The organism is Chryseobacterium sp. P1-3, assembly GCF_000738495.1.
In the GTDB taxonomy this organism is placed as follows: Bacteria; Bacteroidota; Bacteroidia; order Flavobacteriales; family Weeksellaceae; genus Chryseobacterium; species Chryseobacterium gallinarum.
The window spans coordinates 1-57671 of sequence record NZ_JPEQ01000008.1; the positions used below are offsets into that span (position 1 = coordinate 1).

Consider the following 57671-nt stretch of genomic DNA (forward strand, 5'->3'; position numbering starts at 1 on the left):
TTCCCAAAGTTTTCTGCCATAGTTCATCCCCGAATTCATTAATCCTGTACGATCAGCCAGATATCAGAGCCTCCTTTGGAATCGTCCTTTTTATCCAGTCCTTTCCCGGAATAGGAGGTCCCGGCTAAAAGGAAGCCCCCATCCTGTGTGGTTACAGTGGCTGATAAATAATCATGGTTTTGCCCTGAGAAATACTTCTCCCAGACCTGTTCTCCCTGCTGGTTTAATTTTACCAGGTGGAAATCATAGCCATTGTTCTGGCTGGCAGCATTTCCTGTTCCCTGCTTCCGCATTCCTGCCTGAATACTGCTGCCTGTGATAAGGTACTGCTGGTCTATTGTGGTGGTCACCTGGCTTAGGAAATCCTGCGTTGAGGATTTGATGTCTTTCTGCCAGACCACTTCCTGGGCCGGCAAACTAAAAATTATGCATAAGGTAAATGCACTCATGTAGAATTTCTTCATACTTTGTGTTTTTATTAATTTATATTACTATTGATTGCGAATCTACTATTTTTTCATATTTCCCACAATGGTAGATTTATCTATATTTTTCAGATTGAATTTTTATGTCAGTCTGCCTCATCTGTCTCTGTCACAAAAGTAGGGAGGCAAAGCGACAGAACATGTCGTATTATTCAAGTATATGCTATGAAAAACAGATACAATATGTCATGGGTTTCAGAAATTTAAAGTATAATGCTCTTTATGAAAATGAAATAATATGCTATAAAAAAATGCATTCTCATTGTATGTTTTCAACAGGCCGGTTCAAATTACCTTTTATTCTTAATGAGTTTGATTTCAGCTGTTGCACGGCTTTACTTTTATCAATAAGTTTACCTTATGATGAGAAAAAGCTATTTCCGGAAACTGGCCTGTATGGCCATGTTACTGACTATCCTATTAGCCTACCAGAACTACACGAGCAGGGGGAAAGAATCTTTTCCGGATGTAAAGTTTATTATGGCATCGTCCGGGGTCAACAGGTCAGATTTTGATCCTAATACATTAGATGAAACCCAATGGCAGAAACTTGGATTTTCTGAAAAACAGGTTTCCACCATTCTTAAATACAAGGAAATCGTAGGTGGACAATTTATTTCAAAACAGCAATTAAAGAAATGTTATGCAATTTCCGAAGAAAAGTTCGCTGAACTGAAACCTTATATTATTCTCCCTGAAGATGATAGAAAGGAAAAATCTTTATCGCGGACTTTTGAGAAGAAAACTATTACAATTCCGGGAAAATTCAACCCCGACCGGTTTTCGGCCAACGATTGGATAAAAATGGGATTCAGTGAAAGACAAGCAGCAGCTCTCTTAAAGTATAAAAATTACTTAGGGGGAAGCTTTATCAGTAAAGAAAAATTCAAAGAATGCTTTATCATTTCACCGGAAAATTATATCAGACTGGAACCATATCTGCAGTTACCCGAAAAAGTTTCCGGAACTATTGCTGCCAGTCATGCTAAAAGTTCCAACATCCGCTACCGTCCTTTTGACCCGAATACTTTGAATGCGGATGGATGGAAAGCATTAGGGTTTTCAGAAAAACAAGCGACCACTATTATTAATTACCGTGACAGGAACTTGCGGGGAAGTTTTAAAAACCCTGAAGATCTTCAAAAGTGTTTTGTGATCTCTCCTGAAAAATTTGAGGAATTAAAACCATATATTACCATTACCATCAAAGAAGAGATCAGACGTCAGGAAACAGATTTTTCAAAGACGGATCTTAATACGATTAGTTTTAAGCAGCTGCTGGAATTCGGACTGGATGAAAGAAGTGCCGCTTCCATCATTGGTTTCAGAAGAAAACTCGGAGGATTTGTCAATAAACAACAAATACTGGATACCTATAATATTGATAAAGACCTTGTCCAAAAGCTCATTTCAATCTGTTTGCTGGATACATCGGGTGTTCAGAAATATACTTTGACAGATGCTCCTGAAGAATGGCTTAAAAACCATCCCTATTTCAAATATTCTGCTGACAAAATCATATTTTACAGAATTACGTATCCTGATGATAAAAAGATATGGAAGTTTCTAAAGCTAAAACCGGAATATGAGGAAAAAATGAGGTTATATATAAAGTAAGGGAATTAAAAGGCCGGAAGCCGGAAGGAAGAAACTGCAAATTATTTTCAGCTATAATTACTGGCAATTGCTCCGTAATTAAATACTTAAAAAAGATTAATACCGATGTATCCCATAACTTCCAACTTCCTGCTTCCAGCTTTTGCTCCAGCCTCAAGTCAAACCTTCTGAAATTTTAATGATGCATATAATTGCTGGGGCCATTGGTTCCTTCAATGGATTCCGGCAGTATTCCATACCGGGCACGTAGATCTACTGTACCTAAGGTTTTTCCTGTATTGATATCAATAACATTAATAGTTCCGGAGTTTAAGTTGGGGATATTCAATAAGTTATTCTGAACAGCTACCACTTCCTTTCCGGATTTGGTTTTGAAGAAAGCCATATGGTGCGCCCCTTTATCCGCATTAAAGGTCTTCAAGAGTTTTAATTGAGGAAGATAACTCAGGTCAAAGACAAGCACTTTTCCCGGATCAGCAAAACTTACATACAGTTTGTTTGTATCATCAATGTACATTTCAAGCGTCCATCCTAATCCCTGCGTGCTTCCGTCAAACACTTTAGTAAAAGCATCATATTTTTTGGTTGCATCATTATACGGGGCGATCCAGATATCGCCTCCAAGCATTGTTGTAGCAAGAGCATATTGTGGAAATTTTCCACGGAGCAATAGAACCTCAACAGGAGCGGACATATCCGTCGGCGAATCTGCCACCTGGTAGGTTTCCTTCAATTCATAGGTATTCAAATCCAATAAAGTACAGGTATTCCCCATGCCGGTAGTAAGATCAGGATGAATGGTTGACGTTACCATCATTAACCCTTTTTCCTCATTAATCGAAATACCATGCGGATACATGATGAACTTATTGGGATTGGCCTGAATAGGTGCTTTAATAGTTTTGATGAGCTGGTTATTACTGGCATTGAAAACACCTATACTTCCATCTCTCGGGCCTCCGGCCCCACCCATGAAGGTCATAAAATACCTTCCGTCATTGGTGAAAAACAAGTTCTCTCCTACTGTATTCTCACCAGTATCAATAGGGGTGGCACTAAGCAGTTTGGGCTGCCCGTTTTTATCTTCCCCTGTTTTTACCTCATAAAGATAGCTGCCTCCCAATGCGGTTGTGAATAGTTTGTTCGCATTTTGATTATAGTAAAGATGATGAGGGAGTACTCCAACCCCTAATTCAAGCCTGCTGCTGATATGTCCAAAGTTGGGAGCCTCAGGATCCAGCTCTATGACGGCAATTCCATCTGGTAACCCGTTTAAACTTCTATAATCAATATAAAATGAAGAATCGTGGGGAAGATTAGGGTTATGATTGTCATTTTCACAATTGGTGAAAATTAACAAAACAGCAAATAATAAAACCGTGTTTAATTTTATTTTCATGATTTTTCACATTATGGTTATTACTATCATAAATATAATACATTTTAATGAAAAACAAAAAAAATATTACACCAATAAGTGAAAAAATTATCAACAATAACAATCCCCTTTCCGGTTATTTATACCTGAAAGTATGAAAATAAAACGTTAAAGGCTATGATAAGTCCTAGTCAATTGTTTTGGCAGAATCTACCAGTAAAGAGTTTAAAGTGGTAAGCTCTTCATCAGTCAGATCCCTCCATTTTCCAATGGGAAGATCCAGCTTAATGTTCATAATGCGGATTCTTTTCAGTTTTTTTACTTCATATCCAAGATACTCACACATTCTTCTGATCTGCCTGTTGAGCCCCTGAGTCAAAATAATCCTGAAATTCATTTCATCGATTTTTTCAACCTCACATTTCCGGGTTACCGTATCCAGAATAGGAACGCCGTTTCTCATTTTTTCCAGAAATCTTGGTGTAATCGGTTTGTCTACCCGCACCAGATATTCTTTTTCGTGATTATTCCTGGCCCTGAGGATTTTGTTGACAATATCGCCGTCACTCGTCAAGAGAATCAATCCTTCACTCGGTTTATCCAATCTTCCGATCGGAAAAATCCTTTTCGGATGATTGATATAATCCACGATGTTATTTTTTTCGCGCTTGGTATCCGTGGTACAGACAATTCCCACAGGCTTATTGAAAGCGATATATACCGGTTTATCCTGCGGTTCTCTGACAGGTTTTCCATCTACCTCCACCAGGTCCTCATCCGAAACCTTTGTTCCCAGCTCAGGAATCTTCCCGTTAATGGTAATCCTTCCTTCTTCCAGCAATTTATCAGCTGCCCTTCTTGAGCAGTATCCTACTTCTGATAGATATTTATTAATACGTGTCTTTTCCATTAGTCTCTTCCGTAAGCGGTATAATTTTTATTGCTGAAAATGGTGATCCCGTAACTCAATCCTATAAAGAAACCATCGGCCCCATATTTCAGCTTGTGTGATTCCAGAACAATTCCTCCTTCCTGGCTCAGACCTTTTGAATAGGAAACCTGCATTCCTATTCTTCCACCCCAGAATTCGGTATCTGATACGGCAGAATGGTTAAGTTGTTTTCCATAATTAAGATCAATATAGAAAGGGCGCTCTCCGGGCGAAAAAAATAATTTTCGGCTGAATAACCCAGTATATCAAATGGTAATTATCCTGTACAAAACTATATTTAATTCCCGTTCCGACAGCAAAGTTAGGAAGAAAATTATACCCTCCAATAGCGGTAATCCCGTATGTAAATTTACCTAATACGGATTGGGTCTCAATATACTGCGAATGGGAAGGTTCAGATTTTTTATTAATATTAAAACCCAGGTTAAGGGATGGATTAAAATAAAAATCCATTTTTCGTTTCTTCTCTTCCTCATTTTGTGAAAAAACACAGATAAAAGCAAAGCAGGTGAAAAACAGGGATAAATTTATTTTCATAAGCTTTCAAATCTAAAATCATTATTCAAAAACTGATCTGTAGCATCTTCTATTTTATAGTCACCAATTTTAGTGCGCCTCAGCTGTGTTAAATATGCTCCTACCCCTAAGTCCCGGCCTATATCATGGGCAAGGCTTCTGATGTAAGTTCCTTTTGAGCAGCCTACTGTAAAGCTTACCAGCGGAAAGTTGATTTGAATATCTTTGATATAATGAATGGTGGTTTTTCTGGATTTCATTTCCACTTCTTCTCCTGCTCTTGCCAGATTATAAGCCCTTTCGCCATCTATTTTTATCGCAGAATACACCGGGGGCTTTTGTTCGATTTCTCCCACAAATTTTTCCAGGGTCTCTCTTACATCTTCTTCTGTAACCCCTGAAATATCCTGATGAAGAATTTCCGGTTTTTCAGTATCATAAGACTCTGTCTGTACACCGATCTTAATTTCCGTCCAGTATTCTTTGGGAGCGTCCTGGATTTCCGGAATATTTTTGGTGAATTTTCCACAGCATACAATAAGTAATCCTGTAGCTCTGGGATCTAACGTTCCCGCGTGACCTATTTTAAATTTTTTAGGAAGGTCAAACTCCCTTTTAAGTTTATATTTCATTTTATTGACAGCCTGAAAGGAAGTCCAGTCCAGGGGCTTATCCAATAAAAAAACATATCCGGATTTTAATTCTTCGGCAGTCATGAATGGAAATATGGGCTATTTACCCATTATTTAAAGAAATAAAAATAAATTAACAGAGCCACTCCAACAAAGATACGATACCATCCCCAAGGTTTGAAACCATATTTATTCAATACTCCGATGAATGCTTTGATCGCAATGAGAGCAACAATAAATGCTACGATATTTCCTACGATAAAGATCATAATATGATCCTGAGAAGCCATAATCATTTCGTAGCCTTTCTGCGGTGTAGCAGTTTCTTTTCCCCAGGTTTTAACAAAAACAGAATAAACGGTTACTGCCAGCATGGTAGGTACTGCCAGGAAAAAAGAAAATTCTGCTGCGGCTTTCCTGGTGAGCCCTTGGGCCATACCCCCAATGATAGAAGCTGCACTACGGCTGGTCCCCGGCATCATCGCAAGACACTGCCAGAATCCAATAGTCACCGCATTTCTTATGGTAATTCCTTTCTCGTCATCAATTTTAGGATTTTTGAACCATTTATCAGCAAAGAGTAGAACAATTCCTCCCAATACCAGCACGGAAGAAATAGCGATCTGATTCCCCAAAACAGCTTCAATTTTATCATCAAATAAATATCCCAGCACCAATGCCGGAACCACTGCAAAAGCCAGCTTAAAATAAAACTGAATATTATTTAAATCAAAAAACTTTTTCCAGTACGCTACCACCACTGATAGAATTGCCCCGAATTGAATAGAAACCTGGAACATCTTTAAAAATTCTGTTTCTTCCAGCCCCATCAGGCTTGCTGTAAATCCCATGTGTGCGGTAGAGGAAATGGGAAGGTATTCCGTAAGTCCTTCTACAATGGCAATAATAATTGCTTTGATTAAATCCATATTTTTTTTCAAAAATTTAAAAGATTAAGAGATCCGGAAGTTTAGAATACTTCACTCTACCCTTCTCAATCTCTTAATCCCTAAATATAATTTGTATTATTTTCTTTTTAAAATAGCATATACTTCTATTGCAAAACCTATCACTACAAATAATGGTGCAATCCTGATCCTCCTGACGGAAAAAATATCATCATTCCATGAATTGGGATCAAATTTACCATCTACCGTATTGGCGTCAGGTCCCATCATCAGAAGAAAACCGACTACGATAAATGCCAGGCCGATCAGCATCCATTTAAAGTTCTGCTGTCCGAAATAGAATGTATTTTCCTGTGGGACTTCAGTTTCTTTCCCAAAGTCTGAAGCGGAAAATTTATTTGTTTTTTTGCTCATTGTTAAGAGTAATATAAGTCGTCAACGTTTGATCTCAGGAACCTCCATGTTGCAATAATGGTACTTAGAACAGTAATAAAAATTCCAACTCCAATCACCAGTAATACCAGCCACACATATTGTTGGTTATCCTGTACAAAGGCCGATCCAATCTGGTTGGTAAAATAATACCAGACACCAAATAATGCCAAAAGGCCTATCAAAGCTCCAATAGCTCCTAAAATTACAGCTTCAATAATGAAAGGCTTAAGGATGAATCTTCTTTTGGCCCCCACCAGCTGCATGGTTTTAATAATAAACCTCTTTGAGAATATTTTGAGGCGGATAGAGTTGTTAATCAATACCACAGCCAATACCAGAAATAAAATGGAAAATCCTAAAATCCATTTTAAAATTCTGCTCAGGTTATTGTACACATCCACCATCAGGGTACTATCATTTTTAACATCGATAATCCCCGGAACAGATTTGATTACTTTAATTGCTTCATCGATCTTTGCGGGATCCACATATTCAGGTTTTAAAGCAACTTCAATAGAAGAAGGGAAAATATTTTCTTCAAATAAAGCATCACTATCGATTCCCATACTCTTTTTGGCTTCCTTGGCAGCCATACTTCTTGAAATATAGGTGGCTTTTTTTACAGGAGCTAACGTCTGTACCTTTTTAAAAGTTTCTTCCTCTAGTTTTGCAATTTTTACAGAATCTTTAGCATCATAATTTTCGTCAAAGTAAGCATTCACTACCAATTGTTCTTTGATATAGTCAGAATATTTCTGGGCATTGATTAAAATAAGCCCCATCAATCCTAACAAAAATAACACTAAGGCAATACTTACCACAACCGTAATATTGCTGGACCGAAGCCTTTTCTTGTTAAATTCATCTACAGATTTAGCCATTAATATTAAAATTTTTGGCTAAAATAGAAAAAAACTTCCGAAATTTGGGACGAAATAAAGAAAATCACTGTTAATAAAATCATAAAAAACTTTGAGTGTAAAAGCAAAAAAACATCTGGGTCAGCACTTTCTGACCGATGAAAATATCGCAAGAAAAATCGTTGAAGGTCTTAGTTTTGAGAACTATAATAATATTATGGAGGTAGGCCCTGGAATGGGGATTCTTACCAAATATCTTATTGAAAAAGATCAGAATATTTACCTTGCAGAAATCGATACGGAGTCTATCGAATACCTGAAAAAGAATTATCCCAGGATTACAGAAGAAAGTTTTGTAGGAGATTTTTTGAAACAGGATTTCAATTTTGTTAAAGATGGGCAGATGGCCATTATCGGTAATTTTCCTTATAATATTTCTTCACAGATCCTCTTTCAGATTGTAGATCATTATGAACTGATTCCGGAGATGGTGGGAATGTTTCAAAAGGAAGTTGCCGAACGGACGGCAGCCGTTCCCAGGACTAAAGATTACGGTATTCTTTCTGTACTGATCCAGGCTTACTATGATGTAACTTATCTGTTTACGGTTCATGAGAATGTTTTCAATCCGCCTCCGAAAGTAAAATCAGGAGTTATCAGGCTTCTCAGAAACCCTAAAGAAGGGCTGGCCGGTAATGAGATTCTTTTTAAACAAATTGTAAAGGCAGGATTCAACCAAAGGAGGAAAAAGCTTTCAAACGCCTTAAAAATCCTGAATATTCCTGAAGTTTTGAAAACCCATGAATTTATGGATAAAAGGGCTGAAGAACTTAGTGTCCTGGATTTTATCCGTTTTGCCAACCTATGGAAAGAAAATCAGTAAACCCTGAATCCACAAATGAAAAACAGAGGCTTTCAAATCATTTGAAAGCCTCTGTTTTGTTATAGATCGTACTATTATTCCCTGTTTTTCAGCATAATCCATCCGGACCAGTTCATCTGAGCTTTTGATTTAGGGTAATCAAAATTAAACTTGTACCAGTATGTAGCTGTAGGCAGTCTTTTTCCTCCTACTGTTCCGTCCCAAACCGGATTTTCTTTAGAGAACCTGAACATTTCCACCCCATATCTGTCATAGACAGAACCTGAAAAGTTATTGAAACGTCCAAGAGCTTTAAGGTCCAGAACATCATTAATTCCGTCCTCATTAGGGGTAATTACATTATTGATCTGTAAAGTAAAGAAATCAAGCGATCCCACGCAATGGGTTCCCACCCTTCTTACCAGAATAGTATAGTTTGTATTATCCAAAAGCCCTGAAAACACATTAGACTGCTGCCAGACAATTCCATTATCAATAGAATATTCCAGAGTGCTTGGCGTATTATTCATAGGAGGATTCTCCGCAGTAACCGTTAATGTTTTTTTGATACTTTCATAATTAAGGCCGGTGATATACGGAGTCGCCGCTCCCATTACTTTCACTGAAAATTGTTTTTTACAGAACCCGTTATCAATTTCCACGGTATAGATTCCCCATTGATCTACCTCTATTTTTTGTGTGGTAGCTCCGGTGCTCCAGGTATACTGATAATTAGGGCCGGCTCCGGCATCCAATGTAACCTTATCTCCCAGACACATTTCAACATCGGTAAGAGGTGACTTGATTTCAGGAGTAACTTCTATTCTAATGGTTGCAGGATTTAATGATCGACAACCTTTTTCTCCGATAGCATATACCGTAAATGTTGTTGTCTGGTGCAGCGTTACAGTTTGTGTATCTCCTGTACCCGGGAAATTATTCCATAAATAGGTATTTCCTCCGCCGGCAGTAAGGGTAACAGACTCTCCCGGGCAAACTTTAATTCTGGAAGATTTTAGCTCTGCTGTAGGAGTAACTTCTTTAAGTAATTTCAGTTCTACCAATTTACTGCAGAAAGCTCCGTTCGAAACTACCACATAGATGATCTGTCCATCAGTTCCATTATAGTTTAATATGTTCTGAATGTTGTTATTATTTTGTGCTACTGCATCTGCCTGGTTTTCATAAAACTTAAATACCGCTCCCGGCGTCGGGCTGATGGTCTGCATGATTGTGCTGAAATCAAAGGTCGTAATATCCGGAGTGGTACAGAGGAGCAAGGTAGCATCCTGTGCCTGTGGGGTGGTTCCTCCGTGAATCTGTACAGAGGCTTTACCCGGGCACGGATTCCCCGGCACACTTACTTCAATGGTATATGTTCCGGGTTGAGTGGCTGTTATTACATTTGTAGTAGCACCTGGAACAGGCGTACCATTATAATACCATTGGTATAGCAGATTCGGATCACTTACAGAAGCAGTGATCACCTGAGGAACATTGTCACAGACATTAATATCGGAAGGCAATGTCGCCCCGCTCGGATCCAAAAGTTCTACTCCGATATTAAAAGAGCCTCCTTCTAGGAATACGGCAGAATCATAATTGGTATCACTATAGTCTGCAATCACCATTTTAAAGTGATATTCCTGTCCTGCTACCACCGTAGCTGTGGCCGTAAGCGGAACTGTTCTTCCGTTAAAATTAGTTTCAATATTCGCTGTGTTATAGCCTCCGAAATACTGTTCGTTCACAGCAGGGCAGTTTACAAATCCTGTAATGGCAGGGTGGATATTGGTAATACTTACCGGGCCCGCACCATTAGGCAGTACCGCCATATTGGTATAAGGTCCTCCGGAAGTAGGTCTGAGTAATATGGCAAAGGCATCCGCATAGCTACACGGATAAGAATCTGAATATTCTTCAGATGCCAGTATATAGTTAAATTTAATCTGAGAAGTCGTAGGAACAAAGTCAAATTCAAGCAATACGGCATCATTTAATCTGTTGGCCGCTACGCCTACAGCTTGCGCCAGATCTGCATCAGAACCTCCTCCATTGCTGTCTCCAAGGTGATCCTCAATGGTATTACCTCCTCTCCTTGCATATCCTGTAGAAAGTATAATCCCGTCCTTGAAGGGAAAATTAGTGGCGGCTTTGTGAAAATATCCCCATGCCCTGTCTGCTTCACCTACTGCCTGATTAGGAGTAATTTTTACATTGGATACACTGGGCGTCACACAGGTATTGGTTCCTGATGATATCAAAACATCTTTTACCAGTTTGTCTATAGTATAAGCCGTTTCAGCATACCCCGGAGCATTCACGTCAATAAAGGCTCCTGCTCTTCTGGAGGTAGCGCTGACTGCTTTTTCCTTAGGATTTTTTCTGGGGGGAAGGTCTTGTGAAAACAGAGAAGTCGAGACGACTAAAAAAAAATAAATAAAGCGGTAGGTATCTTCTCATAATACTTTTGTTTAAACAAATTTAATTTTTTTTTAAACATATTACACACATATTTGATTTTTTTACATCAAAATAATAAAATTTTGAACTTTTATAACAAATTCGAATAAAAATAATCTAAAATTTTCTGATAATCCGGAAAAATCTCTGGCAGTAATACACTCATTTTTAACAAATTTATCATGTTATGACATCAATTCATAAAAATAGCTAGTGTTTTATTCTTAAAACCACAAAATCTTTCATTTCTGAAAGATTTTGTTAATTATTTTTTATTTAAAAAAGTATTTAGTTTCTATTTTTTAATAATATCCAGCCTGAACGCTGTTCCAGTTTCTTGCTTGCCGGATTCTCCCACTGCACCCTGTACCAGTAAGTAGCAGTAGGCAGGTTTAATCCTTTTAATGTTCCTCTCCATATCACATCCGATTTGGTTGCTTTGAACACTTCTGAACCATACCTGTCAAAAACAGAGGCAGCAAAATCCTTATAACCACTGATTCCCGTAAAATCTATAGTATCATTTATTCCATCCATATTAGGAGTAATAACATTACTGATTACCAATGTAAAATAATCCAGCGGTGTGCCGCATTTTGCATCTTTTACCCTTACCATCAGATGATACATCATATTATTGAGAACCCCATAGAATACATTAGATGGCTGCCATGTTGCTCCTCCGTCTATTGAATATTCCAAGATACCTCCTGTTGGATTACTTGCATAAAGGGTGAGGGTATTATTCTCAAATACAACATTGGTAAACTGGGGAAGTTCCGGGTTGATCAGTTGTGCCGAAAACGTTTTTGGAACAAACCCCGTTACTGATGGTTACACTATAAGTTCCGGGAACATTTGTTGTGATGGTCTGAGTTGTAGCTCCTGTACTCCACAGGTAAGTGTAATTTGTTCCTGCACCCGCATCCAGAGTGGCATTATCTCCTGCACAGGCATACACATCCGTTAATGTGGAAACAATAGCAGGCACTACTTCTATAATAATGGTAGCAGGATTCACAGAGCTACATCCGTTTCCTCCCAATGCATATACTGAATACTGTGTAGTCACTGTAGGGGAAACTACCTGAGTATTTCCGTTTCCGGTAAGCCCTACCCAATTATAGGTAATACCACCGGTAGCAGTAAGGGTAACAGATTCTCCTGCACAAATTTTTGATTTGGAAGCAGCGATTCCCGCAACAGGAGGTCCCACCTCAACGGTAACGCTAGCCGGTGTTGCGGAAATACATCCATTAGCACCTACGGCATATACGGTATATACAGTGGTAGAGGTAGGCGAAACCACTTGAGTGTTTCCATTTCCGGTAAGCCCGTTACCCCAATTATAAGTTGCTCCCCCGGAAGCGGTTAAGGTTACTGATTCTCCCACACATATACGAGGTTGTGAGGAAACAAGCGCAGCAACAGGTGCTACCCTGTCTTCGTTTACTGTAACGCTTGAAGTATAAGTACAGCTTACATTACCTGGCTGAGAGACATTGGTAACGGTAAGGGTGTAAGTGCCTCCTGCATTGACTACAGGAGTAAGGGTATTTCCGCCAGACACTATATTTCCACCTGTTGTAGCCCATGTTATGGTAGATCCCGCAGGAATTACAGAAGCCGAAGCATTCAGGGTAATCTGCGGTGTTGTACAGGTAATGGTCTGTGGTGCAGCTATTGTTAATGTAGTGACAGCTGTTCTCAACAGCTGTAAAGAGACTACATAGCTACATCCTCCGTTGCTTACCAGAACATATATGGTTTGGTTACCCGGCGGCGAGTATGCTGTAGGATTGGCAATAAAGTTACCATTGGCAGCATTGGCATCAGCTTGATTGACATAATAAGTAAAAGTCAGCCCTGTTGAAGTAGAGATTTGTGTTTGTGCTTCTGTCAGGTCATATGTCAGGCCAGGCGCATAGCATTTATGCAATATTGCGTTTTGTGCGGTAAATGGTTGTGATACTTCTATAGTAATGGTTGCCGGATTTTGGGAAACGCATCCATTTGCTCCCACTGCTGTTACCGTATAGGTTGTTGTTGCTGTAGGGGAAACTGTTTGGGTATTTCCTGTTCCCGGAAGCCCCGTCCAGTTATATGTTGCTCCTCCGGATGCTGTTAAGGTCACAGATTCACCATTACAAATTTTAACTTTAGTGGCCGTAAGTCCTGTTGTCGGCGGAGCACTATCCCCTGTTACGGTAACCGTAGCAACAGCAGTACAGTTAAGATTTCCAGGCTGATATGTGTTTGATATCGTTAAAGTATAAGTTCCGGGAGCATTGATGACAGGGTTTAGGGTTGTTCCACCGGAAACAATATTCCCTCCCGTGGTTGTCCAGTTAAATGTAGCTCCGGCTGGATAAACGGAAGCAGAAGCATCCAGAGTAGTCTGTGAGTTGGCACAGGTCAGAGCTGTTGGAGGAGCGATAGAAGCTGTCATTTGCGGAGCTTTTATCAGTTGCAGTTCGGCTACTTTTGAGCAGAATCCGTTTTTCACCAAAACATATACGGTTTGTCCTCCCGGGCTTGGGTACGCTGTAGGATTGGGAATTGTATTGGTATTTCCGGCATTGGCATCTGCCAGCGTGGTATAATAGGCAAATGTAGCCCCGGCAGTTGTACTTATAGCGGCCTGTGCCGATGTTAAATTAAAGGTTGCATTCCCGGCGGTATAACAAGCTGTCAGGCTCGCGTTCTGAACTGTAGGGGAAGTACCGCCTACTACGGTAATAGTAGCTTCTCCCGGACATGTATTTCCCTGAACATACACTTTCACAGAATATACACCCGGCTGTGTTGCCGTGTAACTGGCGTTTGTGGCACCGTTAATCGGTGTATTATTCAAATACCATTGATAAGTAATATTGGCTCCCTGTACTGAAGCTGTAAAAGTCTGAGGTGCATTATCACACATATTTACAGAAGCCGGAAGCTGTACTCCGGCTGGATCCAGAATTTTCACTCCTATATCGAATGACCCTGCTTCCAGAAATACAGCAGAATCAAAGTTGGGATCCTGGTAATCTGCAAGGACCATTTTAAAATGATAGGTTTCCCCCGGAATTACGTTAGCCTTTGCTGTCAAAGGAATGGTACGGCCATCATAATTGGTTTCAATCTGCGGATTGTTAAACCCTCCAAAATAAGCTTCATTTACAGGTCCGCAACCGGTAGGTCCGGGAATAAACGGGTGAATATTGGTAACACTTACTGCACCTGCACCTCCCGGGAGTACTGCCAGATTAGTATAGGTAGGATCTCCGACCTTTTTTAACAATAAAGCAAAACCGTCTGTAATGGTACAGGGAAAACTCTGTTGATATTCTTTAGAAGCAAATAAATATTTGAATGTTATTTCAGTAGAAGCTGCCACAAAGTCAAACTCTATATAGGTAGCATTTTTCAGCTTATTATTAGGAATTCCCAGGGCTGTAGCAAGGTCTACATCTCCTCCGGATCCCAGATCATCACTTAAATTTAAATTAAATGAATTTCCTGCTTTATTAGCATATCCCGTAGAAAGAATAATCCCTTTACTGAAAGGAAAATTAGTAGTAGCTTTATTGAAATATCCCCAGCTTCTGTTCTGATCATTTGCAGGCAGATTGGGAGAAACAGTTACGTTACTTACATTGGAAGTGGCACATCCGCCTCCGGATATAAGAACATTTTTAACCAGTTGGGTAATATTATAACCAGATTCGGGATAGCCGGCTGCATTCACATCAATAAAATCCGTGGCTCTCCTTGATACAGAACCGTCAGGTTTGGCCACCTGTATTCTCTCTCTATCCTGAGAAAAGACAAAGTTCCCGATAAAGGCAAAAAATAAGATTAAAAATAAACTTCCTGTCCTCCTATTTAACATTTTATATTATTTTAAACAAAAATACTATTTTTTTTGATTGAAATTCAGCCTATCACAATTTACATTATTACTAACGCAAATTTATTTATTATAGAATATCAATTTTATTTCCACCAATATACTAAAAAAAGACCGACAAAACCGTCAGTCTTTTAACTAATATCTAAAAAAATCATTCTATATTTTTCAGCAATATCCAACCTGTTTTTACAGTGAGCTGCTTGCTGGCCGGATCTTCATAAGTCACCTGATACCAGTAGGATGCTGTAGGCAGTTTCTTACCCTGGAAATATCCATCCCAATAAGGCCTGATCTTTTCTGCCTTGAAAACTTCCCTTCCGTACCGGTCATACACCACTCCACTAAAATCCTTATAATCACTTACTCCTCTGAAATCAATAATATCATTGATGTTATCTCCATTCGGAGTAATTACATTTTTCATTACGAAAGTAAAGAATTCCAGGAATCCTACACAACTGGTGTATTTAACTCTTACACGGATGGAAATCACTTTATTTCTTGGAACATTACCGAATACATTGGAAGATTGCCATGTAATCCCGTTATCTATTGAATATTCCAGTATTCCGTTACTAGGATTACTGGCTGTTATAATCATGGTTCCGTTCTCGTTATAATCTACATTGGTAATTTCAGGAATGATTGCTTTTATAACCTCTGTTTTATATACATCAGAGCATACACCGTTACTGATTTTCACCGTATAAACTCCCGGAGTTCCTACAGAAATGCTCTGAGTGGTTTCTCCTGTACTCCATTCGTAGGTATAATCAGGTCCCGCGCCGGCATCCAGAACGATCTGGTCTCCCTGGCAAATATGGCCTCCCTTTAATTTGGAAACAATAGCGGGTACTACTTCAACGGTAACACTGGCCGGCTGTAAAGACTTGCATCCCTGTGCTCCGATTGCATACACTGTATAAGTAGTTGTCTGCGTTGGGCTCACTGTTCTTACCGGTGTTGTGGCTGAGCTGTTATTCCATTGATAGGTAACGCCTCCTGAAGCCGTTAATACCACTGACTCTCCTACACAAATTTTTAATTTTGTTGCATTAAGCACAGCTACCGGTGTTTCTTCCCTTCTTAAAGTTAATGTAGCAATCTTACTACAGAAAGCTCCGTTGGAAACAAGAACATATAAAATTTGTCCGTCTGTTCCGTTATAACTGGTCAGGTTGGTAATGAAATTATTATTTTGAGCCTGTGCATCAGCCTGAGTGGTATAAAAACGGAATACAGCTCCCGGAGTGGTACTGATCAGGGGTTTTGCATCTTCCAAATTAAAAGTATTCAGAGCCGGTGTTGCACAAAGCTTCATGGTGGCATCCTTTACAGTAGGGCTCGTTCCTCCCACAATAGTTATCGTTGCTTCTCCGGGACACTGGTTCCCGGGAATCATTACTTTTACGGTATAAACACCCGGCTGATTGGCTATATAAACGGCATTGGTAGCCCCGGGAATTGCCACATTGTCTTTATACCATTGGAAAGTCATTCCAGGAATGGCTGCTAACTGTGCTTTCAGTTGTTTAGGGGTATTATCACACATATTGATGCTGTTGGGCAGGGCAACCCCGTTTTCATCCACAATTTTAATCCCGATATCAAAAGAACCTCCTTCCAGGAACACTGCAGAATCGTGTCCCCTGTCCCTTGCATCCGCAAGAACCATTTTGAAATGGTAGGTCTGCCCCGGAATAACATCGGCAACAGCTGTTAACGGAACTGTTCTTCCAAAATAATTAATTCCAACATGGGGATTGTTCATTGCTCCGAAATAGGTGGCATTGATCGGGCCACAGCTAAATCCGTTTCCGGCAGGTACAATATTTGTAGCACTTACCGGGCCTGCACCATTGGGTAACACAGCAAGATTGGTATACGTAGGATCTCCCGCTTTCTTTAAGAGAAGGGCAAAAGCATCCTGAACATGGATAATCTGCATCATACTCTTCAGAAGCAAATATATAATTAAATTTTACCTGGGTAGAATTGGGAACAAAATCAAATTCAAGCGCTACTGCATCCAGCAGGGCATATGGAGGATTCGTTGCTGTAACAAGGTCCGGATCACTTCCCGTACCTACCTGTCCGCTAAGCAATCCGACATAGCTGTTCCCGGCCTGCCGTGCATAACCTGTTGTCAATACAATTCCATCTGTAAAAGGAAAACTGGCTGTTCCTTTATTGAAATATCCCCAAAACCTATCGTTATCTCCTACCGCGTGATTGGGAGAAACCGTGACATTGGTTACGTTAGCAGTGGTACAATTGGTTCCTCCGTTAATCAGAATATTCTTTACCAATTGTTCGGCAGTATAGGTAGAACCTACATAAGGAGTTACGTTTACGTCTATAAATGCGCCTGCTCTGAGACTGGCTGCAGAAGGTTTCACTTTTTTGGACATTCTTCTGTCGGGTGCCGTCTGAGAAAACGCAGAAATAGAAATCAGTAAAAACGCAAAAAGAAAAAAGTAGCTTTTTACTCTATAGTTTAACATTTTAATTTCATTTGTCCAAATGTACCAAAAATTTCTAAACAAAATGATCTTTCTCAACCTAAAACCCACATTTAATCAATTTATTAATAATGAAAATTTCTTATTATTAAATTTTTCATAAAAAAAATTATGTATGAAAATTTTAAACCCAATGATATTTAATGCTAAAAAAAACAGATCAACCCATGCTGACCTGTTCATACTTATATTATTTTTTTTAATTCTTTTTCAGCTGATCAATTTCATTCTGAAGCTGGGAAATAATGTCTTTCAGGGCTTTTATTTCATTTTTATTTGAGCTTACATTGCTTTTCAGCATTACGTTTCTGGCTCTTTCATTATGATCTTCCTCTTCTTCCTCTTCATTAATTTCCTCAAGGTCTTCCTGAATATCTTCAATATCTTCGTTGATTTCTTCAATATCCTCACTGATTTCTTCAATGTCTTCGCTTATTTCCTCGATATCCTCCTGGATGTCTTCGATATCTTCACTGATTTCTTCAATGTCTTCCTGGATATCTTCAATTTTTTCGTGGCTTTTATTGACTGACATCTGAATAAAAATGGCCAGATAAATAGCTTCTAAAGATAATACCGTAGTGAGAATCAGAAGCATTTTATCAAAATCAACAATATTCAGCATAGGAAGCAGAAAGGAGGTGATAAAAAGCAGCGTATGCACGATTAATGATTGAATAGACCCAATCCATGATGTAATGCTATCGGCTATTTTTTCAAGAACTTCCGTTTTTTCGTTGTATTTTTTCATCCTTTTATATTTTTACAAGAGTTCTTTGGTAACCCCTAGTCCAAACAGGGCAAAATCATATTTTGCCGGATCATTTTCATCCATCTTTCTAATGGCGACATCCAGTTCTTCCACCGTCTTCCAGTCATTCTGCGTTCTTGAAACCAATCCCAGTTTTCTGGAAATATTTCCGGTGTGTACATCTAAAGGGATAGACAGATATTTGGGATCTATATCTTTCCAGATTCCAAAATCTACTCCCCGCTTATCTTTACGTACCATCCACCTCAAAAACATTATAATCCTTTTGGCGGAAGAATTTTTGTACGGTGAGCTGATATGTTTATGGCTTCTGTGCTTTTCAGCTTCCAGAAAATTATTCCTGAACCTTTCAATGGAATGCAGAAAATTATTTTCTCCTTCTTTTATTATAAACAGATTTTCCAGGCTTTCATTTTCCCTGTATATTCTATTGAACTGTTTGATAAAATAAGCAAAGTCCTCTCCGTTAAAAGTCCTGTGAATGCTTTTATCCTGAACACTTTCCAGATCTTTCCCAGAATAATTCATTACAAAATCGTAGGGAGAATTTCCCATAATATCAAGGATTTTCTCCGCCGATCTGATAATAGCTTTTCTGTTTCCCCAGGAAATTGTTGCTGCCAGAAACCCGGCAATTTCTATATCCTGTTTTATAGAAAAGCGATGTGGAATCTGAATCGGATCATTTTCAATAAAACCAGGAGCATTATACTGATCTGCCTTTTCATCCAGGAAGTTTTTTAATTCTTCAAAATTCAGCATATCCATCTTAAATTTTTACACTTTCCAACGCCTTGGGCAAAAATGTATTCGGAAAAATGTTTCTTGCTTCATCTGTAAATACAGTCAAATCGGCATATCTGTTGGAAAAATGTCCCAGTATCAGTTTTCCCGCCTGTGCTTTCTGAGCAATCATTGCTGCCTCCAGCGCGGTGGAATGCCCTGTATAATCTGCCATTTCTTTCAGATCATGCAAAAATGTGGACTCATGATACAGCACCGTTACATTTTTAATAATTGGAATAATACTTTCGAGATAACGGGAATCACTGCAAAATGCATATGATACCGGTGGAGCGGGATCAATTGTTAAAATCTCATTTTTAAGTACATAGCCATCACTCAGAACAAAATCTTTTCCTGCTTTTATATGATGATAGTCACAGGTTTCTATTTCACTGTACTTGGCAATCTCTTTCATATTAAGATGCCTTTCTTTGGGTTTTTCCTTAAAAAGGTAACCGTTACAATAAATCCTGTGATCTAAGGGAATCGTATAGACTTCCACCCTGTTATCTTCATAAATTTTTTCTGAATACTCTTTGTCCAGTTCATGATACACTACTTCAAAACCGCGATGTGTTTCAGTAATCTGAAAAATGGTTTCGAGCATCTTTTTAATTCCTTTAGGCCCGTAAACATGCAACGGGTTTTCTCTTCCTAAAAGACGGAACGACGCAATAAGCCCGGGAAGCCCGAAGCAATGATCCCCGTGAAGATGGGAAATGAAAATATGGTTGATTTTTGAAAATCTTGCTTTTGCTTTTCTCAGCTGAACCTGGGTGCCTTCTCCACAATCAATCAGGAAGTGTCTTTCTTCCATTTCCAGCAGCTGTGCCGTAGGGGAAGAATTGATGGTCGGGATTGCTGAATTAAAACCTAATATCGTTAAATAAGTGCTCAAATCAATAGTTTATGATAACAAATGTACAACAGAAAATATAAATGGATAGTTGATCTATATAATTAAAATTAATCTGTCACTTTTAAAAAATCCATCAATAAGTCTAATGCCTGTTTACGGTGGCTGATTTTGTTTTTGTCTTCCGGATTCATTTCTGCAAAAGTTTTTTCATAGCCTTCAGGCACGAAAATAGGGTCATACCCGAATCCTTTGAGTCCTTTATTTTCAGTCAGCAAATTTCCATATACCCTTCCCTCAAAATATTGGGGACCATTTTCATCATAATAGCATAAAACAGTAATAAAGTATGCTTTTCTGTTTTCTATCCCCTGCATTTCTTCCAACACTTTTTCAATATTCCTAGCAAAATCATGATCTCCCGCATAACGGGCGGAGAATATTCCCGGTCTTCCGTCCAGTGCTTCCACTACCAAACCGCTGTCATCTCCCAGACTGGGAATTCCTGTTTTTTCAAAGCAATATTTTGCTTTGATCAGGGCATTGGCATGAAAAGAATCTCCGTCTTCTACAATTTCTTCATGGATGTTATAATCCGTAAGGCTTTTCACCCTACAATCATGCCCCAGAATCTGCTGGATCTCTTCTTTTTTATGTTCGTTGTGAGTGGCTACTAATAATTCCATTTCTATATTCATTTTCAATTTTACTTTTTTTTAATTCGGCTGGTTACATTTCAATGTAATGTACTTTGTATTTTTTCATAAACAGATAATAAAATAAAGAAAAAAGTACAAGCCCTATAGCTAATATCAACCATTCTGATACCTTAAAAGCTTGCGCAAAGCTTTCGTTTTTACCGTAAATAACCAATAATGAAAGGGTCAGATTATTAAATCCATGCAGTAACATCGGGATCAGCAGGGATTTTGTTTTATAATATACCAAACCCAGGACACATCCCAGCAATACAGCACTGATAAACTGCCATGGATTTCCGTGAACCACTCCAAAGATTACCGAAGCATATACAATAGCCTTCCATGGAGCAATACCTTTATTGATCAGTCCCTTCTGGATAATTCCCCTGAAGATAATTTCTTCAAAAACAGAAGCCATAACTACTGTCATAATAAGCATTACAACAGGATCATCCGTCAGCTGATCCATAAGCCGTACAAAATACTCATAAAAGTCTCCCCAAAAAGGTCCCGTTGTAGGAATCTGAGCCGTAATAAATTCTGAAATAAACATCATCCCGGCCATCATAGGAAATACAAGAAGGTAAGTATAAAAATTAACAGAAGAGAAATTGAAATTCAGCTTCATATGGGTGGTGCGCCTTACAATAAAAAAATCGAAAAATGCAATTGCCGTAAGAAATCCTACAGAATTGGCCACCATAAGGAACCATTCTTTGAGCTCCAGATTCTCCTTGAAAACCACTTTCCAAAAAGTACTGAATAGGGAAACGGCCATAGTTCCTACAAATAAACCCACCACTAAAGTAACAGCGCCTAACCACGTGAAGGTAAACTTCGGATATCTGCTATTTTCCATTCTTTTCTGTAAAAATTTATGGAAACAAAGATAATTTTTTTGATAGCTACAGACAACTAAAAAAGGAAATACTTAGATTGCCAAACTAAAATTACCCTGCTGCTTTCCATCGTTTAGTTTTAACGATTCTACCCACTGCTCTCCTATCTGGTAAGCATTGTCGCAATTTAAATTTGAAAACCTCACAAAAAATCACGATTTTTGCAACTTCAAAATACGATATGTCAGACTTAATCAAAGAAATACAAAAAAGAAAAACTTTTGGAATCATCTCTCACCCGGATGCAGGAAAAACAACCCTTACTGAAAAGCTACTTCTTTTCGGAGGGGCCATCCAGGAAGCGGGTGCGGTAAAATCCAATAAAATAAAAAAAGGAGCTACTTCCGACTTTATGGAAATTGAAAGACAGAGAGGGATCTCTGTAGCAACGTCCGTATTGGCTTTTGAATATAGAGATCACAAAATAAACATCCTTGATACTCCCGGGCACAAAGATTTTGCTGAGGATACCTACAGGACTTTAACGGCTGTAGATTCGGTAATTGTTGTTATTGACGTTGCAAAAGGGGTGGAAGAACAGACTGAAAAACTGGTTCAGGTATGCCGGATGAGAAACATTCCGATGCTGGTATTCATCAATAAGCTTGACCGTGAAGGTAAGGATGCCTTTGATCTGCTGGATGAAGTGGAACAAAAATTAGGCTTAACAGTTTGTCCGCTTTCTTTACCAATTGGTATGGGAAGTGATTTTCAAGGAATTTATAATATCTGGGAAAACAATATTCAGTTATTTTTAGAAGAGAAAAAACAGAAAGTTGGAGATTCTATTAAGTTTGATGATATTAATGACCCTTCAATTGATGAAGTGATTGGTGAAAAAGCCGCTAATACTTTAAGGGAAGAACTGGACCTGGTCCAATCCGTTTACCCTGAATTCAATCGTGAAGATTATATGAAAGGTAATTTGCAGCCGGTTTTCTTCGGTTCTGCTTTAAATAATTTTGGAGTTCGTGAATTACTGGATGCCTTTATTGATATTGCTCCGATGCCACAGCCAAAAGAAAGTGATACCCGTCTGGTAAAGCCAGAAGAAAATGCTTTCACGGGGTTTGTTTTTAAAATCCATGCTAATATGGATCCTAAGCACAGGGACAGATTGGCTTTCGTGAAAATTGTTTCCGGAACATTCAAAAGAAATGAAAACTATCTGCTGGTAAGGGAAGGTAAAAAGATGAAATTCTCTTCGCCCAATGCGTTCTTTGCCGATAAAAAGGAGGTGGTAGAGGAAAGTTTTCCGGGGGATATTGTAGGTCTTCATGATACAGGAAGCTTCAGAATCGGTGATACGCTTACTGCCGGTGAAAAGCTTAGCTTTAAAGGGATTCCTAGCTTCTCTCCTGAACACTTCCGTTATATCAATAACAGTGATCCATTGAAAGCCAAACAACTGGCAAAAGGTATTGACCAGCTTATGGATGAAGGGGTTGCACAGCTATTTACCCTGGAAATGAACGGAAGAAAGATCATCGGTACCGTAGGAGCGCTTCAGTACGAAGTGATCCAGTACCGTCTTGAGCATGAATATGGTGCTAAATGTACTTATGAACCACTTTCCATGCATAAGGCATGTTGGGTGGAAGCCGATGAAAAGTCTGAGGAATTCAAAGAATTTGCAAGATTAAAGCAGAGATTCCTTGCCAGAGATAAGTATAATCAACTGGTATTCCTTGCTGATTCTTCGTTTACTATTCATATGACCCAGGAAAAATTCCCGAATGTGAAGCTTCATTTTATCAGTGAATTCAGGGACAACTAATTAAAAAGCGAGTTTGCGAAAGGGCAAATGTTAAAAGATATATCCGCGGAAATTGTTCTGCGGATTTTTTTTGATCATACTTAACCATCAAAAATTCAAAGAATTTTTGACATCCTCCGGAGAAAGGGAATTATCACATCTTCAATTATGGTATTTGTTATTATTGGAATGTTCAAAATCTAATATCTGGTATAAAACATTTGTAAATCTCTTGTAAAACAAATACAAAATACTGAAAATAATACAGTTACAATTTTACGACTAGAATACATTTCATTTACAAGTGCTTAAGAAGCTTCATGGCTAATTTTACTTCATCAAAAAATAATATTATGAAAAAGTTCATATTACTCATTGCTATTTCAGGTTCTTTTATTGCCTGTAAAAAAAGGTGGGATTTCGCAATCTAAATTGGAAGAAGCTGCCAACAGTATAGACAGTACAGCTTCTGTTGCTTCAGACGCTATTGATAATGCCGGTAAAACAGCCAATAATGTCCTTGATTCTGCAAGTATCAGAATAAAAGATATTGAAGGAGCTAAAAATGATATTCAGGAGAAAATAGAAAGCACATCCAAAATGGTAGATTCTCTATCTGATAAAATTACATCTACAAAACTGGAGTCAAAAATTGAGAAAAAAAGATTCTGCAGCGAAGCAATCTGAGAAGGTTGCGACAAACGTTCAAGTACCTAAAGTGATTAAAGAAACCAAAATCATTTACAAAGAAAAACCTAAAAACGACAGCTATGAACTGAATATACCGAAAGATAAAATGGTAAAAACAGGCTATCTTGTGGTAAGAGCTGATAATGCTGAAACGGTAAAAGAAATCATCAGAGAAGAAGCCATCAAAAACAATGGATATGTTAAAAGTGAAAACCAGTCTTATATTGAACCGGCTAATCCACGTGATGAAAATCAAAAAGTTTACAGATTGAATATCAAAGTTCCTATTCAGCATTTTGATGGATTAATGGAAGCTTTAAACAGCAATATTGGAGATATTGAAACCAGAGACATTCAGGTTACAGGACGTAATTATACAGATAACACCATCTGCAGCATTGATGTTAATATCACAGGTAAAACTGAAGCTGAAAAGGAACCTGATACTTTTGGCGGAAAATCATTAGCCGCTATTGAATCCGGCTGGGATGTGGTTACTTCCATCGTTCTTTTTCTTCTTCCCTTATGGCCGGTGTTTCTGGTTGGCGGTATTGGATACTATTTTTATAAAAAGAAGAAAAACAATAATATTCCTGATCAGGATTCTCACTAGAATTTCAAAATCCATCCTTGTGATGGATTTTTTATTTTAAGTCATAAATGGCACGGATTTTCACAGATCTTTTATGTATAAGAGAATGGGAAGTTTTTAAGATAATTAAGATACAAAGCTATGATGTAAAAAAAAACACAATTCATTACTTCCTTGTTACTTATTAAAATAGCCCCGATAGTAACGGTTACCCCGCAGCATGATTAGACTCAGCCTGGCGCGAGGAGTATGAGTGGATAGCGGGAAAAGCTCCTAAAAAGAAAAGGCCTCCAAAACGGAAGCCTTTTAATTATTTCATGTTCACTACTTTGTCTACGACAAATTTTGTGTTTCCTCTCCAGGGAAGAGCGCCATTATATTCTTTGTAGTGCAGGTCAAAGGTTTTGCCACTGTTGGTTTCCAGTTGTTTGAAAACTTCAGGGTCATCTACAGAAAATTCGAACTCATAACTTGTAATGGTTCCTGTTTTTCCTTTCCCGAAACCCTCCTGAATCAGTTTACCTTCATAGGTTTTGAAGATATAGCCTTTTTTCATGGCATAGTTCAGATATCCGGACTTCACTCCTTCTCCGAAAACGAAGAAATACTTATACCATACAAATACTCCTAATAATAGCAGTACGACACCGAGGGTAATCCACAAAGATTTTTTCATAGGTAAGTGTGTTTTATTATATTTTTATTTTGCGATACTTCTTGAGATCACAATTTTCTGGATTTCAGAAGTTCCTTCATAGATCTGAGTGATCTTGGCATCTCTCATTAATCTTTCTACGTGGTATTCTTTCACGTATCCGTATCCGCCATGGATTTGTACAGCTTCAATAGTGGTATCCATTGCTACCTGAGAAGCATATAGTTTTGCCATCGCTCCGCTTTCAGAAATATCTTTTCCTGCATCTTTTTCACATGCTGCCTTGAAGCACAACATTCTTGCTGCAGTAATCTGAGTAGCCATATCAGCTAATTTGAAAGCAATCGCCTGATGGTTGATAATTTCAGTTTTGAACGCTTTTCTTGTCTTTGCATATTTCAATGCCAGTTCGTAAGCCCCGGAAGCAATTCCTAAAGCCTGGGAAGCGATCCCTATTCTACCTCCGTTCAGTACAGCCATTGCAAAATTGAAACCAAACCCGTCTGCCCCGATTCTGTTTTCCTTCGGAACTTTTACGTTATTGAAAATTAAAGAATGGGTATCACTTCCTCTGATTCCCAATTTGTCTTCTTTGGGTCCTATTTCAAAACCTTCCCATCCTCTTTCTACGATGAAAGCGTTGATTCCTTTATGCTTTTTTTCAGGATCCGTTTGTGCAATTACAATATAATAAGAAGCCGTACCTCCATTGGTAATCCAGTTCTTGATCCCGTTCAAAAGGTAATAGTCTCCTTTATCTTCTGCGGTTGTTTTCTGAGATGTTGCATCAGAACCTGCTTCAGGCTCAGACAATGCAAAAGCTCCGATTACCTGCCCGCTTGCCAGAGGAGTAAGGTATTTTACTTTTTGCTCTTCAGAAGCAAATTTTTCAAGACCGGCACAAACCAATGAGTTGTTTACGGACATTACAACTGCTGCAGAAGCATCTATTTTTGCGATCTCCTCCATGGCCAAAACGTAAGACACACTGTCCATACCTGCACCCCCGTATTTTGGATCAACCATCATTCCTAAAAGTCCCATTTCTCCCATTTTCTTAACCTGTTCTGCAGGGAATTTCTGATCGCGGTCTCTTTCAATAACTCCAGGTAATAGTTCGTTTTGTGCAAAATCTCTTGCAGCCTGCTGAATCATCAGCTGTTCTTCCGATAAATTAAAGTCCATAAAAAAAATTAATTAGATAGCCGTAAATTTACACTTTTTGAGCAAATAAGGAAAAAGAAATTAGAAACCGTAAAATGCAGAGGTTCTGATGCCACATATTATGGCACACATTGAACTTATTCCCAATTATTACAATCGGATGTCTACAATTAAAAAAAATGCTTATATTTAGATTTCTTTATAAATTACTTAAAAAATCATGACGATCAAGAGATTATTCGATATTCCACACTACGCTTTAGAAAAATATCCTAAAATGGATATGTTTGTGACGAAGTATCATGGTGAATGGAAAAAAACTTCTACCCAGGAGTTTATTAATGAGGGAAATAAGATATCCAGAGGACTATTAAAGCTAGGCATAAAACCGGGTGACAAGATCGCTCTGATCACTACCAATTCCCGTACAGAATGGGCTATAATGGATTTTGGGATTTCTCAGATAGGTGTGGTTTCCGTACCGGTTTATCCGAGTATTTCACCGGAAGATTATGAATTTATATTCAATAATGCCGAAATTCAATACTGTTTTGTTTCCGATAAAGACCTTCTCAACAAAGTGATGAAGGTGAAACATAATATTCCCAGCCTTCAGGGTATTTTCACTTTTGATAATGTAAGCGGAGCGGCTAACTGGAGAGAAATCCTGGATCTGGGAAAGGATGAATCCACACAGATTGAGGTGGAAGATCTTTCCAATGCCATTAATACTGAAGATCTCGCCACTATTATTTATACTTCAGGAACTACCGGAAGACCTAAGGGCGTTATGCTGACCCATAATAATATTGTATCCAATGTTTTGGGCTCCATTCCAAGAATTCCCAAGAAAAAAAGCCTGGATTATAAAGAAACCAGGGCATTGAGTTTCCTTCCTATTTGTCATATTTTCGAAAGAATGCTTTTTTACCTGTATCAGTATAACGGCTTTTCTCTTTATTTTGCCGAAAGTATCGAGAAAATGGGTGAAAACGTGAAAGAGGTGAAACCTCACTACATGACGGTAGTACCAAGATTGGTAGAAAAAGTATATGATAAGATTTACAATACAGGTTCTTCCGCTGGCGGATTGAAATCAAAAATATTCTTCTGGGCCCTCAATTTAATTACCAAAAAGAAAGAAATTTCAAAGCCTTCCGGATTGCAGGAAATCATTGCCGACAAACTGGTATTTTCAAAATGGAGAGAGGGACTGGGTGGTGAAATTATCACTTTGGTCTCAGGATCGGCTGCATTATCCACACGACTGAACCTGATGTTCCAGAATGCAGGAATTCCTATATTGGAAGGATATGGTTTAACGGAGACTTCACCGGTAATTTCAGTAAACAGTTTTGAAAAAATGAAAGTAGGAACTGTAGGAATTCCATTGGATAATTTAAAAGTAAAAATCCAGGAAGATGGTGAAATTACAGTAAAAGGGCCATCTGTTTTCAAGGGATACTTCAAAAATGAGGAAATGACCCGCGAAGCTTTCACCGAAGAGGGTTATTTTAAAACCGGAGATATCGGTCATATAGACAGTGACGGATTTTTACAGATTACCGACCGTAAAAAAGAAATGTTTAAAACTTCAGGCGGAAAATATATTGCCCCCCAGACTATTGAAAACCTTGCAAAAGCTTCTAAATTCATTGAACAGATCATGGTGGTAGGTGACGGTGAGAAAATGCCTTGCGCTTTGGTACAGCCGGATTTTGAATTTGCAAAGAGCTGGGCCATGAGGAATAATATAAGTATCGGCTCCATTCCTGAAGAGATAGCAAAAAGTGCTGAACTGAAACAAAGAATTGAAAAAGAGATTGACGGAATCAATGAACATTTGGGGAACTGGGAAAAAATCAAGAAAATTGAACTGACTCCTGAAGTATGGAGCATTGAAACCGGACTTCTGACCCCAACTCTTAAACTGAAAAGAAAAGCCGTAAAAGAGAAATTTATCGATCTTTACAATAAGATGTACGAACATCAGGAATAATAGAATACAGCCGCTTCATTTGAAGCGGCTTTTTTGTTGTTTTCCTGTTACTATGTTTAATTATATTTAAGCCTAAGATATTATTTGAATAATAATACAAAAAAAGCTGCTTCAGATTTGAAACAGCTTTTCATATGAGTAAATCAATAATTAGAATTTAATTACAGATTTCATTTTTTCGTTTTCTTCCATTACCAACTCATCATCAACAAGGATTTTACCTGAATGCTCATCAATAATGATTTTCTTTCTCTGGGCAATTTCCATTTGCTTTTGAGGAGGAATCGTGAAGAATGACCCCTTAGGAGCTCCTCTCTCTAAACCTACTACTGCAAGACCGTTGATAGAGTTTGTTCTGATTCTGTTATAAGAAGCCAGCAATCTTTCATCAATTTTAGCAGCAAATTCTTTAGACTGCTCCAGTAAGTATTCTTCTTCTTTTTGAGTTTCAGAAATAAGACCGTCCAGTTCTTCTTTTTTAAACTTCAGGTGATTTTTCAGATCCTCAATTTTTGCATTGAGTTCAGCCAGGGTTTCGTTTTTGTGAGCAATTTTAGCTCCGAATTCCTTAATTCTTTTTTCTGCAAGCTGAATTTCCAGATCCTGGAATTCAATCTCTTTGCTTAATGCTTCAAACTCTTTATTGTTTCTTACATTATCCTGCTGAGATTTGTATTTCTCAATTAAGGTTTTTGCATGGTTAATCACTTCATGCTTTGTTTTGATCTGATCTTCCTGATCTTTGATATCTGCATGAAATTTTTCAGCTCTTTTTTCAAGGCCTTCAATCTCAATTTCAAGATCTTCAACTTCAATTGGCAATTCTCCTCTAGTATTTCGGATTTCATCCAATCTTGAATCAATGATCTGTAAATCGTATAAAGCTCTTAATTTTTCTTCAACTGAAATATCGTTGGTTTTTGCCATATTTAAATGAAATAATTTACTGGGTTGGTTTTTTCAATAGATTTTGAAATTGCAAATGTACTAAATTTTTGTGATAAAATTTCAAATAATTGTTGGGTTACAAATTGTTCTGATTCATAGTGCCCTATATCACAGATCAGCATTTTAGACTCGGCTAAAAAATAATCGTGATATTTAATATCTCCGGTAAGATAAGCATCACATTTTTTAGAAAGTGCAGCTTTTATTCCACTGGCTCCGGAGCCTCCAAGTACTCCTACTCTTTTAATTTTTTTTATCATTAAAGGAGGAATGTTTAATCACTTCAAGATTAAACTTTTCTTTCACCATTCTTAGGAAGTCTTTTTCTTCCATCGCTTCTTCCAGCTCACCATACATCCCCAATCCCGAATATTGATTTTCATTATCCAGATTATAAACCTGATAGGCCACTTCTTCATAAGGATGAGCTGATTTCATAGCTGCTATGATCCCTCCCTGTTTATAAGCTTCAAAAATCACAGAAATCATATCTTCATCGGCATTTTCACGGACATTTTGCTCTCCTGAGAATGGTTTAGACCCTTCTATAGGCCTGAAAGTACCATTCCCATTCAAAGTAAAGCTGCATTCATCGTAAAAGCCTATATTTCCTGCCCCCGCAGCAAAAAGAGATTCTTTTACCTGCTCAGAATAATCTTTTGGAACAAAAACCGTTAATTTGTTTTAAGTTATTTTTTTTAGGCTGCAGTATCTGCTGGTCTTTTAATCCCAATGCATTACAAATTCCCCGGTTGACTCCAAAAAAGTCATTATCGAAAGCCGTATGAATGGCATAAATGGCAATTTTATTTTCAATAGCTTTTAAAACGGCTCTTTCTACATAATTTTTTCCCGTTAAAGATTTTAACCCTGAAAAAATAATAGGATGAAAACATACGATAAGATTACAATTCTTCTGAATAGCTTCATCCACCACATTTTCCAGCGCATCATGGCAAACCAGGATTCCGCTTACATTGCGGGACGGAATCCCACACAACAGTCCTACATTATCAAAATCTTCCGCCTGTTGTAAAGGAATACGCTGCTCTATTTCTGAAATTACTTCGCTTATTGTCATTTTATTCTGTATGTTTGCTACGAAAATAACGATAATTTGTTAATTTTAAAAAACATTAAAAATGGAAAGAGAGCATCATCTTGTTCCTGAAGATAAGCTATGGCAAAGATACCTTTTTAGGGTCATCTACCGTTCCGATACCAGGCTCGGAAAACTTTTCGACATCATTTTACTGTCTTTAATTCTTATCAGCACCGCTATCATTATGATGGAAAGTGTACCTCAGCTTGATAAAAGATTCCATTACACCTTCCTGATTCTTGAATGGATCATCTCCATTTTTTTCACTGCCGAATACTCTATGCGAATTGCTGTGATAAAGAATAAGAGACATTATATTTTCAGTTTTTTCGGAATTATAGATTTTCTTGCCCTGGTGCCTTTTTATCTTAGTTTTTTCTTTCCTATTACCAAATATTTTCTGATCTTCCGGATGCTGAGAATGCTGAGAATCTTCAGGATTTTCAACTTACTGGATTTTATGAACGATGGTTACCTCATCGTACGGGCATTGAAAAACAGTTCCAGGAAAATTTATATTTTTCTCCTGTTCCTGATTATCTTTTCAGTGATTGTCGGCTCTTTAATGTTTATGGTGGAAGGCGGAAGACCCGGATTTGAAACGATTCCACAATCTATCTATTGGGCGGTGGTTACCGTAACAACTGTGGGATATGGTGATGTATCTCCTATCACTCCTTTAGGAAAGTTTTTTGCAGTAGTATTAATGCTGGCCGGTTATTCCATCATTGCTGTTCCTACCGGAATAGTAACGGCAGAAATGCGAAATAAAAGACAAAACCTGGAAAAGGTATGTGACCGTTGCGGCAATGAAGATATTGATGATGACGCAAGGTACTGTAAACAGTGTGGCAAGAAATTAGCTTAATATCAGATATCGATTAATTATTTACTAAAACACCACAAAATCATGGAACCAAAAAAGAAAAACAAACCGAATAGTTTAGTGATTATTCTTTTTGTATTAATTGTACTGATGATTATCATTTATTTTATTCTAGTAATGTTCTTTCCAACCGTCTTTGACCTTATGAATACAGGAGATGTACAGCCAGTACCGGATAAGTGATATGTAATAAAAAAAATGGGCGAATATTCCGCCCATTTTTTGGATTAAGTCTGTAGTTTTATTTTTTAATGGTTTTAATTACCTGCTTGGAACCATCTTTCATATGGAGTGTAATCAGGTAAATTCCGGCGCTCAAATCTCCTAAATAAAGGACCGGAACAGGCTGTTCAAAACTTTTTACCCGTTTTCCGGAAAGATCCGAAACGGAAACTGATCTGACCTGGTCAACTTTTGTAATATTCAGTATTTCCGTGAATGGATTAGGGTGTACCTTAATATCAGATTTCTTTTTGTTGATTTCGGAAACAGCCAATGAAGATTCTACAGTAAAATTATCTACAAAAAAATTCATAATCTTCATCGTCATCAACAGTTCCGGACGAACCGTAAAAGGCAAATACAGTATTATTTCCTGTATAGGATGAAAGATCATAAGAATAGTTTGTAGAAGTATTAGACGGAGCATTAGCAGCATTCCATGTTTGGAGAACAGTCCAGCTGACTCCACCATTGACAGACACTAAAAACTGTACCGTGTCATCAGATCCCATTCCGGAAGGATTTGCATTGTTATAATCAGTAACACCATAATCGAACGATACTTTGTATCCTCCGGCTGACAAGTTGAAAGGGATGGTTTTCAGCCACCCTATCCTGTTTTCAGAATATACGTTCATTCTTACAGAGCTATTGCCGGCTCCTGAGTTCAGAAAATCTTTTTCATACCAATATTCATCAACTCCCATAGGTCCGGTAGCCGGGGTTCCGTCAGAAGCCTGGGTCCAGCAATCAACCGGATATATTGAGAAATCATTGGTATAAGTTGGAGTTGTGGCCGTACAAGGGGTATAGAATGTAATACCTAAAGACCACATGCTTTTATCTGAAACACTGCACACGGACCGAACCCATACATAATAAAGAGTTGTTGGCGAAAGACTGGGTAACTGAGCTGAGGTAGCCTGGGCATTTACACTTCCGGTAGCTACAGCGGCTGGCAAAGGAGGCGTACCTGATGTCGACAGATAATATTCATATCCTACTCCTATTGTACTTGCAGGAGCTGTCCATGAAATTTCAGCAGCATTTGATGCAAGAGAATTCAAAGTTAAAGCCGATGGTGCAAGACAGCTTGGAGCTGCTCCTATAACCACGGTATAATCGTGTGCTTCCCCATATCCATCTATATTACACGGGACAGGATTTTCATCATATTTGTCTGCTACCCTCATCCGGTATGTTCCGGGAGTTACTGTAAGCGGAATGACAATTGTGCTGTTCGTAATTGAGCCATTGGTATCTTCAACGCTTATGGAAGATGCTACCAATTCGGTGGTTTCATCAAAGGTACCATCGTTATTAAAATCAATCCAGATCCTTACATATTCATTTTCATATCCATGAGTAATAGTGAAAGGATAAGCTACTCCGGCATTAAGGTTAATTGTTTGAGAGGTAAAATCTCCATAAGCGCCAGAGGAGCACCCCGTTCCGAGATGACTAAATCCTATTGAAGGGATTTCGAAATTGTCAATTTGATCTCCCTCATCACATCCATCTGAAAATTCAGGGATGCAATACGTTTGGCCAAAAGTCCAGGCCCCGATGGTTAAGAAACCAGCAAGTAAAAAATTTTTCATATAATATAATATTTGAATTGGTAAAAGCAAGTTACTAAAAATCAATTAAAAACATTAATAATTTCACATTAAAACACAATAAATATTATTATATCAATTTAATCCATGTCTTTATTGTCTAAAAAATGGCCGGAATGAATTCCGGCCATCAGTTTCAGCTTTCGCTGTTAATCAGAAATTAAACACATTATTTTTTTATAGCTTTTATGGTTTGTTTAGATCCATCTTTCATATTCAATACTACCAGGTACATTCCTTGTCTCAGATCTTCCAAATGAAGTGCGGAAGAAGGGTTTTCTATTATTTTTGCCACTCTTCCGGAAGCATCAACAATAGAAACTGATTTTACCTTAGCTGCGTCTGAAATAGAAAGAACATCTGTAAACGGATTAGGATACGCTTTAATTTCATTCTTTTTCTTTTCAACCTCAGCCGTGGCAAGACCGGCACATCCTTGTGTAACAGAGACACTATAATTACCAATTCTGGCAGAAGTGTAACCTGTAAGCAATATATAATATGTAGTTCCTGCAACACCTGTAAATGTTAAGGTCGGAGCATTATTAAGAGTAACTGAACAACCTGAATCAGCATATCCTACTCCGGAAGTATCACTGAAGCAGGTAAGCGAACCGCAAGCACCGGTATACACTCTCAGGTAAGCATCATACTGTGTACCACAAGCATCTACAGTAATAGGCCCGTTCTCTGTAGCAGTTACCGTAAACCAAACACCTTTATAAGTTGCCGTTGTGCTTGAAGCACCGCAAGCTGAAGAAGGCAGAGTATCATCAGTAGCTAATGCATTTACTCCCTGTACTGTTCCGTTACAAGCAATTGCCGTAGCGGTATCGCATGTATCATTAGACACCGCAGAAGGTGTAGTGACAGCAATCTGGAAATTAGATGCTGTAGTTGCTGTACTGGTAGATGAGAATACTCTTACGTAATACGTTTGTCCCACAATAAGGTTTTGCAACAACACATTAGAGTTTCCATAATTACCGTCAAAGCAAGTCATAGCCGTTAAAGCACCACATGTTCCCGAATACACCTGTGTAGTTGTGGCATTATCAGTATATAAAACATGTACCAGGTGAGTGGAAGCTGTTGCTGTAAATGTATACCATACATCATCATTGATACCTGTTGCACTACATGTAGGAGCAGTAACACCAGTACTTTGAGTAGCACTTACCGTAGTACCGTTTACCGGGCTCATAACATTATTACTGCTTACTGTAAGAGAAGTAGCATTAGCACAGTCATCGTTTACAGGTGGCGGTGGCGGTGTGCCGATACAGATATTAAAGTTATTAGCATATAATGAAGTACCATTGGTATTTGAGTTATAAACCCTCACATAATATATTTGTCCCGGAGTAAGTCCTGTAAGTGATGTATTGACTGTTGTACCACATTTAACACTTGTCAGGGTTCCGCATACCCCACTGAACACTTGAGTATATAAGCTTGTAGATGAAGAGCTTCCTGCACTTACTACTCCTGAAAGCATAACAACATGATTGGCACTTGTTGCAGTAAATTTATACCAGACATCATCGTCTGCCGTACCGGTACAAGGGCTTACTGCCAGACCGGAATCCGTTGCTCCTAAAGTAGTTCCTGATGTTGGTGAAGCACAGGTTAAAGTTTGGCTAACCTGTAAATCCACAGCACCTGAACAATCGTCATTGGCAGGAGCTGCCGGAATCGTTCCTATACAAATATCAAATGTATTTGCATAAAAAATTAGCTCCTGAGTTCGCTTCATAATTATAAACTCTCACATAGTAAGTCTGTCCCGGAGTAAGACCACTTAAAAGAGTAAGGTTGGTATTTGAGCTGATACATTTGGTGCTTACCAAAGCCCCGCAAGCTCCGCTGAATACCTGTGAATATAATGAAGTAGAAGATGATGTTCCTGCAGAAACAATATTTTTCAATTGTAAGGTATGGGTGGCAGCTGTCGCAGTAAATTTATACCAAACATCATCATCTGCCGTTCCTGAACATGTACCAAGAGCAACACCCGAACTGGTAGCTCCTACTGTGGTTCCGGACGTTACATTTCCGCAGTTCGTGTCCGGGTTTACTGTAACGGTTACAGCATTTGCACAATCATCGTTTACTGGCGGCGGCGGAGGTGTGCTTACACAAATATTGAAACTTGCATTGCCAGTAATCGAAGATGAATAAGTGTACACTCTTACATAATACGTTTCGCCAGGAGTAAGGCCGCTCACAATGTTCATTTCAGGATCAGAGCATAAAACACTTGTTAAAGTTCCGCAACTTCCGGACAGTACCTGGAAATACATGTCAGTAACCCCACTGGTGCTTCCTGTAGAAACAATATTGGATAAGGCAATGATATGACTGGCTGAAGTTGCTACAAACTTATACCACACATCATCATTTGGATTTCCGCTACAAGTTCCGGCTGCCATAGATTCTGTTGACCCCAGTGTGTTACCCGGAGTGCTGGCCGTACAGGCAAATGATGGATTCACTGTTAAACTTACAGCACCGGAACAGTCATCGTTTGCCGGAGCTGCTACCGTAGTGGTAAAGTTCCTTTCTGTACAACCTGTCGATACAACACTTCCGTTGTATGCTGTTATGGTATAATAATATTGTGTTGTAGGACTTAGCTGTTGTGCAGCAGTAAGTGTATATGTAGTAACATTCCCTACATCGAAATTGTTGAGAATATTGTATGATCCCGGAGCAGTTCCGATATTCAACCTATAGCCCAATGCCCCACTGGAAGCAGACCATGAAAAGGTAGTTTTAACAGGAAGGCCTATCTGGGCAGTGGTAGGTGCACTCACGGCCGGGCAGCTCAATGTGCTTGCTGTTGTGAAGGATCTTTCGGCACATGCCGTGGAAGCACCTGCAGCATTCACAGCATACACGGTATAATAATACTGGGTGTTAAAGCTAAGCGAAGTGGTTAAAGTATAAGAAGTGGCAACTCCTACGTCCTGCATATTTAAAATATTTGATGCACCGGGTGTGGTCCCTATACTAATTTTATAGGAGGAAGCATAATTCACGGCACCCCAGGTAATTGTAGGTAATACAGAAACATTGGTTGCAGCTGCCGCCGGAGCAGATACGACAGGACAGCCAGGTGCCACCGCAGGCGTAAGTCCTAATAAAGTCATTACAGATTTTGTCGCAGTTCTTGCCCCTGTAGTTGGAGTTGCAGGATCAGGATTTGTTGCATCACTTCTCAGATAAAGTGATGTATTGGAAGTTCCCGAATACGTATAAAACCTGTTCGCTGTTCCGGTATAATCTGCGGTATTCTCATCAATTGCAATCAGAAGGTTATCTGTATTATTATAAGCAAAAGGTGAGCTGAAGTTTACAGTTACTTCTCCTCCTGCCGCACTTATCGTTCCGGCAAAAACCTGAGTCAAACCTGATACGGGAACCCAATCGGAATTACTTGAAAAAGAAGTTTTAGTAGTATGCCCTACATACACTACCCAATCAACTGATTTGGAAATATCAGCATTATTGGGAAGGTAGAATTTTAAACCGGTAATATTACCTGCAGCAACGGCATTAATATCATTTTTGGTTACAATCTGCTGGGTGTAGTTATATCCAAAGTTGACATCTATCGGAACATACCCAGTCTGGGTTGTTCCACTCCCCAGGGTTACCTGGGCATTTGTAATGAAAGCTATTAAAAATAGACATAATAGTAATAATCTCTTCATAAAATAATAAGTTAAAATTAGAAATATAAATGTAAATAAATTTCAACTTAAACCAAAAAATTATTAAAAATTAACAAACTAAAAACAATAAAATAAAACATATTATTAATTAAAATTAAACAAATATTTAATTTTAATAATTTATCATCAATTGATGAGTTTTTGTAAGATATTAAATTTCAGATAGTTAAGAAATTGAAATAAAAAATCAAATAAAAGCCGTTTGCCTATTTAACATAAAATAATAGTTGAAAAAATTCAGAAATTATAACAAAAAAAAGTGGCAAAAGCCACTTTTCCAGATATTTATATTTCATTTTTTAATTCAAATAAAACTCGTATTTATTTAATAATTGAATTTCTTTAATCAAATCTCCATTCAAATCTACCGAATGCTTCATCGACTGAACTTCGATATGGGAATCATCATCAATATTTTTAATAAAGAATTTTAATTTCTGATTTCCTTTATTCCGTTCCAGAACCGTCCTGAAAAATTCAAGGTCTTCCGGCCTTACATCCATTACATCCATCACCAGAGAAATACTTTTAGCAAATCTTTCAAAGGCTTCCTGGAGTTCTATTACGTCAACTACATTCACAAAAACCCTTCCGTCCTTCACCTGAGCAAATTTTATTTTAAAAATCACAAACCGTTGAACTTCCAGCTTTTCTTTCAATCTCATATAATCCCTGTCACCCAATCTGAAAGAATAAGATCCCGAATAATCTTCTAACGTAACAAAAGCCACTTTTTCACCGCTTCTAAAGCCATCCTGAACTCTATATTCGGTAATCAAGCCTGCAACAGTATATTCTTTACCGCCGCCTCCGTTTTCTCTTTCCTTTTGAAGTGTTTTCCAATCTTTCTTTTTTTCTTCAAACAATTCTTCCTGCTTATTGGAAAAAGCCTGTTCTTTATAAGCATCCACCTCATCAAGATTTAAAAACAGGAAGTTTCCTTTAGGCTCAGCTTTTTTAACAACTTCTTCTATTACCTCTTCCTCTCCCGCTGATAATTCATCGGAGACAATTTCGGAAAGATCAATTGTTTCATCTTGTACGTCCTGCTCTAAAACCGGAGCCTCATCAGTAATTGCTTTTTCTTCTTTATCCTTTTCAAGAACCGCCTTTTTAGAAAGCTGTCCCTGTATAAATTGAAACTGGTATTTAAACTCATCCAACGGGTGTGCGGAAAGGTAGAAACCGATAATTTCTTTTTCTTTATTAAGCTTGTGCATATTCGGCCATTCAGGGCAAGGGGCTAATTTCGGCTGTTCAATCTGTACTTCTTCGGCAAAGTCAGCAAACAGCGAATTTTCCATTTCATTTTTACTCTCCTGGAAGCTTTGTCCGTATCTGATCAATCTTTCAAGGTTTGTTTTTCCGCTCATATCGATATCAAAATACTGACCTCTATGGAAGGAACCTAATTCATCAAAAGCACCTGCCAGCACTAAACTTTCCGCTACTCTTTTATTCATTTGGGAAGGCAGAATCCTTTCAAAGAAATCATAGATATTTTTAAATCTTCCATTTTCCCTTTCTCTGGTAATGGCCTCACTTGGCCCTTCACCAATACCTTTTATAGCTCCCAGGCCAAAGCGGATCTGTCCTTTTTCGTTTACCGAAAATTTATATTGGGATTCATTTACATCCGGACCTAAAACATCCACTCCCATACTTTTACAGTCTTCCATGAACATAGTGATTGAATCCGTATTGTTAATGTTATTACTCATTACACTCGCCATATATTCTGCAGGATAATTGGCCTTCAGGAAAGCCGTCTGGTAAGCGATAAATGCATAACAAGTGGAGTGGGATTTATTAAAGGCATATTCTGCAAAGGCCTTCCAGTCGTTCCAGATTTTCTCCAGCCTTTCTTCGTTCAGGTTGTTCTTACGTCCTCCTTCAATAAATTTCGGGTACATTTTGTTAAGAACATCAATCTGCTTTTTACCCATAGCTTTTCTCAGGGTATCTGCCTCACCTTTTGTAAAATTCGCCAGCTTTTGAGACAGAAGCATTACCTGCTCCTGATATACGGTAATTCCGTAGGTTTCTTTTAAATACTCTTCGGTTTCAGGCAGGTCATAGACAATTTCTTCAATTCCATGCTTCCTGTTGATAAAGTTCGGGATGTATTTAATCGGACCGGGACGATACAATGCGTTCATGGCAATAAGATCGGCAAAAACCGTTGGTTTAAGCTCCCTCATATACTTCTGCATCCCGGGGCTTTCATATTGGAAAATCCCTATTGTTCTTCCTTCTTTAAACAGCTGGTAAGTCTTAGCATCATCCAATGGAATAAGATCCGGATCAATATCAATCCCATATCTTGCTTTCACCAGTTTCAAAGCGTCTTTGATAATCGTTAAGGTCCTCAGACCAAGAAAGTCCATTTTCAGAAGACCTGCACTTTCCGCCACCGAGTTATCAAATTGAGAAACCAGAATATCAGCATCTTTAGCAGCAATGGTTACCGGAACCAGATTACTCACATCTTCCGGGGTAATGATTACACCACAGGCATGAATTCCGGTATTCCTGATACAACCTTCCATTTTTTTCGCACTTGCAAGCACATCATGACGGGCATCACCAGGACTATCCAGAACATATCTCATTTCATCAACAAGCATCTGTTCCTCCGGTTTCAGTTTATCATATTTTGCCAAAGCTTTGGCGATATTCATTCCTGGTGTGGAAGGAATAAGCTTTGCAATATTATTGGTATCAGGGATTGGGACATCAAGCACCCTCCCTGCATCTTTAATAGCAGATTTACCTCCGAGAACAGAGTATGTTATAATCTGTGCTACCTGATTCTGGCCATATTTATCAATTACCCATTTGATAATTTTATCCCTTCCTTCATCATCAAAGTCAATATCAATATCAGGCATAGAAATCCTTTCAGGATTCAGGAATCTCTCAAAAAGGAGATCGTATTTAATAGGATCCACATTGGTAATCCCGATACAGTAAGCGACTGCAGATCCCGCGGCAGATCCCTCTTCCCGGACCTACCCAAACTCCCATTTTACGGGCTTCATTACAAAAATCCTGTACAATAAGGAAATATCCCGGATATCCGGTATTAGCAATTACTTCCAATTCAAAGTCAAGTCGCTCCTTAATTTCTTCCGTGATTCCCGTATCCACATACCTTCGTTTTGCTCCTTCATAAGTCAAATGGGTAAGGTATGCCATTTCCCCTCTTTTTCCACCGTCTACCTCATCTTCTGCATGGATAAACTCTTCAGGAATATCAAATTTAGGAAGCAGTACATCCCTTTTTAACGTATAAGGCTTAAACTTTGCAAAAAATTCGTCATAGGCTTCAAATGCATCAGGATATGCCAGGAATGCTTCTTTAATCTCATCGGAATTTTTGATATAATACTCTCCTGTAGCAAGCCCCCTTCTTTTACCAAAACCTTTACCAACAGGAGTTGAAAGCTTTTCTCCGTCTTTGATACAACTTACAATATCCTGAATATTGGAGTCGTCTTTATTGGTATAGAATGTTTCATTCTGAGCTAAAAATTTTAAACGTCATATTTATCTGCAAAATATAGCAACACCTCATTCAGGTGTTCTTCTTCCGGCAGTTTGTGATTCTGAAGCTGTACATAGAAATCATCACCAAAGGTATCTTTCCACCATTTGAAAAGCTCTTCTCCTTTCTGCTCACCGGTATTCAAAATAGCATCCGGAATATCTCCGTGAATCCCTGAAGTCAAAGCAATGACCCCTTCTTTATACTGTGCTATCAGCTCACGGCTCACCCTGGGAACACCAAAATAAAATCCTTTCAGGAAACCAATGCTCGAAAGCTTTGCTAAATTTTTATATCCGTTAAAATCCTTAGCTAAAAGCACCACCTGTGTCCTTCTGTCGGGGTCATCTTTGGTAAATTGCTTCTGCTCATAACGGTCTGAAATGTAAAACTCACATCCCACAACAGGGATCAAGGGCTCTGAAACAGGCTCTGTTTCATTAAATTCTATACCATTCTCTTCTGCTTCCTGCTTTTTCGCTAAATATTCTTTATGCTTCTTTGCTCTGTCACCATTGGCCGCTTCTACTGCAGACACAAACTTAAAGGCGCCCATCATATTTCCCAGGTCCACCATTCCAACAGCCGGAAAATTCTCTTCTGTAGCTTTCCTGATCAGGTCATTAATGCTTGAAGTCGCCGTTAATGTTGAGAAAACACTATGGTTATCAAAATTGAAGTATTTACCAAGATCAATTTCATCAATACTTCCGAAATCCTGCTGTTTTTTCTTATTATGAAAATCGGCAACCTGTCTGCGGATAACAATATTGAAAGGTTTAATCGGATCCGGGTAAAGGCTTTTGAAATAACTCAGCTGATCTTCCGATATTTTCAGGACATCAGCCGGAACCACTCCAATTCTGACCATTTCGAAAAACGCTCTTGCTGTTGCATTTACGTCAGCTGCTGCGTTATGGGCCTCATCAAATTTATTTCCGTATAATTTTTCGTAAAGTTCCTCCAGTTTCGGGGGTTTAAATCTCCCTCCCCTTCCTCCGCCTAACTGGCAGAAGTCGGTTCCTAAGATCATAGTATCCGCTCTGGGCTTTTCCTGTAAATTGTCTTTTAAATTCTTTCTGTAGAATTCCGCCCCTACAATATTGTAATCAAACTCCACATTATGTCCTGAGACTACTCTGATCTTCTCAAGAGCCCTGGAAAATTCTTCCAATACTTCCTGGAGATCTCTACCTTCTTCATGGGCAATCTTCGTAGTAATCCCGTGAATCCTGGCGGCATTAAAGGGAATATCATACCCTTCAGGTTTTATTATATAATCCTGGTTTTCAACTAAATTCCCATCATCATCATGAATCTGCCATGCTATCTGGACCATTCTTGGCCAGTTATCCGAATCCGAAAGCGGTGCATTGAAATTTTTTTGGTAAACCGGTTGTTTCTGTGTCAAAAATTAAATACATATAATTTTCTAACTTTTTATAGAAAGAGAATGTAAAGTTACTTCATTTTTTCTAAATATTACTTTATAGAAGCAATACAAACAATCAATAAAATTCCAAAAAAACAAAATATATGGAATTTAAAATTTAAATCTATATCAAGTGATAAATTATCGAATCTATATTTAAATAAGTAAATGAAAATAAAATATCCATCAAAATAATCAATAAATTAAATATTTTATATAAATTTGGATCATTACATTTTTTTATATTTTACTAACAACAATGAAGAAACATTTACTTTTGATCAGCACATTAGCCATTACGTTGATAAGTGCACAAAACAATGAGGCATTAAAAAGAGAGTTTGAAAGACAAAACAAAGAGAACAACGAAAGGTTTGACTCTTATGTTGCCAGGAGATATGGCAGTGACAGAAGCCCTGAAACACAAAAGCTAATACAGGAAATGAGAGCTAATCTTGCAGGTTTCAGCGGGGATGTTCCCAATTTTTATCAGACTGATGATCAAAATCAAATCTTCAACAATAACGTAGATGCCATAACAACCGCAGGAGGGATCACTGGACTTGCAACGGCATTTAAAGGAGAGGGAATCAAATATACTGTATTCGACGGTGGAAGGATATATGCTCCTCACATAGCTTTTAGCAACGCTCCCAACAGAATTACGAATATGGAGACAGACACCAATGCATACAGCAGCCATTCTACCGGTGTAGCCAGTATTCTTGGCGCTATGGACTCTCCGTTACAAACCAGAGACCAGAATGGAAATATTACGGGGTCAGGAAATGCAAAAGGTATTGCCCTTAATTCAACAATGGATTCTTACAGATTCGCCCAGACGACTTTACCTTCAGGCTTAACTACAGACATCTTTGGCAAAATCCTGATTGCACAGCCTAAAATTTCCAACCATTCGTATGGTGTAAATCCAGGGTGGACATACGGAACCACATCCAGCGGATATCCTTACAACGCATGGTATTGGAATGGCAATTATATTTCAGGAAATAATTATGACCTCATGGGAACTTATTATACTACTGATAAACAATATGATGCCATTGTATACAATAATCCTACTTATACCATTGTAAAATCAGCAGGTAATTACTTCGCCTATGGTCCGGGTTATAATGGCACAACGAGTAACGCTTATTATTTTACGTCAACCGGTGTTTCGCCTTATCCCGCCGGTGCTGCTCCTGCAGCGAATTGCTCACAGGGATATGATTGTATCGGCTATGGTTCTTTAGCAAAAAATATTATTGTTGTAGGGGCTACCAATGTAATCTCTTCCAACAATAACCGATATACCACATCAACCGATGTTGTAAAAGCAAGCTACAGCAACGCAGGGCCAAGAGACGACGGAGGTATCAAACCTGATATTTCCGCTCCCGGCACCAACATCTGGATGGCTTCTACAGCAGAGGACACCACAGGAAGCACAACCTGGCAAATCAATAGCGGAACATCAATGGCTGCTCCCCAGGTTGCAGGGATCATAGGCCTTTGGATGCAGATTTATAAATCATTATTCAATAATGCAGAGTTAAATGCAGCAGCCTCCAAAACGCTAATGGTACATTCCGCTCTTGAAGCCGGAAACATTGGCCCTGATCCTTGGTACGGATGGGGATTCATCAACGCCAAAAAAGGCGCTGAGCTGCTTGTAGGAAAATCCAACAATACAGTTATATTCAATAATGAGACCTTAAACAACGGTACAGTTAACACTAAAACAATTAAAGCTTCAGGAAGTGAACCTCTGAAAGTAACTTTATCATGGATTGATCCTGAGTTTACCGTCAGCAACCAATGGTCAGAATTATATAACAACAGAAATTCCAGACTGATTAACGATTTAGATGTAAGAATCATTAATACGACCACCAATACAACGTATTTCCCATGGAAACTGGATGCCAACAGTCCGATGACTCCGGCCACAAAAGGCGACAATATTGTAGACAATGTTGAACAGGTAGTCATAGATAACCCTACACCAGGCACTGTTTATCGCATTGAAGTTTCCCATAAGGCAACTTTAAAAAACAACGCTGTTCCGGCTGTGACTGCGCCACAAGATTATTCTATATTAATAACAGGCTTCAATGAAGTGCTGGGAACCCAGGAAACCGGATTCGGAGCACTAAATGAAATTGCAATCGCACCTAGCATTACAAAAGATATTACCCATATATTGAAAGCTCCCAAGAAGTCCACTTTCAGCATTTATGATCTTTCCGGCAAAAAACTGCAAAGCGGCACCATCAATAATGATAAAGAACCGATAGATTTATCTTCTTATACAAAAGGAATCTATATCATTGAAATAAAAACAAATAAAGAAGTTATTTCTAAAAAAGTGATTAAAGAATAACCTTTAAATACACGGATTTTCTACAAAATACTAACAGTTGTTAGTATTTTGTTTTTTTATGTATATTTGCTTCCTATGGAAAATACACTTCACGAAAAAAGTTTCTCAGGATATTTTGCTGAAAGCATACAATCATATGATGCTGGCTAAAGCAATGGCTGATATTTATGAAGAAAATAGAAATATCTGTAAATACGTTCATAGTACATCAAGAGGTCATGAAGCTATCCAATTGGCAACCGCATATCAATTGAAAAAAGAAGACTGGGTTTCTCCTTATTACAGAGATGAAAGTATTCTTTTAGGAATAGGTTTCGAGCCTTACCAACTCATGCTTCAGCTATTAGCCAAAGCCGAAGATCCTTTTTCGGGAGGAAGGTCTTACTATTCTCACCCTTCAAGCAGGGATGAAAATAAACCAAAGATTATTCATCAAAGTTCCGCTACAGGAATGCAGACTATCCCGACCACGGGAGTGGCACAGGGAATAAAATATATCCAGGAATTCAATCTTCAGAATTTTGAAAATAACCCGGTGGTGGTATGTAGCCTTGGGGATAATTCCGTAACGGAAGGGGAAGTAAGTGAAGCGTTACAATTTGCGGCATTGCATCAGCTCCCTATTATATTTCTGGTTCAGGATAACGAATGGGGAATTTCCGTTACCAAGGAAGAAGCCAGAACCTGCGACGCTTATGATTTTGTAGCAGGATTCACAGGATTAAGCAGAATGAGAGTGGACGGAACTGATTTCATAGAAAGCTTTGAAGCTATGAAAAAAGCTGTGGATTTTGTAAGAAATGAAAGAAAACCATTAGTAGTTTGCGCTAAAACGGTACTGATCGGCCACCATACTTCCGGAGTAAGAAGGGAATTCTATAGAGATGAAGAAGATTTAACCAGACACAGGGCAAAGGATCCGGGGGAAATCCTCAGAAAACAATTGCTGGAAGCCGGCATTGATGAAGATTTGTTAAAACAGATCACCAAAAAAGCACGTCTTGAGGCGGAAGAAGCTTTTGAACGAGCTAAAAAAGCAGAGGATCCAAAACCTGAAACAGTCATGCAGCACGTGTTCGCTCCTACTCCAATCACAGAAGAGACCGGAACCCGCGAACCTGCCAACGGAGAAAAGATCGTTATGGTGGATGCAGCCATTCATGCTATACAGGAACTGATGTGGAAGCACCCTGAAGCCTTACTTTACGGACAGGATGTAGGGGAAAGAATCGGAGGTGTTTTCCGTGAAACAGTAACATTAGGGAAAAAATTCGGAAACAAAAGAGTTTTCAACACTGCTATCCAGGAAGCCTATATCATTGGTTCTACAGCCGGAATGAGTGCCGTGGGGCTAAAACCTATCGTTGAAGTTCAGTTTGCAGATTATATTTATCCCGGAATCAATCAGCTGATCACGGAAATTTCGAAGTCCAGCTACTTAAGCGGCGGAAAGTTCCCGGTTAGCAATATTATCCGTGTTCCTATCGGAGCCTACGGCGGGGGCGGCCCTTATCACAGCGGAAGCGTAGAAAGTATTTTAGCCAACATCAAAGGAATTAAAATTGCTTATCCAAGTAATGCCGCTGATTTTAAAGGATTACTAAAAGCGGCTTATTATGATCCCAACCCGGTTATCATGCTGGAACATAAAGGGCTTTACTGGAGTAAAAGTTCCGGGCACTGAAGATGCAAAAACCATAGAACCCGCAGAAGACTATATTCTTCCGTTTGGAAAAGGAAAAGTAATCATCGAAGCCGGCAAGGATGAGATCGAAAAAGGAAGGACTTTGCTCGTAGTAACTTATGGAATGGGAGTTTATTGGGCTAAAGAAGCGGCTAAACAATTCCAGGGAAGAGTTGAAGTAATCGATTTAAGGACTCTGATTCCACTGGATGAGGAACTTGTTTTTGAAAGAGTAAAAGCACATGGAAAATGTATTGTTCTGACAGAAGAACAGCTCAACAACTCTTTTGCAGAAGCATTCGCCCACCGTATTTCTAAAAATTGTTTCAGATATCTGGATGCCCCTGTTGAAGCAATGGGGTCTTTAGATGTACCTGCAGTTCCTATTAATCTCGTACTGGAAAAAGAAATGCTGCCTAATGCGGAGAAGCTTTTTAAAAAGATAGAAGAAATGCTGAAATATTAATTCTCAATAAATTTTAAACCTCTGAAAATTTTCAGAGGTTTTTTTTGTGCATTTTTTTCACTATTTTTATTTAAGATTACAGACTCAAAAGCAGACTCTTACAATGCAGGAAAAGTTTAATAATTATCCAGCAGAAGTTGCCGGAAAGCAAACCGTAATACAGTTTGGTACTTATTTTGTCTGTACACGCAAAACACATCCATCTTTATGATCACAACCAAATATGTCAATTATAAGCAGGTTCTCAATCTATCCGGTGTACATCTTATTTTAATTTCTATCTGGTGTACCCTGATTGCCGTTCTATTTTATTTTTTCAACTGGCATTGGATGACCATCCCATGGGTTCCCGTAGCCCTGATAGGTACAGCAGAAGCATTTTTGGTCGGTTTTAAAAATAACCAGGCTTATGACAGGCTTTGGGAAGCCAGAAAAATATGGGGTGGAATTGTGAATTCCAGCCGTTCATTTGCTTCAATGGTGTATGCTTTTGACACTAAAAATGAAGAAATAGGCGTTTTTTGACCTTGAAGACCGCAAAAAAAAGATTGTCAACCGTCATATTGCATGGCTATATACTTTCCGCGAGCAGCTGCTGATCCCTGCGGAATGGGAACACATCAGCAATACCCAAACGAAGTTCGGAAATATCAACCTGAGAAGAAACAGATTAATCAAAGCGGGATTTCCTGATTACGGAAGAGCTCCTATTTTCCTGCATAAATACCTTTCCGAAGAAGAATATGAGCTTAAAAATCACTATAAAAACTTTGCCACCTACCTGATTTCCCAACAGGCAAAAGATATCAATGAACTGAAAAACATGAATGCCATCACAGATTTCAATCAGACACAGCTTCAAAACAGCCTGAATGAATTTTACGGCTTCCAGGGACAGGCAGAAAGAATCAAAAAATTCCCTTCTCCAAGACAGTTTGCCAGTACTGCTTTTGTTTTTAATATTTTGTTTATTACCCTGCTTCCTCTAGGATTAGTGAATGAGTTTGCCAAATTAGGAGACTGGGGAATCTGGACTTCCATCCCTTTCTGTATCATTATCGGATGGATCTACATCATCATGGAGCTGGTGGGGGATTATTCTGAGAATCCCTTTGCAGGACTTATGTTTGATGTTCCAATGCTTTCCATCTGCAGAACTATTGAAATAGATCTGCTTCAGATGGGTGGAGAAACCGATCTTCCTGATCCTATTTCCTCTAAAAACGGTGTATTGGTGTAATATTCAGGCAGACAACATGTGATGTCACTGTCCCGGAATCACTTTAAATTCAATTATAAAGTAATTGCAGTTGTATTTTTTACTTCAGAAATCATAAATGAACTCTGGGTACTTGCAATATGCTGAAGTGTAGTAAGCTTGCTTAACATAAAACTGCGGTAGTCTTCAATATCTTTTACTCCTATTTTTAAAATATAATCATAATCTCCGCTCACATGAAAGCATTCGGTAACTTCCTGGAGATTCATGACTTCTTTTTCAAACTGCAATACAAATTCTTTTTTATGTTGCGTCAGTTTAACATGACATAAAACCATAAAGTTTTTCCTGACCTTTTGCCTGTCTAACAATGCCACGTACTTTGAAATAATGCCTGCATTTTCCAGCTTTTTTATCCTCTCATAAACAGCAGTAACAGATAAACCCAGTTTTCCGGACAGTTCTTTGGTGGTTTGTTTGCAATCTTCCTGCAAAAAAAGAAGCAGTTTTTTATCAATTTCATCAAGTTCCATAGATAAATTTTTGGTGAATTCTTAATATTTTCGAAGATACCAAATATATTTTCTATATAAACAATATTTTACAGTTTTATATTCTAAATATTCAAATTTACATTGTAATAATTATGAAAATAATGCAAATTAGGCAGATAAAATAAAAACAATGTTTATGGAAAAATTTAATTCAGCCAACGAGATCCAGGACCTTCAGTACTTTGGTGAATTCGGGGGAGTAAATCCTTCTATTTCTGACAGCTCTACCTATACATTTCTTTCTGCCAAGACGATGTTCGATACTTTTGAAGGAAATGCAGAAGGATGTTATTTATATTCCAGACATTCATCTCCCATGAATCTTTATCTGGCCCAGGCTCTTGCCAAAATGGAAAATACGGAATCTGCCAATGTTACAGCATCAGGAATGGGGGCTATTACTTCTGTTTTAATGCAGCTTTGTAAAAGTGGAGATCATATTATTTCAAGCAGGACTATTTATGGTGGAACGTATGCTTTTCTTAAAAACTTTCTGCCCCAGTTCAATGTAGCCACTACTTTTGTTGACATTAACAACTTTGAGGTTATAGAAAATGCAATTACTCCTCATACAAAAGTTATCTATTGTGAAAGTGTAAGCAATCCGCTCCTTGAAGTGGCAGACCTCAGAAAGCTTTCAGAAATTTGTAAAAAACATGATTTGAAATTAGTGGTTGACAATACTTTTTCACCACTTTCTATCTCTCCTCAGCTATTCGGAGCAGATATTGTTATCCACAGTTTAACGAAATTCATTAACGGAAGCAGTGATACGGTGGGTGGAGTATACTGCGGTACACAGGCATTTATTGATGATACCAAAAATGTAAATTCCGGAGCATGCATGCTTCTAGGGCCTACTATGGACAGCCTGAGATCATCAAGTATTCTTAAAAATCTCAGAACACTGCATATCAGGATAAAACAGCATAGCCACAATGCCTTATATCTTGCTGAAAAATTTGAAAAAGATGGCTTAAAAGTATCCTATCCCGGATTACCTTCTCACAAGAATCATGAGCTAATGAAAAGCATGATTGATGAAGAATACGGATATGGAGGGCTACTGACCCTGGATGCCGGAACAACCGAAAAAGCCAATGAGCTGATGGAGCTGATGCAGGAAGCCAATCTCGGTTATCTGGCCGTAAGTCTCGGTTTTTATAAAACATTATTCTCATGCTCAGGAAAATCCACTTCCTCTGAAATCCCTGAAGATGAGCGTGCCGCTATAGGAATTTCTGACGGATTAATCAGATTCTCCATCGGTCTGGATCATGATATCAAAAGAACCTACCATAAAATGAAAGAATGTATGCTGAAAGTAGGTGTCCTCAACCATGAAAACATTTCTATATCTTAAATTTATTGTACAAGTAAGGCTGCCTCTAATATGAGCAGCCTTTTTGTTTTATTGCAATCCCGAACTGATATTTATATTGGAGTTTGAACACTAATCCGTGCAATCAGTAAAATAAGCAGGGATATGGTACTCTATTATTTTTTTATAGTAATGATGAGGGAAAGCCTCTTCAGGTTTCATTCTGAAAACATTTAAAAGGATCCACGACTTTAAAAACCCGTAACCATAGGAAAACATCTGGATATAGGTAGAAATTACCGCCATCCCGGCAATGCTTATATTTTTAGTCAGTAACATTGCATGAAAAAATACCAGAAAGGTGTAAAGCCCGTAAAAAGCAAGGATAATTCCCCTGTGCAATAGAAAGTATTCAAAAAAGCCCATAATATATCCTAACATAAACAATGTAGGAAAAGCAAATGATATTTTTACATAGTTGGGATGTCTCTGGTTAAGAATAGGCCGTGCGCACCCAAACTGATACACCTGTCTGGAGAATTTTCCAAAATCTACCCTACGCTTATGATAGACTGCAATGTCATCAAAAAAAGCTGTTGTAAAGCCATTTTCCCAAAGCGTCATAGATAAATCCGGATCCTCTCCTATCCGCATTTCGGAAAAACCACCCACTTTTTCGAAAACTGCCTTTTTCACTCCCATATTGAAACTTCTGGGTTGAAACTTTGAAACAGCTTTCTTGCTTCCTCTGATGCCACCTGTTGTAAAAACCGATGTCATAGAATAGGAGATGGCTTTCTGCATCAGATTAAAGCCTTTATGAGCCTTATCAGCACCTCCGAATGCATCGCATGGAATCGTTAAAATGTCATTTTTAATATTTTCAATATAGTCTTTCTCAACAATTACATCACTGTCTACAAAAATCAGCCATTCATTAGCTGCTCTTGCTGCCCCGTAATTCCTTGTTAATCCCGGCCCTGAATTATCTTTTCTGAAATACTGAATATCTAGGATTCCTTCAAAATGATGAATGGTAGGCTTCAGATCAATCAGGGAACCATCATCTACGATAATAATTTCAAACTCTTTATCAGTCTGTTGGGTAAGGGAAGTCAGCAACTCGAAAAGTTCATCTTTTCGGTTGTAAATAGCAACAATAATGGAAATACTAGGCTTCAAATTGAAAATTTTTCAAAATTACTTATTCGCAGAAGAACCCGCAAACAGTTTAACAGCTTCTTATAGAAATTAACTTTTAAATAAAGATCCTGTACGCAGTCTCAAAGTAATCACAGAAGAACTGAAATGCTTAAGATTTATCTTCCAATTTGTGTATTTTCTTCGTTCCTTCATACATTTCATATTGCAGAAATCTTGTTTCCAGTTTCCCGTTGAAAAGCTTGATTTTTCTTGAAGGACGTAAACCGATCTTTTTCACAGCTTCCAGATCAGACGAAATCAACCATGCCAGTGTATTGGGATAATTTGTTTTAAAAGTATCTCCGATTTTTTTGTAGAAGTCATCATCATTGATGGCAATTCTCTCATCATATGGAGGGTTGAATACCATTAATAACGGGAAAAGTTCTTTTTTGGAATCAAAGAAATTCTGCTTTTTGATTTCAATGACATCCTCCATTTCTGCAGCTTCTACATTCATTCTGGCAGCATTCAGCATCCGTGCATCAATATCATACCCTACAATCTTTCCTTCAAATTGCCGTACCCTGTTGATTCTAAACTCTTTAATTTTTGAGAATAATTCCGCGTCATAGTTTTTCCAGTTCTGAAATCCGAATCTCTTTCTGAAAATCTGGGCCGGAAGATCCATAGCGATCATTGCTGCTTCAATCAGTAATGTTCCCGAACCGCACATCGGATCAAGGAAATTACCTTTCCCATCCCAGCCTGCAAGCTGCAGCATTCCACTTGCCAGAACTTCGTTAATCGGTGCCTCCCCTTGTTCTCTTCTATACCCTCTCTTAAATAAAGGGTCTCCCGAAGAATCCAAAGAAATCATAACCAACTCCCTGTCTATATGAAGATGGAATTTCATATCCGGATTTCTCGTTTCAACATTAGGACGTCTTTTATACTTTTCCTGAAAATAATCCACAATGGCATCCTTCATTTTCAAAGTTACAAACTGTGAATGCTTGAAAGTTTCAGAATTCACAGTAGCATCAATGGAAAAAGACTGGTCCACATCCATAAATTCATCCCATTCAAACCTGAATAACCTGTCGTAAAACTGATGCTGATTAAACGCCTTAAATTCATGAATAGGCACCAATATTTTCAAGGCTGTCCTTGCAGAATAATTGATCTTATAAAGAAAACCAAGATCCCCTTCACAATTCACCGCCCTGTTTTTGATCTCTACCTTTCTTCCGCCTAGTTTTTTAATTTCTTCCGCAAGAATCTGCTCCAGGCCGAAGAATGTTTTGATCTGTATTTGTAGATTTTCTGTGTCCATAAATGATAATTAAAAGATTTAAAATAGTAATAATTAAAAGATTAGCTATTCAACGCATTGACCAATTGAATTTTTCAATCTCTTAATGTTGTAAAATACTTTGCTTTTAACCGCACAAATTTAGTTATTTTTGCATTATGGAATGGTTTGAATCTTGGTTTGATACCCCTTATTATCATCTTTTATATAGCAACAGAGACTATACTGAAGCCGAAAACTTCATCACAAAGCTTACTGCAGAGCTTCAGCTTCCGCCTCAGTCTAAAATCATAGATCTAGCCTGTGGTAAAGGGAGACACTCTGTTTTTCTTAACAAATTAGGCTACGATGTGCTTGGATTAGACCTTTCAAGACACAGTATTGAGTCTGATAAACAATTTGAAAATCAGACCCTGATTTTTGAAGTTCATGATATGAGAAACCCGATTGATGCAGATCCCATGGATGCTGTTTTCAATTTATTTACAAGTTTCGGATATTTTGACAGCGAAGATGATGATAAAAAAGTTTTTCAATCCGTTTATAATGTCTTAAAACCCGGCGGGTATTTTGTACTGGATTATCTGAATGAAGAATATGTGAGAAAGACATTGGTTCCTGAAACGGTAATCACCCGTGGGAATATTGACTTTAAGATTTTGAAAAAAATTGAAGGGAGGCATGTTATCAAAGATATTCGCTTTGAAGCAGACGGCAAACCTTTTCATTTCTTTGAAAGAGTAAAACTCCACACGCTGGAAGAAATCCATGCATATGCTTCTGAATATGGTTTTGAAAGAATAAAAATATGGGGAGATTATCAGCTGAATGAATTTAATAAGGAAAACTCTCCACGGTGTATCAATTTATTTAAGAAAAAATAATGATAACAGTACTTTTACTGATTTTAAGTGTACTCGCAGGAGTATTCCTGGGAAAACACTTTGGTAAAAAGGAAAAACTGGCCAAAAATCTTTTGATTTTAAGTGCCGGTTTTTTGATTACAATATGTCTGAACGAAGTTTTCCCGCAAGTCTACACTGCTTCAGAAAGCAGCAGCCTTGGAGTATTTGTCATTGCCGGTGTTCTTTTGCAGATGATCCTGGAAGCCCTGACCAAAGGTTTTGAACATGGTCACTTTCATCATCATAATGATCACAATGTCCTTCCGGTAGCATTAATGATAGGGTTGTTTATTCATGCTTTTATCGAAGGAATCCCTCTTGCCAATGAGGAACATGAGATATCCCCTTATCTTTTAGGAATTGTATTTCACAACCTTCCTATTTCATTTATTTTAGGAGCATTTTTGTTCAATGGAAAAAAGGACTCCAAAAGCTCCTCATACCCTTCCTTGCTGATTATAGCTCTTTTTGCCTTAGCATCGCCGATGGGAATGCTGCTGGGGAATTATTTCAATCCGGATCTTCAGCCTTATTTTCTGGCTATTGTAGGAGGAATCTTTCTCCACATTTCATCAGTTATTATTTTTGAAAGCAATAAAAACCATAATATTGACTGGATTAAAATCGGATTGGTGGTCCTTGGAGTTTCGCTGGCATTAATAATGCATCTCTTCCATCACCATTAAAATACAATAAAAGCTCCGGAATTAACGGAGCTTTTATTGTATAGATATTATTTATACCGAAATTAGAATTTCCATCCTAAGGTAAGGAAGAAATTATTTCGGTTATTCTTTACATCAGAAACAGCATATGCGTCACTTTGTACAATATTATTATCCGAGTAATATGCAGAGTCTATCTGATTGTTGAGAACTCCTCTCATAAAAGGATTACTATATTTGGAAGTAATGTTCTGGTATGAAGCATCAATATAGAATGACTTAAAGTCATAGCCAATACCGAACGAAACCAGGTTTCTGTTATTCAGCATAAGATTGCTGTAAGACTGGTCTCCCGTAGTTCCCGCATCATTATATCTGTTGATTGTAAGAGCATCAAAAGGACTGGAAACATAAGAATAACCGCCTCTCAGTCTAAACTGCTGTATTCTGTATTCAGCACCTACCCTCACTTCTGAAAGGTTTTTATAATTCTCTTTAAAGAAGTCATTCAATTCTCTTTCAGCCGGTCCATATACTTTATAGTCAGGTTTTGTAAGTCCTAATGTATAATCTACGTTCAATGAGAAGTTTTTGCTGGCTACAAATGCAGCACTTACTGTTGCTTTAAGCGGTGAAGTAAATTTTCTTCCTTCATAAGCTACCCCATCTCCTAAGCTTGAATCATTATAAAAAGTATAATCCCTGTCTATAGTCCAGAATGTCGGAGTTTCAAGAGATGCTCCCAACCTGAAGTTAGGACTTAGTTTCCCGATTACCCCTAATGAAGCTGAAAAACCTGAGGATCTTTCAAAATAAGGTGTATTCTGCTTACTGAAATACTCTAAAGAATTGTTCTGAAGAGACTGAAAAGCAGCAGTATCATACTGATCAATAGAAGCACTGAAAAAGTTCAGACCTGCCCCTACATAGAAACTATGATTGTAATTGGCACCTACACCAAAGCTCATTTTTGATAGATGTCCATATCTGTTATAGGCATGTCCTGCAAAAGAGGAACTTTTATTCGTATCAAAATCATAAATCAGGTTATTATTTCCTCCTGACTCTATATAATTATCAAGAGACTGATTAGAGTAATTGATACCAATGTTAATAAATTTCCAGGCAGTCTCCGTCATTAGAGGAAAAGCAATTATTCCCCCTACGTTTCCAAGATCGGTTTTCGTTTTATTATAATCTACTGTGGTACCAGCCCAAGAGCTGCTGTTCTTATTTCCCATAACAGATAAAGTTCCCGAAATCTCCCCTGAAATAGCAACTCCTAACCCTGCAGGGTTGGTAAGTAAAGAATTGGCATCACCTCCTAAAGCACCATTGGCACCTGCCATTGCATTAAACTTTGCAGAACCCACCATAGGAGAACCTGAGTAAACATCAACAGTATTTCTTATCACAGATACATCCTGTGCCTGCGCAAAAAATGCAGCAGAAACACTCATTAATACTAAAGATTTTTTTAACATTATTTTTTTATAGTTTATTGAGTTGAAAATTATCTGAAGCCACCGCTGCCACCGGATCTCATACCGCCTCCACCGCCGGAGCCGCCTCTAAAGCCTCCACCGCCGCCGGAATTGAAACCTCCGCTTGATCTGAAGCCTCCGGAATTACCATCTCTGAAACCTCCGTTATTATATCGCGGTTGGGATGGTTGCTGATAATTATAGTTAGGTCTTGTTTGCGGAACAGAATTACGGAATCCACCAGAATTACCACTTCGGAAACCTCCGGAATTACCATCTCTGAATCCACCAGAATTTCCATTTCTGAATCCACCGGAATTCCCCTGTCTGAAACCGCCATTTGAATTACCGTTTCTGAAACCTCCTGAGTTTCCATCTCTGAAACCTCCTGAACTTCCGTTTCTAAATCCTCCTGAATGGTCTCTGAACCCTGAACCGGTATTTGCTGTGTTTGTTCTGTATACAGCGCTTCCTATCCCCGGACTTCCAACAAAGCCTCCGCTGGCACCACTTCTTCTGTAGGTAGTTCTGTAACCGTTACCCCAGTAACCACCTCCCCAGTACGGGTACCCATAGTAACCGCCCCAGTAGGATCATAGTAACCACCCCAGTAGCCACCCCAATAGGGATTACCCCAGCCAAAAGAGCCTCCCCAGCCCCCAGCCGAATGATCCGCCCCAACCCCAGGACAGTCCAAGACCCCAGCCCCAGCCGCGGTTCCAGCCCCAGTAAGGACTATATCCTCCGTACCAGCCCCAAGGATATCCCCAGCCCCAGGAATTATCGTAATAATTGGTTTGGGATCCTGCATAAAGCCCCCAATCAGAATCCGTTGCGTTCGTATTCCAATTAGTACCACTCCAGTCATTATATTTATTTTGCTGTTCTCTCGAGTTTATCTGTGCATTTTGAATCACATTAGAATCCTGATAATAGTCATAGTATTCTCCTACTCTGTTTCCGCCATCATTGATGATCACTCCTTCAGGCAGCGTATCCTTGTTAGGGTCATAGTACACCCCGTCTGTCTCGCTATACCCTCCCATCTGAGCACCACAAGACATAAGCAATAATCCGCCTGATACAGCCAGAATCCCTTTGGATCTTAGCAGACCAAGCAAATTTTTATGTATATTTCTTTTCATGATAACGTAAAAATTTTTAATTTAAATTATATTTGCAATCTGTACCAAAAATGTACCAAATACAGGTAAAAAAAAATCTATCAAAAATAGATTTTTATTTTTAGATAACAATAACGTCCAAAAGTTAAAAAAATTTTAAAAGATAATGGCAAAATTAACCTCAAGAAGCGAAGATTACAGCAAATGGTATAATGAGCTGGTGGTAAAAGCTGATTTAGCTGAAAATTCAGGAGTACGTGGATGCATGGTAATCAAACCGTATGGCTATGCAATCTGGGAAAAAATGCGTGATGAAATGGATAAAAAATTCAAGGAAACAGGTCACGTGAATGCATACTTCCCACTTTTTTGTGCCCAAGAGCTTATTTGAGGCTGAGGAAAAAAAATGCAGAAGGTTTTGCGAAAGAATGTGCTGTAGTTACCCACTACAGATTAAAAACCGATCCTGACAATCCTTCAAAACTGATTGTAGACCCTGAAGCAAAGCTTGAGGAAGAGCTTATTGTAAGACCTACCTCTGAAGCAATCATCTGGAATACTTATAAAAACTGGATTCAATCCTATAGAGATTTACCTATATTGATCAACCAATGGGCGAACGTAGTACGTTGGGAAATGAGAACCCGTCTGTTCCTAAGGACAGCAGAATTCTTATGGCAGGAAGGACATACGGCACACGCTACAAGAGAAGAAGCTGTGGAAGAAGCTGAAAAAATGAACAAAGTATATGCTGATTTTGCTGAAAACTTTATGGCAATCCCTGTTATCCAGGGTCTTAAAACACCTTCTGAAAGGTTTGCCGGTGCTGATGAAACCTATTGTATTGAAGCATTAATGCAGGATGGAAAAGCTTTACAGGCAGGAACATCCCATTTCCTGGGGCAGAATTTCGCAAAAGCGTTTGACGTAAAATTCACCAATAAAGAAGGAAAAATAGAATATGCCTGGGCTACTTCATGGGGGACTTCTACCCGATTGATGGGAGCATTGATTATGACGCATTCTGATGATTTCGGATTGGTATTGCCTCCAACTTTAGCGCCGATCCAGGTGGTGATTGTTCCTATTTTCAAAGGGGAAGAACAACTGGAACAAATCAGTGAAGTTGCACTGGAAATCCAGGCTAAATTAAGAGCGAAAGGAATTTCTGTGAAATTTGATAACGATACCCAGAACAAACCAGGCTGGAAATTCGCTGAATACGAGTTGAAAGGAGTGCCTGTAAGAATCGCAATGGGACCAAGAGACCTCGAGAACAAATCTGTAGAAATTGCGAGAAGAGATAATCTTACCAAAGAAGTTCGTTCTATTGAGGGGATAGATGTATATATTGAAGAATTACTGCAAACTATCCAGAAAGACATTTATAACAAGGCCTTAAACTTCAGGAAAGACAACATTACAAAAGTTGACAGCTATGAGGAGTTTAAAAAAGTTCTGGAAGAAAAAGGAGGCTTTATTTATGCTCACTGGGATGGTACGGCTGAAGAGGA

45 protein-coding genes and 4 pseudogenes (1 of these 49 running past the window's edge) are annotated in these 57671 nt (G+C 38.4%); 15 read left to right on the forward strand and 34 right to left on the reverse strand.

Annotated elements, in window-relative coordinates; genetic code table 11:
• Window positions 1-38 precede the first annotated feature (38 nt).
• Window positions 39-464 carry a hypothetical protein gene (locus tag HX13_RS12825; protein ID WP_238555317.1) on the reverse strand — a complete coding sequence of 142 codons (426 nt, stop codon included), beginning with the start codon at window positions 462-464 and terminating at the stop codon, window positions 39-41.
• A gap of 384 nt (window positions 465-848) precedes the next feature.
• Here HX13_RS12825 and HX13_RS12830 point away from each other — a divergent pair, with 384 nt between their 5' ends.
• On the forward strand, window positions 849-2102 hold the full coding sequence (locus HX13_RS12830) for a helix-hairpin-helix domain-containing protein (RefSeq protein ID WP_050021440.1): 1254 nt from the start codon (window positions 849-851) through the stop codon (window positions 2100-2102).
• A 175-nt stretch (window positions 2103-2277) separates the two neighbouring features.
• Here HX13_RS12830 and HX13_RS12835 read toward each other — a convergent pair whose 3' ends face one another.
• The 8 genes from HX13_RS12835 to HX13_RS12865 form a co-directional block, all read right to left on the reverse strand.
• Window positions 2278-3501, reverse strand: a complete 1224-nt coding sequence (locus HX13_RS12835; RefSeq protein ID WP_050021441.1) for a hypothetical protein — start codon at window positions 3499-3501, stop codon at window positions 2278-2280.
• 166 nt (window positions 3502-3667) lie between these two features.
• Complete coding sequence (rluF, locus tag HX13_RS12840; RefSeq protein ID WP_050021442.1) at window positions 3668-4390, reverse strand: 23S rRNA pseudouridine(2604) synthase RluF; 723 nt, start codon at window positions 4388-4390, stop codon at window positions 3668-3670.
• The gene (locus HX13_RS22535) at window positions 4390-4545 is read right to left on the reverse strand and encodes a hypothetical protein (protein WP_157837442.1); all 156 of its coding nucleotides are present in this window, start codon (window positions 4543-4545) and stop codon (window positions 4390-4392) included. Before HX13_RS22535 ends, rluF begins: the two co-directional genes overlap by 1 nt.
• Window positions 4546-4615: 70 nt before the next feature.
• On the reverse strand, window positions 4616-4885 hold the full coding sequence (locus HX13_RS12845) for a hypothetical protein (protein ID WP_128572406.1): 270 nt from the start codon (window positions 4883-4885) through the stop codon (window positions 4616-4618).
• An 80-nt stretch (window positions 4886-4965) separates the two neighbouring features.
• Window positions 4966-5664, reverse strand: coding sequence for a tRNA pseudouridine(55) synthase TruB (truB, locus tag HX13_RS12850; RefSeq protein WP_050021444.1), 699 nt, complete (start codon window positions 5662-5664; stop codon window positions 4966-4968).
• Between the two features lie 26 nt (window positions 5665-5690).
• Entirely contained in the window at window positions 5691-6509 is an 819-nt protein-coding gene (locus HX13_RS12855) for an undecaprenyl-diphosphate phosphatase (protein ID WP_050021577.1), read from the reverse strand.
• 96 nt (window positions 6510-6605) lie between these two features.
• The gene (locus HX13_RS12860; protein ID WP_050021445.1) at window positions 6606-6902 is read right to left on the reverse strand and encodes a DUF3098 domain-containing protein; all 297 of its coding nucleotides are present in this window, start codon (window positions 6900-6902) and stop codon (window positions 6606-6608) included.
• Between the two features lie 2 nt (window positions 6903-6904).
• Window positions 6905-7804: a cell division protein FtsX gene (locus tag HX13_RS12865; RefSeq protein WP_050021446.1), complete on the reverse strand. Its 900-nt coding sequence runs from the start codon at window positions 7802-7804 to the stop codon at window positions 6905-6907.
• 91 nt (window positions 7805-7895) lie between these two features.
• On the opposite strand from HX13_RS12865, the gene rsmA reads away from it, so the two are divergent.
• Window positions 7896-8666 (forward strand): 16S rRNA (adenine(1518)-N(6)/adenine(1519)-N(6))-dimethyltransferase RsmA, encoded by a 771-nt coding sequence (gene rsmA / locus HX13_RS12870; RefSeq protein WP_050021447.1) that lies wholly within the window; start codon window positions 7896-7898, stop codon window positions 8664-8666.
• A gap of 74 nt (window positions 8667-8740) precedes the next feature.
• Here rsmA and HX13_RS12875 read toward each other — a convergent pair whose 3' ends face one another.
• The 10 genes from HX13_RS12875 to HX13_RS12910 form a co-directional block, all read right to left on the reverse strand.
• Window positions 8741-10969: a choice-of-anchor L domain-containing protein gene (locus HX13_RS12875; protein WP_238555318.1), complete on the reverse strand. Its 2229-nt coding sequence runs from the start codon at window positions 10967-10969 to the stop codon at window positions 8741-8743.
• 427 nt (window positions 10970-11396) lie between these two features.
• Window positions 11397-11810 carry a T9SS type B sorting domain-containing protein gene (locus HX13_RS24300; protein WP_238555319.1) on the reverse strand — a complete coding sequence of 138 codons (414 nt, stop codon included), beginning with the start codon at window positions 11808-11810 and terminating at the stop codon, window positions 11397-11399.
• Window positions 11811-11856: 46 nt separating this feature from the next.
• A complete protein-coding gene (locus HX13_RS12880) occupies window positions 11857-14985 on the reverse strand; it encodes a choice-of-anchor L domain-containing protein (RefSeq protein ID WP_238555320.1) in 3129 nt (1042 codons plus the stop codon).
• Window positions 14986-15157: 172 nt separating this feature from the next.
• Window positions 15158-16876 carry a gliding motility-associated C-terminal domain-containing protein gene (locus tag HX13_RS25625; RefSeq protein ID WP_262483552.1) on the reverse strand — a complete coding sequence of 573 codons (1719 nt, stop codon included), beginning with the start codon at window positions 16874-16876 and terminating at the stop codon, window positions 15158-15160.
• Window positions 16812-17510: a choice-of-anchor L domain-containing protein gene (locus tag HX13_RS24310; RefSeq protein ID WP_262483550.1), complete on the reverse strand. Its 699-nt coding sequence runs from the start codon at window positions 17508-17510 to the stop codon at window positions 16812-16814. The genes HX13_RS25625 and HX13_RS24310 overlap by 65 nt, the downstream gene beginning before the upstream one ends.
• A 217-nt stretch (window positions 17511-17727) precedes the next feature.
• Complete coding sequence (locus HX13_RS12890) at window positions 17728-18279, reverse strand: DUF1003 domain-containing protein (RefSeq protein WP_050021449.1); 552 nt, start codon at window positions 18277-18279, stop codon at window positions 17728-17730.
• Between the two features lie 12 nt (window positions 18280-18291).
• On the reverse strand, window positions 18292-19062 hold the full coding sequence (locus HX13_RS12895; protein ID WP_050021578.1) for a TIGR02757 family protein: 771 nt from the start codon (window positions 19060-19062) through the stop codon (window positions 18292-18294).
• A 7-nt stretch (window positions 19063-19069) separates the two neighbouring features.
• Window positions 19070-19984, reverse strand: a complete 915-nt coding sequence (locus HX13_RS12900; protein WP_050021450.1) for a ribonuclease Z — start codon at window positions 19982-19984, stop codon at window positions 19070-19072.
• 68 nt (window positions 19985-20052) lie between these two features.
• Window positions 20053-20640 (reverse strand): RdgB/HAM1 family non-canonical purine NTP pyrophosphatase, encoded by a 588-nt coding sequence (gene rdgB, locus HX13_RS12905; RefSeq protein ID WP_284347460.1) that lies wholly within the window; start codon window positions 20638-20640, stop codon window positions 20053-20055.
• 31 nt (window positions 20641-20671) lie between these two features.
• The gene (locus HX13_RS12910) at window positions 20672-21502 is read right to left on the reverse strand and encodes a CPBP family intramembrane glutamic endopeptidase (protein WP_050021451.1); all 831 of its coding nucleotides are present in this window, start codon (window positions 21500-21502) and stop codon (window positions 20672-20674) included.
• A 221-nt stretch (window positions 21503-21723) separates the two neighbouring features.
• On the opposite strand from HX13_RS12910, the gene HX13_RS12915 reads away from it, so the two are divergent.
• The 3 genes from HX13_RS12915 to HX13_RS12925 all read left to right on the forward strand — a co-directional run bounded on the left by HX13_RS12915 (window position 21724) and on the right by HX13_RS12925 (window position 24601).
• Complete coding sequence (locus HX13_RS12915) at window positions 21724-23319, forward strand: peptide chain release factor 3 (protein WP_050021452.1); 1596 nt, start codon at window positions 21724-21726, stop codon at window positions 23317-23319.
• Window positions 23320-23673: 354 nt separating this feature from the next.
• Complete coding sequence (locus HX13_RS24315; protein ID WP_238555321.1) at window positions 23674-23985, forward strand: hypothetical protein; 312 nt, start codon at window positions 23674-23676, stop codon at window positions 23983-23985.
• Entirely contained in the window at window positions 23951-24601 is a 651-nt protein-coding gene (locus HX13_RS12925; RefSeq protein ID WP_050021454.1) for a DUF4349 domain-containing protein, read from the forward strand. The genes HX13_RS24315 and HX13_RS12925 overlap by 35 nt, the downstream gene beginning before the upstream one ends.
• A gap of 289 nt (window positions 24602-24890) precedes the next feature.
• Here HX13_RS12925 and HX13_RS12930 read toward each other — a convergent pair whose 3' ends face one another.
• On the reverse strand, window positions 24891-25256 hold the full coding sequence (locus HX13_RS12930; RefSeq protein ID WP_050021455.1) for a hypothetical protein: 366 nt from the start codon (window positions 25254-25256) through the stop codon (window positions 24891-24893).
• Between the two features lie 24 nt (window positions 25257-25280).
• Entirely contained in the window at window positions 25281-26420 is a 1140-nt protein-coding gene (locus HX13_RS12935; protein WP_050021456.1) for an acyl-CoA dehydrogenase, read from the reverse strand.
• 199 nt (window positions 26421-26619) lie between these two features.
• On the opposite strand from HX13_RS12935, the gene HX13_RS12940 reads away from it, so the two are divergent.
• Window positions 26620-28398, forward strand: coding sequence for an AMP-dependent synthetase/ligase (locus HX13_RS12940; protein WP_050021457.1), 1779 nt, complete (start codon window positions 26620-26622; stop codon window positions 28396-28398).
• 150 nt (window positions 28399-28548) lie between these two features.
• Here the strand turns inward: HX13_RS12940 and HX13_RS12945 are convergent, their stop codons facing one another.
• Both HX13_RS12945 and HX13_RS12950 read right to left on the reverse strand, forming a co-directional pair.
• Window positions 28549-29325: a zinc ribbon domain-containing protein gene (locus tag HX13_RS12945; protein ID WP_050021458.1), complete on the reverse strand. Its 777-nt coding sequence runs from the start codon at window positions 29323-29325 to the stop codon at window positions 28549-28551.
• Window positions 29326-29327: 2 nt separating this feature from the next.
• Window positions 29328-30427: pseudogene (locus HX13_RS12950) on the reverse strand (Nif3-like dinuclear metal center hexameric protein).
• A 61-nt stretch (window positions 30428-30488) separates the two neighbouring features.
• On the opposite strand from HX13_RS12950, the gene HX13_RS12955 reads away from it, so the two are divergent.
• Entirely contained in the window at window positions 30489-31316 is an 828-nt protein-coding gene (locus tag HX13_RS12955; protein ID WP_050021459.1) for an ion transporter, read from the forward strand.
• Between the two features lie 259 nt (window positions 31317-31575).
• On the opposite strand, the gene HX13_RS22540 is transcribed toward HX13_RS12955, so the two are convergent.
• The 5 genes and pseudogenes from HX13_RS22540 to dnaE all read right to left on the reverse strand — a co-directional run bounded on the left by HX13_RS22540 (window position 31576) and on the right by dnaE (window position 41883).
• Window positions 31576-31869 (reverse strand): T9SS type A sorting domain-containing protein, encoded by a 294-nt coding sequence (locus HX13_RS22540; RefSeq protein WP_157837443.1) that lies wholly within the window; start codon window positions 31867-31869, stop codon window positions 31576-31578.
• Window positions 31850-33157, reverse strand: a complete 1308-nt coding sequence (locus tag HX13_RS12965) for a GEVED domain-containing protein (RefSeq protein ID WP_050021461.1) — start codon at window positions 33155-33157, stop codon at window positions 31850-31852. The genes HX13_RS22540 and HX13_RS12965 overlap by 20 nt, the downstream gene beginning before the upstream one ends.
• A 187-nt stretch (window positions 33158-33344) precedes the next feature.
• Entirely contained in the window at window positions 33345-34931 is a 1587-nt protein-coding gene (locus HX13_RS12970) for a T9SS type A sorting domain-containing protein (protein WP_050021462.1), read from the reverse strand.
• The gene (locus HX13_RS12975; RefSeq protein ID WP_050021463.1) at window positions 34888-36891 is read right to left on the reverse strand and encodes a fibronectin type III domain-containing protein; all 2004 of its coding nucleotides are present in this window, start codon (window positions 36889-36891) and stop codon (window positions 34888-34890) included. The genes HX13_RS12970 and HX13_RS12975 overlap by 44 nt, the downstream gene beginning before the upstream one ends.
• A gap of 320 nt (window positions 36892-37211) precedes the next feature.
• Window positions 37212-41883, reverse strand: a pseudogene (gene dnaE / locus HX13_RS12980) (DNA polymerase III subunit alpha).
• A 267-nt stretch (window positions 41884-42150) separates the two neighbouring features.
• On the opposite strand from dnaE, the gene HX13_RS12985 reads away from it, so the two are divergent.
• From HX13_RS12985 to HX13_RS24325, 4 genes and pseudogenes are all read left to right on the forward strand, one after another.
• Window positions 42151-44277, forward strand: a complete 2127-nt coding sequence (locus HX13_RS12985) for a S8 family peptidase (RefSeq protein ID WP_050021464.1) — start codon at window positions 42151-42153, stop codon at window positions 44275-44277.
• A 58-nt stretch (window positions 44278-44335) separates the two neighbouring features.
• Window positions 44336-46427, forward strand: a pseudogene (locus HX13_RS12990) (thiamine pyrophosphate-dependent enzyme).
• Between the two features lie 207 nt (window positions 46428-46634).
• Window positions 46635-46952, forward strand: a complete 318-nt coding sequence (locus HX13_RS24320) for a bestrophin family protein (protein WP_238555322.1) — start codon at window positions 46635-46637, stop codon at window positions 46950-46952.
• Window positions 46953-47142: 190 nt separating this feature from the next.
• Window positions 47143-47667 (forward strand): bestrophin family ion channel, encoded by a 525-nt coding sequence (locus HX13_RS24325; protein WP_238555340.1) that lies wholly within the window; start codon window positions 47143-47145, stop codon window positions 47665-47667.
• Between the two features lie 53 nt (window positions 47668-47720).
• Here the strand turns inward: HX13_RS24325 and HX13_RS13000 are convergent, their stop codons facing one another.
• A complete protein-coding gene (locus HX13_RS13000; protein WP_050021465.1) occupies window positions 47721-48179 on the reverse strand; it encodes an Lrp/AsnC family transcriptional regulator in 459 nt (152 codons plus the stop codon).
• A gap of 157 nt (window positions 48180-48336) precedes the next feature.
• Here HX13_RS13000 and HX13_RS13005 point away from each other — a divergent pair, with 157 nt between their 5' ends.
• Entirely contained in the window at window positions 48337-49563 is a 1227-nt protein-coding gene (locus HX13_RS13005; protein WP_050021580.1) for an aminotransferase class I/II-fold pyridoxal phosphate-dependent enzyme, read from the forward strand.
• Window positions 49564-49653: 90 nt separating this feature from the next.
• Here the strand turns inward: HX13_RS13005 and HX13_RS13010 are convergent, their stop codons facing one another.
• Both HX13_RS13010 and HX13_RS13015 read right to left on the reverse strand, forming a co-directional pair.
• On the reverse strand, window positions 49654-50703 hold the full coding sequence (locus tag HX13_RS13010) for a glycosyltransferase (RefSeq protein ID WP_050021466.1): 1050 nt from the start codon (window positions 50701-50703) through the stop codon (window positions 49654-49656).
• Between the two features lie 130 nt (window positions 50704-50833).
• Entirely contained in the window at window positions 50834-52000 is a 1167-nt protein-coding gene (locus HX13_RS13015; RefSeq protein WP_050021467.1) for a class I SAM-dependent RNA methyltransferase, read from the reverse strand.
• A 137-nt stretch (window positions 52001-52137) separates the two neighbouring features.
• On the opposite strand from HX13_RS13015, the gene HX13_RS13020 reads away from it, so the two are divergent.
• Together HX13_RS13020 and HX13_RS13025 are read left to right on the forward strand one after the other, a co-directional pair.
• Window positions 52138-52863 (forward strand): class I SAM-dependent DNA methyltransferase, encoded by a 726-nt coding sequence (locus HX13_RS13020; protein WP_050021468.1) that lies wholly within the window; start codon window positions 52138-52140, stop codon window positions 52861-52863.
• Between the two features lie 2 nt (window positions 52864-52865).
• Entirely contained in the window at window positions 52866-53570 is a 705-nt protein-coding gene (locus HX13_RS13025; RefSeq protein WP_050021581.1) for a ZIP family metal transporter, read from the forward strand.
• 62 nt (window positions 53571-53632) lie between these two features.
• Here the strand turns inward: HX13_RS13025 and HX13_RS13030 are convergent, their stop codons facing one another.
• From HX13_RS13030 to HX13_RS24335, 3 genes are all read right to left on the reverse strand, one after another.
• Window positions 53633-55033 (reverse strand): OmpP1/FadL family transporter, encoded by a 1401-nt coding sequence (locus tag HX13_RS13030; RefSeq protein WP_050021469.1) that lies wholly within the window; start codon window positions 55031-55033, stop codon window positions 53633-53635.
• 58 nt (window positions 55034-55091) lie between these two features.
• Window positions 55092-55409, reverse strand: coding sequence for a hypothetical protein (locus HX13_RS24330; protein WP_050021470.1), 318 nt, complete (start codon window positions 55407-55409; stop codon window positions 55092-55094).
• A gap of 253 nt (window positions 55410-55662) precedes the next feature.
• Window positions 55663-56178 carry a hypothetical protein gene (locus HX13_RS24335; protein WP_050021471.1) on the reverse strand — a complete coding sequence of 172 codons (516 nt, stop codon included), beginning with the start codon at window positions 56176-56178 and terminating at the stop codon, window positions 55663-55665.
• 145 nt (window positions 56179-56323) lie between these two features.
• Between HX13_RS24335 and proS the strand changes: the two are divergent.
• Window positions 56324-57671: pseudogene (gene proS, locus HX13_RS13045) on the forward strand (proline--tRNA ligase); it runs 130 nt beyond the window's last position.

What these genes read in the sequence shown, in the direction of transcription:
- HX13_RS22540 (WP_157837443.1), bottom strand. Translation starts at nt 31,869, where the DNA reads ATGAATTTTTTTGTAGATAATTTTACTGTAGAATCTTCATTGGCTGTT.
- HX13_RS12825 (WP_238555317.1), bottom strand. Translation starts at nt 464, where the DNA reads ATGAAGAAATTCTACATGAGTGCATTTACCTTATGCATAATTTTTAGT.
- HX13_RS12855 (WP_050021577.1), bottom strand. Translation starts at nt 6,509, where the DNA reads ATGGATTTAATCAAAGCAATTATTATTGCCATTGTAGAAGGACTTACG.
- HX13_RS12895 (WP_050021578.1), bottom strand. Translation starts at nt 19,062, where the DNA reads ATGCTGAATTTTGAAGAATTAAAAAACTTCCTGGATGAAAAGGCAGAT.
- HX13_RS12985 (WP_050021464.1), top strand. Translation starts at nt 42,151, where the DNA reads ATGAAGAAACATTTACTTTTGATCAGCACATTAGCCATTACGTTGATA.
- HX13_RS12975 (WP_050021463.1), bottom strand. Translation starts at nt 36,891, where the DNA reads ATGAAGAGATTATTACTATTATGTCTATTTTTAATAGCTTTCATTACA.
- HX13_RS13030 (WP_050021469.1), bottom strand. Translation starts at nt 55,033, where the DNA reads ATGTTAAAAAAATCTTTAGTATTAATGAGTGTTTCTGCTGCATTTTTT.
- HX13_RS13015 (WP_050021467.1), bottom strand. Translation starts at nt 52,000, where the DNA reads ATGGACACAGAAAATCTACAAATACAGATCAAAACATTCTTCGGCCTG.
- HX13_RS12945 (WP_050021458.1), bottom strand. Translation starts at nt 29,325, where the DNA reads ATGGCAAAAACCAACGATATTTCAGTTGAAGAAAAATTAAGAGCTTTA.
- HX13_RS12940 (WP_050021457.1), top strand. Translation starts at nt 26,620, where the DNA reads ATGACGATCAAGAGATTATTCGATATTCCACACTACGCTTTAGAAAAA.
- HX13_RS12970 (WP_050021462.1), bottom strand. Translation starts at nt 34,931, where the DNA reads ATGAAGCGAACTCAGGAGCTAATTTTTTATGCAAATACATTTGATATT.
- HX13_RS12890 (WP_050021449.1), bottom strand. Translation starts at nt 18,279, where the DNA reads ATGAAAAAATACAACGAAAAAACGGAAGTTCTTGAAAAAATAGCCGAT.
- HX13_RS13005 (WP_050021580.1), top strand. Translation starts at nt 48,337, where the DNA reads ATGGAAAAATTTAATTCAGCCAACGAGATCCAGGACCTTCAGTACTTT.
- HX13_RS24330 (WP_050021470.1), bottom strand. Translation starts at nt 55,409, where the DNA reads ATGGAAACTCAGGAGGTTTCAGAAACGGTAATTCAAATGGCGGTTTCA.
- HX13_RS12845 (WP_128572406.1), bottom strand. Translation starts at nt 4,885, where the DNA reads ATGGATTTTTATTTTAATCCATCCCTTAACCTGGGTTTTAATATTAAT.
- truB (WP_050021444.1), bottom strand. Translation starts at nt 5,664, where the DNA reads ATGACTGCCGAAGAATTAAAATCCGGATATGTTTTTTTATTGGATAAG.
- HX13_RS12880 (WP_238555320.1), bottom strand. Translation starts at nt 14,985, where the DNA reads ATGTTAAATAGGAGGACAGGAAGTTTATTTTTAATCTTATTTTTTGCC.
- HX13_RS12915 (WP_050021452.1), top strand. Translation starts at nt 21,724, where the DNA reads ATGTCAGACTTAATCAAAGAAATACAAAAAAGAAAAACTTTTGGAATC.
- HX13_RS13000 (WP_050021465.1), bottom strand. Translation starts at nt 48,179, where the DNA reads ATGGAACTTGATGAAATTGATAAAAAACTGCTTCTTTTTTTGCAGGAA.
- HX13_RS12910 (WP_050021451.1), bottom strand. Translation starts at nt 21,502, where the DNA reads ATGGAAAATAGCAGATATCCGAAGTTTACCTTCACGTGGTTAGGCGCT.
- rluF (WP_050021442.1), bottom strand. Translation starts at nt 4,390, where the DNA reads ATGGAAAAGACACGTATTAATAAATATCTATCAGAAGTAGGATACTGC.
- HX13_RS24310 (WP_262483550.1), bottom strand. Translation starts at nt 17,510, where the DNA reads ATGTTAAACTATAGAGTAAAAAGCTACTTTTTTCTTTTTGCGTTTTTA.
- HX13_RS12860 (WP_050021445.1), bottom strand. Translation starts at nt 6,902, where the DNA reads ATGAGCAAAAAAACAAATAAATTTTCCGCTTCAGACTTTGGGAAAGAA.
- HX13_RS12865 (WP_050021446.1), bottom strand. Translation starts at nt 7,804, where the DNA reads ATGGCTAAATCTGTAGATGAATTTAACAAGAAAAGGCTTCGGTCCAGC.
- HX13_RS12955 (WP_050021459.1), top strand. Translation starts at nt 30,489, where the DNA reads ATGGAAAGAGAGCATCATCTTGTTCCTGAAGATAAGCTATGGCAAAGA.
- HX13_RS12965 (WP_050021461.1), bottom strand. Translation starts at nt 33,157, where the DNA reads ATGAAAAATTTTTTACTTGCTGGTTTCTTAACCATCGGGGCCTGGACT.
- HX13_RS22535 (WP_157837442.1), bottom strand. Translation starts at nt 4,545, where the DNA reads ATGCAGGTTTCCTATTCAAAAGGTCTGAGCCAGGAAGGAGGAATTGTT.
- HX13_RS24335 (WP_050021471.1), bottom strand. Translation starts at nt 56,178, where the DNA reads ATGAAAAGAAATATACATAAAAATTTGCTTGGTCTGCTAAGATCCAAA.
- HX13_RS24320 (WP_238555322.1), top strand. Translation starts at nt 46,635, where the DNA reads ATGATCACAACCAAATATGTCAATTATAAGCAGGTTCTCAATCTATCC.
- HX13_RS12830 (WP_050021440.1), top strand. Translation starts at nt 849, where the DNA reads ATGAGAAAAAGCTATTTCCGGAAACTGGCCTGTATGGCCATGTTACTG.
- HX13_RS12935 (WP_050021456.1), bottom strand. Translation starts at nt 26,420, where the DNA reads ATGGACTTTAATTTATCGGAAGAACAGCTGATGATTCAGCAGGCTGCA.
- rdgB (WP_284347460.1), bottom strand. Translation starts at nt 20,640, where the DNA reads ATGAATATAGAAATGGAATTATTAGTAGCCACTCACAACGAACATAAA.
- HX13_RS12930 (WP_050021455.1), bottom strand. Translation starts at nt 25,256, where the DNA reads ATGAAAAAATCTTTGTGGATTACCCTCGGTGTCGTACTGCTATTATTA.
- HX13_RS12835 (WP_050021441.1), bottom strand. Translation starts at nt 3,501, where the DNA reads ATGAAAATAAAATTAAACACGGTTTTATTATTTGCTGTTTTGTTAATT.
- HX13_RS13020 (WP_050021468.1), top strand. Translation starts at nt 52,138, where the DNA reads ATGGAATGGTTTGAATCTTGGTTTGATACCCCTTATTATCATCTTTTA.